The organism is Synechococcus sp. UW140 (genome assembly GCF_900474295.1).
Lineage (GTDB): Bacteria > Cyanobacteriota > Cyanobacteriia > PCC-6307 > Cyanobiaceae > Synechococcus_C.
In genome coordinates, this window is sequence record NZ_UCOB01000025.1 from 115,344 (window position 1) to 171,172 (window position 55,829).

Below are 55,829 nucleotides of genomic sequence, written 5' to 3' on the forward strand. Positions count from 1 at the left end.
CGCCCGTTATGGCCGTTTTCAGGTTGAGCGCGCTGAGGTGGTTCCTCCTGGAGTGGATGCCCGTCGTTTTCATCCCCAATCCACCGGCGCAGAAGCCGAGGCATTGGATGCTCTGCTGGGGCCGTTCTTACGGCATCCGGAGTTGCCGCCCCTCTTGGCGATCTCCCGGGCTGTGCGACGTAAAAACATTCCGGCATTGGTTGAGGCTTTCGGACGTTCCGCCGTCCTGCGTGAACGCCACAATCTGGTGCTCGTGCTGGGTTGCCGGGAGGACCCCCGCCAGCTCGAGAAGCAGCAACGGGATGTGTTCCAGCAGGTTTTCGATCTGGTTGATCGCTATGACCTTTACGGCCAGGTGGCTTATCCGAAGCAACATCGCCGTGAGCAGATCCCCGCCATTTATCGCTGGGCGGCGCAGCGTCAGGGTCTGTTTGTGAATCCGGCTCTCACCGAGCCCTTTGGGCTCACCCTGCTTGAGGCTGCAGCCTGTGGTCTGCCCATGGTGGCCACTGATGACGGAGGCCCGCGCGACATCCTGGCCCGCTGCGAGAACGGATTGTTGGTGGATGTCACTGACCTCGAGGCGGTGCAGGACGGTCTTGAACAGGCTGGAGCGGATCAGGCCCGTTGGCATCGCTGGCGTGACAACGGCATTGAAGCCGTCAGCCGTCATTTCAGTTGGGATGCCCATATCTGCTCCTATCTCGCCCTAATGCAAGGAAAGCTGGAGGCACGTCAGCCGGCCGTGGCGCGCTCTGGTGATTCTTCAGCAGTTGCCAGTCGTCTGGCCGATCGCCTTCTCCTTCTCGATCTCGATCACAGCCTCGAGCTGCCGGCTGGGGATGGCTTGGTGGCTCTGCGCCAGCATCTGGAGAAGGACGCTCGGTCAGGACGCCCAAGTGCCCTTGGCATTCTCACTGGTCGGTCATTGGCTGTGGCCAGACATCGGTTCACTGAGTTACATCTGCCCGATCCAGGCGTGTGGATCACGCGAGCTGGCACAGAGATCGTTTATGGCCAGGAGAACAGCTCCGATCCAGAGTGGTCGCGCATGATCGCGGTGGATTGGAACCGCGAGCGGGTGGAAACGACCCTTCAGGATCTTGGAGCCCATTTGAAGCTGCAGGAACCTGAACATCAGGGGGACTTCAAAGTCAGTTACCTGCTCCGTCAGTCTGGAGAAGGGATCCTTCCTCTGGTGCGCCAGCGATTGCGCCAGCGTCAACAGGCAGCGCGTCCGTCGCTGCGCTGCCATTGGTTTTTGGATGTGGTGCCGATGCGGGCTTCGCGCAGCGAGGCGATTCGTTTTCTTTCCCTCCGTTGGGGTCTTCCCCTCGAGCGCATCTTGGTGGTGGCCAGTGAGCAGGGTGATGGTGAATTGGTTCGGGGGCTCCCCGCCACTGTGGTGTTGGCGGAGCACGACCCCAGCCTGGACAGCTTTCGCCATCAACAAAGGGTGTTCTTCGCGAGCCGTCAGTCGATGTCAGGAGTGCTGGAGGGTCTCCAGCACTACCGATTCCTCAGCCGTCGTTGAGCCTTGTTAACCGGGCATGACCTTGATCCTGCCGGCTGCCCGGTCAGCCTTGGTCTGCGCTTCAGAGACGTCTTTGCCGCGGGCTAACACCACCCCCATGCGCCGGCCGGGGCGAGCATCAGGTTTGCCGAACAACAGCACCTGGCTATCGGGTTCTGCCAGGGCCTCTCCCACTCCGGAATAACGGACGCTAGGCAGCTGGGCATCCGCCAAGATCACACGGCTCGCTGAGGGGCTTTGGCATTGGATTGAAGGTATCGGTAGCCCTAGCACTGCCCTGAGGTGCAATTCGAACTCGCTCAGGTTCTGGCTGGTCAGCGTGACTAGACCCGTGTCATGGGGCCGGGGCGAGAGTTCAGAGAACACCATCTCATCGCCGCATAGAAAGAATTCAACTCCGAACAGTCCCACGCCGCCGAGATTGTCGGTGACAGTGCGAGCCATGGTTTGAGCCTGGTTCAGTTGGGCGGTACTTAAAGCTGCGGGTTGCCAGCTGCACTGATAGTCTCCGCCGCTCTGTTCATGGCCGATCGGTGGGCAGAACAGGGTGGGGCCGTTGGCCTGGCGGATGGTGAGCAAGGTGATCTCTAATTCGAAGTTCAAGAATTCCTCGACGATCACCCGCTCGCTGCTGCCTCTGGCTCCCGAGACGGCGGTCTGCCAGGCCTGTTCCAGTTCGTCGGCGTTGTGAACCACGCTTTGGCCCTTGCCGGATGAGCTCATCACCGGCTTCACCACCACGGGCCAGCCCAGGGGAGTGGCGGCTGATCTCAGTTCTTCAAGGTTGGTGGCATAGGCGAAGCGGGCCGTGCGCAGCCCCAGTGCATCGGAGGCCAGATCCCTGATGCGGTCGCGGTTCATGGTTACCGCCGTGGCTCTAGCCGTGGGGATCACCTGGATCCCCTCATCTTCGAGAGATTGCAAGGCGTCGACCGCCAGGGCTTCGATCTCGGGAATCACCACATCAGGTTTGTGGCGGCGCACCACGTCCTGCAAGGCCGCGGCATCTGTCATGGCGAACACCTCGGCTTGATCGGCAACTTGCATGGCAGGTGCCTGGGCATAGCGGTCGCAGGCGATTACCCGGCAGCCAAGGCGTTGGGCAGCGATCACCACTTCTTTGCCCAGTTCGCCGCTGCCTAGAAGCATCACGGTTTTGGGAAATACGGTCATGGACGGCCAGGCATCAGCATGGTGCGATCTTCGCTCTTCGCCGGCCATGGCCTTCACCCTTGCCTTCACCACTGCCGGGGATGCGGCCGATGGTCTTTTGTTCGGCTGGGAGATGGCCAGCCTGCAGAAGTGGGCCCTGATTTATCTCGGAGTCTCGTCGTTGGCGTTTGTGGTGGTGTGGATTGTCGGTTACGTCCGTGAGCAGTGACCGTTTGCGGCTCAGCGGGGAAGATCAGGTATCAGGGTGAGCTGACGCTCTGGAGATTCCTCATTAACGAAGCCCCAGGCATCAAAAACGTCTGGGGTGGGATGGGTGATGCGCTGTAGTCCTTTGCTGCGTTCCAGCTGGAACCCTTCCTTGGCCATCCTGCGCATCAGGCTGGCGGCTTCCTCAAAGCGGGCGGCCATGGCTTCGAGGCTGGCGCAGTCGCTGGTGAGACCGGCTTCCTTCCAGGTGAAATAGGCCATGATTTGAACTGACTCCTATGACAAGAACTGTCGTTGTGGTTTGAGGGATTCATCGTTACTTAAGCACCGTTTCAGTTGTCTCAGGTGCGATCCCCATGGGGTCGTTTGTTTGGTCGATCTAGACTGAAGATCGAGCGAATGTTTCTGTCACAGCTTGGCAAGGCGGTTTTGGCTTCAGGTTGCGCTCACGGCTGCTGTCGTCAGCTTCATGCTTGAGACGGCCAACAAGCCCAGCCATCAGGACGTGATGGCGCAGTGCTCTCACTACAATTTGGCTCATTACCAAGGCATCCAAGGTTTTGAGAACGGAACCTTCTCAGGATGTTTGACCGAAAGCAAAAGAGATCTAGTCTGGTTTGTGTGGCGAGGCCAAAAGAAGCTGCATTGGCGTTATCAACAAGGGACCTACCGAGTCAGACCGTCACGATCAAAACCTGAGTCGTTGAAGCCGGGCTTGATCTGACTCAAGCAGAGTCACAAGCTCCGTCACGATCTTACAATTTTTTGATCGGATTATTCGAGATGAGCCTCTCAGCTTGCGGATCGTGCTCTTGTGCCATTTGATCTTGATGGCCATGATCAGGTCAGTCGCTCAATAGATTTATGACCTCTAGACGTTTAAGCCTCTAATTAGAGCAGGTTTAGGTCTCTCAATTCACGTGGCAGACATGGTGAGACGACAAGTTGCTGAGATTGCCTTTCAATCACTCATGCCGATGATGTTGACTTCACGTTAGAAGCAGCATTGAGGATAATCTTAGCGACTTGTTTTGATGCATTTCCAATATTATAGCCAAACAAATCCCTTACTTGTTTGAGCATGTTGTCTCGATTGCTGGGAAACTCAACGCCATTCATAAATGCTTGCATCAGGTCATCTGCACCCTCAAATTGGACGCTTATGTTTTTGTAGATTTCATACAGCTGGTTATTGCGAAACGAGTCTTTGTTGATATTTAATAGAAGTGGCTTCTCGAGTAATGCTGCTTCGATCACAATTGAGCTGATGTCACCGATGACGATGTCAGAAGCCAGAAGAGCACTGGCATCACTCACTCCAAGGCTTAGCGAAGCCGCACCTCTGTCTCTTTCGTGACAGAGAGATCGATAGATCCATTCTGATGTTTGAGTACTCACGTGATTCGTCCATAAGTTCGGATGTGCACCTTGAATGATATGAACTTTGTCTCCAAGTGTTGACAATGCTTGTATCAGACTGGTGCCAAATCGTCTTAAGATTCCACGTGATGTCCAGTGAGAAGCAATAAAAACCACTGCTTTATCGCTGGAAATGTTCATCGCTTGTTTGATTTCATATTTTATTTGATGCCTTTTTTCTTGTGAGCCGGATATGTAGTCAGAGAAGATATCGTTTTTCGGGCATCCTGTGGCAATAAATAGTGCTTCTTTTCTTGCAATCTCGCCGATTGAGTTGGTGATATATTCTCCTTCTGTTGGTGATACTCCGCAATAGATATTTGAGGCTTTATAGCAGGACAATAAATAATCCGAAACCATATTGTTGCCAAAGGCAGAGCCATGCGGAACATGGATATACAAGCCATTGTTTAATCCATGGCTTTCGTCAGGGATATGGGTGGTGACTAATGCGTATTCGTACTCATTGGGATTGCGCAACGTGTCTTCACGTGGCTTGCGGAATTTTCCCTTTAAAAATTCAAATAGATCTTTTGAGGTCTCGTTTCTGAACTCATAGCGATCACAAGGTGCGCAAACGCTCATCCAGTTTTTTGCGTTTGGTTCTTGGGCCAAGATCTCCTTGATGATGGGGAAATACGAATCCCAACTCTGCGAGCTAAATGCATAAAAGATGATTTTTTCTTTCATCTGTGCTTGGTTTCTGCTGTTGGGATGCTCAGGGGGATTGAGTCAGTTGATCGATGTTATCGCATTTATTTTGCTTCTCAACATTCACGATATTTGTAACCATGAATGTTGCTGGCTTTTACGTTCATCCCCAATCGCCAGTTGCGGCTGCCAATGCACTGTTTTTGGGCTTGATTGCCTCGCGATTGAGACTGCGACTGCGATTCGTTTCCGTTGGGTGCTGCCCTAGCTGTGAGGTCGCAACAACACTCCTGCCATCACGAGTAAAGCGGTGATCAACCAGAAAGCTCTTACCACCTGTTGTTCACTGGCACTGCCCAGCTCGAAGTGATGGTGCAGGGGCGCCATCCGGAACACCCGTTTGCCTTCTCCATCCGATCCCTTGGTGGCTTTGAACACCCAGACCTGAATGATCACAGAAAGCGATTCGGCTAGAAACACTCCTCCCATCACCAGCAGGGGCCAGAGGCTGTTGCTGAGCAGGGCTACAGCGGTGAGGGCCGCTCCCATCGCCAGTGATCCTGTGTCTCCCATGAACACTCGGGCTGGATTACGGTTGTGCACCAGGAATCCGATCCAGGTTCCGGCCATCGCCATACAGAAACCCGCCAGAGCTGGGTCACCGCCATTGCCGCGCAGCATCAGTTGCAATGCCAAGCCGCTGAACACCAAGGCTCCGCAACCGGCGGCGAGGCCGTCGAGCCCATCGGTGAGATTTGTGGCGTTGCTCTCGGCTAGAAACACGAATAGAGCCAGAGGCCAGATCAACCATCCCAGGGCCAGGTTGAGCCCGAAGGGAAAGGCAATCGTGCCGATGATCCAGCCTTGCCAGCCCGCTACAGCCAGAAACAAGCCAGCCGCACTTGCCTGCAGAAACAGTTTGCCCCGGGGCGTCAGGCCGGTGTTGGTCTGACGGGTGAGGCTGCGCCAATCATCGATCCCGCCGATCAGCATGAAGGCCAGGGTGACGGCGGCGACTGCAAGCAGTCGTTTGTCGTCGCCGTTCATCACGCTTACCAGGGCACCGATGATTACACCGACTGGCACCACCAGTAGGCCTCCCATGGTCGGTGTGCCGGACTTGCTCAGATGGGCCTGGGGGCCGTCTTCGCGGATGACTTGCCCCATTTTGAGGGCCCGAAGCCAGGGGATTCCTAGCCAAGCCACCACGCTTGCCACCAGTGTTGTGATCAGCAACGGCAGGCTGAGCAGGCTGCCGGGTATGAGGCGATCGCTGGCGAAAGCGAGGCCAAACACGGCTGTGGCAAGGACCATCGCTGGCAAACGACCGTCCATCACCTGGGACGCTTCCGTTGTTTGATCCACAGCTGCGTGTCTGGGAGCCGTGAGATTAAGAGAGCCCCAGACTTGCTTGATCCGATCAGGGTCAGTCAGACCGCCAGGAGACCTGTTGTTTCAGTCTTCCCAGTTCTCTTCCTGCTCATCATCTTTGTTGTAGTCCTCTTTTTCGCCCATCAATGCAGACAGTTCCTCTTCCTCGACGGTGCTCACGTCGCTGGAGGAGGATTCCTCGTCTTCGACCAGGCGGCCACTGGTCTCCAGCCAGCTGAGGAGATCAGGCTCTTCGCGCAGGGGCAGCACCGGTGCAGGCTCCTTGCGCCCGTAACGGGTCAGGGCTGGATTGATGTTATCGAGTGCGCTGCTCATCGCCGAGGACAAAGTCCAATTAGTCCAATCAACCAGCATAGTGGACGGCAACAGCAAGATTCAGCTTGAGCGGCAAATCTCCTGCCCTGTTGCTGCTCTGGGCACTTGCTTTGCTCATCAGTGCCGGTCTACGCCGTTGGGGAGCTCTCCATCCGGGCCCCCCGATTGTTGACGACCCCACTGTGGCGTGGCTGGTGTTTGCTCCTTCTGTGCTTGTTGTGATTTGGCTGTTGGTGGGCCTGACCGGCGGGGAGAGAGAATCAGACGATTGTGATCAGGAGTCGCATTGATGGGCCGTGCGAAGAAGGTCGTGCTCGCCTATTCCGGGGGAGTCGATACCAGCGTTTGCATTCCTTACCTGAAGGAGGAGTGGGGCGTGGAGGAGGTGATCACCTTCGCTGCCGATCTGGGTCAGGGTGATGAGCTCGAACCAATCCGCCTCAAGGCACTTGAGGCCGGCGCCAGCCAGTCGCTGGTGGGTGATCTGATTCAACCGTTCATTGAGGAGTTCGCCTTCCCGGCGATCCGGGCCAATGCTCTTTATGAGGGTCGCTATCCCTTGTCCACAGCCCTGGCCCGTCCTCTAATCGCCCGCCGTTTGGTTGAGGTGGCCCGGGAGGTGGGTGCTGATGCCGTGGCCCATGGTTGCACCGGCAAGGGCAACGATCAGGTGCGTTTTGATGTGGCGATCGCCGCTTTGGCGCCGGATCTCAAGGTGCTCACCCCTGCGCGCGAATGGGGGATGAGCCGTGAGGAGACCATCGCCTATGGCGAGCGCTGCGGCATTCCGGCGCCGGTGAGCAAGAAGTCGCCCTATTCGATCGACCTCAACTTGTTGGGTCGCAGCATTGAAGCCGGCCCCCTTGAGGATCCGATGGTGGCACCCCCTGAAGAGGTGTTCGCCATGACCCGCTCGATTGGCGAGACGCCTGATGACCCCGACGAGATTGAGATCAGCTTCGAAGCCGGAAACCCTGTGGCGATCAACGGCCAGCGTCTGGACCCGATTGCCCTGATCCGCGAAGCCAACCGTTTGGCTGGAACCCATGGCATCGGTCGCCTCGACATGATCGAGAACCGGGTGGTCGGCATCAAGAGTCGTGAGATCTACGAAACCCCTGGCCTGCTTCTGCTCATCCAGGCCCATCAAGAGCTGGAAAGCCTGACTCTCGCCGCCGATGTGCTGCGCAGCAAGCGCCAGCTGGAGATGCAGTGGGCTGACCTGGTGTATCAGGGTCTTTGGTTCGGGCCGCTCAAGGATGCCCTTGATGGCTTCATGGATCGCACCCAGGTGCACGTCAACGGTGTCGTGCGGCTGCGGCTGCACAAGGGCACTGCCACCGTCACCGGTCGTTGCTCTGCGGGCAGCAGCCTCTATGTTCCGGAAATGGCCTCCTATGGCAGCGAGGATCAATTCGATCACCGCGCTGCAGAAGGATTCATCTACGTCTGGGGGTTGCCAACCCGTCTTTGGGCAGCGACCCATCGCCGTTGAGGCTGGCAAGCACTCAGAGCAGGAACGGTCAGCCTGATCGTCAGGCGGCGTTCTGTTCTGAGTCTTGATTGTTGAAGCTAATGCGCCTCACTCTGGGCCAGCTCCATCGCAGTGCTGCTTTCTGTAAGGGTGCCTGGGGTGAGTGCAAGTCCTGGGCTTGAGCGAGCAGGCGATAGCGTTCCAGCAGCGGTTCAAGTCGCTGCTGGAACTTGCGTTCGAAGAGATCAGGGAGTTCCTCGAGCAGGGCTTCGTAATCGGCAACGTTGGCTTCTAGTTCCTGCACTCGTGCGCGTAGACGCTTCAGTTCAGCGTCGCTTGCTTCGCTGTGTCCAGTGCTTTGTTGCATTGAGCTGGATATGGGCTCTGATCGTTCCAATGGATCCGTCGAGGCTTGCCACAAGGGTGTTGGAGCCTGATGGTGATCAGAAAAAAAGTCCATGGCCAGACGGTATCGCTGGGCCACGGACTGAACAATCCCTGCACTGAGCAGGAGTTGGAATCAGGCTGGGGTGCTGGCAGGCTCTTGCTCTTCCTGTTGCGCGGGTGCTTCCGTGCCGGGCATGACGCGAGGAGCGGGCAGCGGGCCGTCTTGCTTGACGGTGAGATAGCGGATCACGTCTTCGCTCAAGCGCATTGCTTTCTCAAGCACGGCCACCTGCTGGCCATCGCCGTTGTGGCTCAGCTGCACGTAGATGCCTTCTTTGTTCTTGTTGATCGCATAAGCCAGTCGGCGCTTGCCACGCATCTGGTTATCGAGCACCTCGGCACCGGCCTCAACGATGATGTCGCGGTACTTGAGAAGATGAGACTCAACTTCCTCTTCCGGAATATCCGGACGGAGGATGTACATGGTCTCGTAGTAAGGCTGCTGGGTCATGGAAGGTCACTCCGACAGGGACTCAAGGCTCACCAAGGTGAGCGACGGATCAATCACCTTATCGTCTGGGGGGTTGACAGCTCAGTAGAGCTGCATCCGCACGGCCTGGCTGATCCCAGGAAGATCGGGCTCTCGACCGCGCAGGCACTCGATCAGGGCGAAGATCACGATCCCCAGTACACCTAGCAATACTGTGCTGCCCAGTGTGCGGATCACGAGGCCATCCCCGAGGCTGCCTAGCTGCAGCGACAGCGGTCTGTAGACGTAGGTGATCAGGATCACCACGATGTCTATCAAGAGTGCCTGAAGTGTGTTGAAACGCAGGAAGTAAGGCACGTTGGGATTGCGCACGACCCCCAGGAACAGCACGAAGAACAACAGCAAGCCACCAAGAGCTAGCGGTCCAAAGCGGATGCTTTGCTCGAGGATCACCAACGGGACTGCCGGAAGCAGGAACAGTCCCAAAATTGGGTACTGCGTCACGAGAGACTCTCCGAAGGGCAGAGCATCGCTCAGGGGTAGGAGGTACACCAACAGTCCGAGCAACCGCTGCCAGACGGGAATCGACATAGGGGCCTTTGTGCTGGGCTGACGCTAGGTGGTCAGTTGTTGGAGGGCTGCATCACGCATGGCTGCCACTGGCACATCGTCGCGACCAGACCAGAGACGCAGGGCCGCTGCCCCCTGTTGAACAAGCATCTCGAGGCCGTCGATGCTGCGGCATCCGTGGTTCGTTGCCAGCTGCAGCAGTCGGGTCGGTCTTGGGGTGTAAATGATGTCGTACACCCAGGATTCTTGCTTCAGTCGGCCAATCAGATTGGGGCTGAGGGGACTGGCGAGGGCTGCGTTCGGGTCATTGGGCGAAGCCATCCCCACCGGCGTTGTATTCACGACAAGATCCGCCTGCTCCAGGCTCGTGGCCAAAGCAGCTTCATCGCTCAAGCACACGGTCTTCAGCTGGGGTGCCCAGTCAAGGCACTCCCGTTGGAATGCGATCAGGGCTTCGTTCCGACGTCCTGCGATTTCAACGCAGGAGCATCCCAGCTCGATCAGTCCCGCTACGACCGCTCTGGCACTCCCTCCACAGCCCAGCACTAGGGCCCGTCGACCGTTCCAGCCTGACTCCGCATCGCGCAGGGGTCGACAGAAGCCTTCGACGTCGGTGTTGGTGCCGAACCAACCGCCATCGGCATGGGGGACCAGCACGTTCACTGCCCCCAGACGCTGCGCCAGTGGGCTGAGCGTCTTGCAGAGAGCGGCCACAGTTTGTTTATGGGGAATGGTCACGTTCAGGCCGCGGCAGCCGATCGCTTCCAGTCCCTTCAAGACGCTGCTGAGCTGGTCGGCCGCCGTTGGCATGGCCAGAAAGACCCAGTCGAGTTGCATGGCTGTTAACGCCGCGTTTTGCAACGCCGGAGACAGTGAGTGATGCACTGGATCGCCGAGAAGGCCCACCAGTGCTGTGCTGGCCCCGATTGTTCCTGGGCTGGTCATAGGCGGCTGCCTGCTCTGATGACCAGCCTGCCGCCCCGGCTGTTCGGGAACCACACCTCGTCTTGAGACCACTGCTCTGGAGAAGATGCAGAGGTTCAAGACGACATTTCGACGAGGAGGTGGGATCCCATGGGCAAGGTTGTTGGCATTGACCTAGGCACAACGAACAGCTGTGTTTCCGTCATGGAGGGCGGCAAGCCCACCGTGATTGCTAACGCGGAAGGATTCCGCACCACCCCCTCGGTGGTGGCATACACCAAAAACCAGGATCAACTGGTCGGGCAGATCGCCAAGCGTCAGGCGGTGATGAACCCAGATAACACCTTTTATTCGGTGAAGCGCTTCATTGGTCGCCGCGTCGACGAGGTCAATGAGGAATCGAAGGAGGTGAGTTATGGCGTCGAGAAGGCTGGCTCCAATGTGAAGGTGAAGTGCCCGGTTCTCGAGAAGCAGTTCGCTCCTGAAGAGGTCTCCGCCCAAGTGCTGCGCAAGCTGGCCGATGACGCCGGCAAGTACCTCGGTGAGACTGTCACCCAAGCGGTGATCACTGTTCCCGCCTATTTCAACGACTCTCAGCGTCAGGCCACGAAGGATGCCGGCAAGATCGCCGGCCTTGAGGTGCTGCGCATCATCAACGAGCCCACGGCTGCCGCTCTGGCCTACGGACTCGACAAGAAGAGCAACGAGCGCATCCTCGTGTTTGACCTCGGTGGTGGCACCTTCGACGTGTCCGTGCTTGAAGTGGGCGACGGCGTGTTTGAGGTTCTCTCCACCTCTGGTGATACCCATCTCGGTGGCGATGACTTCGACAAAGTGATCGTTGATCATCTGGCTGGAACCTTCCAGTCGAATGAAGGAATTGACCTGCGTCAGGACAAGCAGGCTCTGCAACGTCTGACCGAGGCCGCTGAGAAGGCCAAGATCGAGCTCTCCAACGCCACCCAGAGTGAGATCAACCTGCCGTTCATCACGGCCACCCCTGAGGGTCCCAAGCATTTAGATCTCACCCTGACCCGGGCCAAGTTTGAGGAACTCGCTTCCAAGCTGATCGATCGCTGCCGCGTGCCGGTGGAGCAAGCCCTCAAAGACGCCAAGCTCTCCTCTGGTGAACTCGACGAGATCGTGATGGTGGGTGGTTCCACCCGTATTCCGGCCGTGCTCGAGTTGGTGAAACGGGTCACCGGTAAGGATCCCAACCAGACGGTGAATCCTGATGAGGTGGTGGCAGTTGGTGCCGCGATCCAGGGCGGCGTCCTAGCTGGTGAGGTGAAAGACATTCTTCTCCTTGATGTCACCCCCCTCTCCCTGGGTGTGGAGACCCTGGGTGGCGTGATGACCAAGATGATCACCCGCAACACCACTGTTCCCACCAAGAAGTCGGAGACCTATTCCACAGCTGTGGACGGTCAGACCAACGTGGAGATCCACGTGCTTCAAGGCGAGCGTGAGATGGCTTCCGATAACAAGTCGCTCGGAACCTTCCGCCTTGATGGCATCCCTCCGGCTCCCCGTGGCGTGCCTCAGATCGAAGTGACCTTCGATATTGATGCCAACGGCATCCTTAGCGTGACGGCTAAGGACAAGGGCAGCGGCAAGGAGCAGTCCATCTCGATCACGGGCGCATCCACCCTCAGTGAGAACGAGGTGGAGAAGATGGTGAAGGATGCCGAAGCCAACGCCAGCGCTGATAAGGAGAAGCGCGAGCGTATCGATGTCAAGAATCAGGCTGAAACCCTTGTTTATCAGGCTGAGAAGCAGCTTGGTGAGCTTGGCGACAAGGTTGATGCCGATGCCAAGACGAAGGTGGAGGAGAAGCGCGTCAAGTTGAAAGAAGCCGTCGACAAGGATGATTTCGATGCGATGAAGTCTCTGCTTGAGGAGCTTCAGCAGGAGCTTTATGCCTTGGGTGCTTCGGTGTATCAGCAGGCTGGTGCTGATGGGGCAGCTCCAGGAGCTGATGCTGATGCCGCTGCCACAGGCGCCTCCGCTGCTGATAGTGGTGACGATGTGATCGACGCTGAATTCACTGAATCCAAGTGAACTCGTTCCCAATGATTGTCTGAAGAGCGTTCTTGTTATGGGCTCTCTTTCAGAAGCATCCCCGTCTGTACTCAGGCGGGGATTTTTTGTGGGTGAGATTCACTGTTGATTGGGGCCAAAAATCGAGAGGGCTTTCAGCCCTGGGGTCCTACAAAAGCCAGTCATCCTTCAACTTCTTGATCAACACAGCACAACACACAGCAAAAAGGGGGCCTTAAGCCCCCTCATCAGTCTCAGCGATGTGCTGATTGGATCAGTGGATCATTCGCTGATTGAGTTGGCAGCGGCCTTGGCTTTGCTCACCACTTCTGGAGGCAGGGAGACATAGCCCAGCTCCGGTGCTTTGGACTGGGACTCATCGGACAGCATGTAGTCGAAGGTCTTCTTCAGAATCGGAGTCTTCTCTCCGTTGCCAGTGGCGTATGCCAGCACCCAGGTGAAGGTCACGATTGGGTAACCGCCTTCGGGGTTGGGGTTGCCACCGATCAGGTCTGGACCGAGGTCGATGGAGCCGAGCGCTTCGCTCGCTGTTGCGTTGGTGGGCTTCACTTGCATCCCAGAAGCATTTTCAACAGCGGCGGCCTGTAGATCACCTTTCACGTAGGCCAGCTCTACATAACCGATGCCGCCCCCGATCTGGCTCAGCTGTGCTGCCACGCCTTCATTGCCTTTGGCTCCGACGCCCGTGGGCCACTGCACCGATTTGTCGGCACCAACATCCTTCTTCCATTCAGGGCTGATGGCGGCGAGGTGCTTGGTGAAGTTGTAAGTGGTACCGGACCCATCGGAGCGATGCACCACCTTGATGCTCTTGTCTCCGCAGCCGAGCTCGTTGAAGTTTTTGATCGTTCCCAGGAAGATGCCGGCGAGTTGCTGCTGGTTCAGCTTCAGGTCGCAACCGGGATTGTTGTAAGCGACGGCGATGGCGCCTGCGGTCATTGGGATCTGAACCACGCCTCGTTCCACTTTGGCGATGGCCTCAGCTTTCATGGGTTTGTCGGAAGCCCCAAAGTCCACCGTGCCGGCAGTGAACTGACGCACTCCTGCGCCGGAGCCCACGGACTGGTAGTTGACGTTGATGCCCTGAGGAGCAAGATCCTGGAACCAGCGCTGGTAAATCGCTGCGGGGAATGAAGCGCCTGCTGCTGAGAGGCGACCTTCCACCTTTTCGCCATCACCACCGGAGGAGCAGGAGACGAGGCTGACAGCAGCACCGATGCCGAGAAGGCTGGCGGCTGTGCGTGTCAGAAGAGAGCGAGTCATGTGTGGCGGATGCTTGTCGCGTTTTCAATATTTAGCTGGAGCTCCTGCTTGTTCTGTAAAGGCAGGCTTAAGGCTTGGTAAGCATCACGCTTTGGATGTTTCTTCGTTGATCTCTTCGCTGACCCACTCGGCCGTGGCAGGAGTCAGTAGAACTCCGTTTCGGTAATGACCACTGGCCAGGATCAGACCGGGTTCGAGCTTTTCCAGCAGTGGAGCTGGACGACCACTCGGGCGGGCCCGCAGCCCGTGCCAGTGCCCTATCACCTCAGCCTGCTCCAGCCAGGTTGGGGCGTGTCCATTCAGGGCGCGCATGGTCAGAGTGGCGGCCTCGAGTGGTTGTTCACCGGGTTCGAGCGTGGCTCCAAGCAGGAGCTGATCGGACCCATGGCGTATCAGGTTCACGCCATGGCTCATCAGCACTGCTGGCCAGTGGGGGGTCAGTGCATCGGGATTGTCTAGACGGAGTTGCAGCACTTGTCCCAGCACTGGATCCATGGCTCGTGCATGGCCCAAGGGGGCCAGAAGTGTCTGGCTGGCCAGGCCACTGCAAACCACCACGGTGTCTGCGTAGCTACGGCTGCCATCGCTCAATTGCAATTGCCATTGGTTGCCATCCCGATGGAGGGTCTCCACCGCAGCTGTCTGCATGGGCACGCTGAGCCTGTGCAATTGACGGCGCAGGCTTCGTTGCAGGATCAGTGGATCTAAACGGCCATCGTGGTTCGACTGCAACCCACCATGAGATGACTTGGGCCAATCAGGGTGCTCATCGGCCAGCCTGTCTGCGGTGATGAAGCTCAGCCCGAGATGGGAACGTTCTTCCACCAGCTTTCGCTGCAGTGCAGCCTCCTCATCCGTGGTGGCTAACTGCACCAGAGGAGTTTGAAGCAGTAGTGGTTCGTCTGGGCAGCTGAGTTCCTCTACCCAGAGAGGCCAGAGCTCCATGCTGCGGCGGCGCAGGCGCCAGGCCCGACCGCTGGAGCGGCGGAAGACATGGCCCATCAGGATCCCGAGGGACGCTGATGTTCCTGTCAATGGGGAACTGGAATGCCGGCTTGGGTCTTGGGCCAGTTCTGGGTCGATCAGTTCAACCTGGTGGCCTGATCGCGACAGCCACCAAGCGGTGCCAGCACCAATGGCGCCAGCACCGATGACGGCAATGGAGTGACTCAGAGTGCTTGGATCAGTTCAGGGCCTGTTCGGGAATCACCCGGGCATAGTTGGCGAAGCCTGTTGCAACAGAGGTGTAGGACTTCTGCAGCTTCGCGCCGTCTTGCAGGCGCGCCGATTCGTCAAGATCAGCGAGGGCTTCTTTCAGGGTGGTAGCCAGCTTGTTCGCTTCGGAGCGATCGTCCTTGAGAAGGCGCTGATTGATGTAGAGCATTTCCCGGCCCACTTCCTGCATTGGACCGTGGATCAGGTTGCGGGTGAAGGTCCAGTCGCGTGCGTTCACGAGCTTGGCCAGTTCGGGCAGACGCTCCTGGGCATCTTTAAAGCCTTCGGCATTGCGGCGAATCACCTCGATGTCATCGGGGCTGATGGTGCGATTGATGCTTTTGGCGGCGTTCGCGGGGGCTGCGAGTCCCAGACAAAGGCAGGCGCAGAGGCAGAACGAGGCGAGGCGACGCAGGGCGCTCAGCATCACAAAGCAGGGGCGTAGAGATGGGCGGGATTTTACCGGTTACTCCCGCTTGCAGTGTGATTGTGAGAATGGTTGTTCATGCGTTCTGGACGTGAGTTCCCCTTCCGTGATCCTGCAGATGATCTGTCCGGACCGGCCTGGTTTAGTGAGTGAGCTTGCGGGCTGGGTTGCGGCCAATGGTGGCAACATCTGCCATGCCGATCACCACACGGATGCTGGAGCGGGCTTGTTTCTCAGTCGTTTGGAATGGGAACAGCAAGGGTTTGGTTTGCCGCGAGAAGCGATTGAACCGGCTGTTAGCGCTCTGGCAGAGCGGCTTGGAGGGGAAGCCCAGTTGCATTTTTCAGACGACTTGCCTCGCGTCGCGATTTTTGCCAGTAAGCAGAGCCATTGTTTGCTCGATCTGCTTTGGCGCGCTCGGAGCGGCGAGTTACCGATGCAGGTTGCTTTGGTGGTGGCCAACCACCCTGATCTTGAGTCGCTCTGTCAGGAATTCGGAGTGGCGTTTGCTTGCGTGCCTGTGACTGCGGCCACCAAGCCCGAATCGGAGGCGCGGATGCTGGCGTTGTTGGAGAGCAACGGCATTGAGCTCGCCGTGCTGGCTAAATACATGCAGGTGCTGAGTGCCAATTTCCTCAGTCGTTTTCCCACGGTGATCAATATCCACCATTCCTTTCTTCCCGCGTTCAAGGGGGCGCAGCCGTATCACCGAGCCTGGCAGCGGGGTGTAAAGCTGATTGGCGCCACGGCCCACTACGTGACAGAGAACCTCGACGATGGCCCGATCATTGAGCAGACGACGGTGCATGTGAGCCACCGCGATGAGGTGGACGATTTGATTCGCAAAGGCCGTGATACCGAGCGCCTTGCTCTGGCAAGGGCTGTGCGATTGCATCTGCACCGTCAGGTGATGGTGTATCGCGGCCGTACGGCTGTTTTTGCATGAGCACCGTTTTTGCATGAGCACTGTTTTGGCATGAGCTCTGTCGTTGTGCAGTTCTGCGCGCTGTTTGAGCGACTGCGCCAGCGCCTTGCGCTGGGCTGTCCCGTCGCAGCCTCTCCAACGGGCTGGTTGTTGGTTCAGCTGGGTTTGCTGCTGTTGCCGTCCAGTGCACTGCTGGCCAGCTTCTTGCTCTTCCCTGCCCTTTTGCTTGGCAGCCTGCGCCGTGAATGCCCCTATTGGCGCGATCCTTGGAATTGGCCGCTGATTGGTGCTGGTCTGTTGATGCTGCTGGGTTGTTTCAACGCCTACAGCGGGGGCCTTGCCTTGTCTGGTCTAGGCAACTGGATCCCTTTTTTCTGGGCGTTCTGGGGATTCCAGCCCTATCTCGCCGATGCCAAGGCCCGTCGTCGGATGGCCCTCTGGCTGGTGGCCGGCACGGTGCCTGTGGTGGTGACAGGTCTCGGACAGCTTTGGTTGGGCTGGCAGGGACCTTGGCAATTGCTTGGGGGCTTGATCATTTGGTTTGTTGCCCCAGGTGGAGAACCGGAGGGACGGCTCTCGGGCTTGTTTGATTACGCCAACATCGCTGCTGCCTGGCTGGCCTTGGTGTGGCCGCTGGCGTTGGCGGCTTTGGTCCAGCCTGGTTTGAAACGAGGCCGCCGCCTGCTCGTTCTGGCCGTTGTGGTGGCCCTTGTGGCGGCGCTGGTGCTCACGGATTCGCGCAATGGCTGGGGTGCTTTGGTGTTGGCGGTGCCCTTGGTGCTGGGGCCGCTGAGCTGGCCTTGGCTTCTGCCGTTGTTGGCGCTTGCTCTCGTGCCCGTCTTGCTGTCGGTGCTGCCAGGGGTGCCGACTCTGTTTCAGGACCCTGCGCGGTCCTTGGTGCCCGAGTCGGTTTGGTCGCGGCTCAGTGATAGTCGTTATGCCTCGGAGCGGGCACTCGCCTCCACTCGGCTCAGCCAGTGGTCTGTGGCATTGCAGCTGATCAGCGAGCGTCCTTGGCTGGGATGGGGCGCCGCAGCCTTTTCGGTGCTTTACCCGTTGCGTACGGGTAAATGGCATGGCCACTCTCACAATTTGCCGTTAGAGCTTGCCGTCAGTCATGGTTTACCCGTGGCGATCGCCGTCGTCGGGCTGGTTTTGGCCTTGTTGGTTGTCAGTCAGCGCTGCGCCTCGATGTCTCTCTTCGATCGGGCCTGGTGGGCCGCGATTTTGATCGTTGTGGTGCTCCACGGCACCGACATGCCGTTCTTTGATAGCCGTCTGAACATTGCCGGTTGGATGCTCCTGGCGGGGTTGCGCAGTCGTATCGGCGAACCTCGCTCCAATGATTCGGTGACGGTGTTGTGATCAGTTGCTACCCAGGCTGAGGGATTCCTGTTGATGCTCCAACAACCGTTCTCGGCTGAGCGGTCCTTCCAGGTGTTCCCAGGGCAGCACCTGGTTCGAATCCCAGCATTCATGCACCACGGACTCCCAACTGGGCGGGAGCGGCAGGGTCACGCCGGCGCTTTGGGCTTGGGGCAGTTCGCCTGCACGGGCTGCTCGGTAGGCCTTCTTCCAGCCTCCGAGGCTTTCTTGGGAGCCACGCACCGCTGCAATCACCGGTGCTAGGCGCCTGTCACTGCGCGAGAGCAGAGCTTGGATCACGCTCCAGCCATAACTTTCGGGGCGTAGGTCGATGCCTTTGGGTTTGAGCCGTTTGGCCAGCAGCTTGAGACGTTTCTCTGCCTCTGGCCTCACGCCCTGCCATTGGAAGGGGGTGTGGGCTTTGGGGACGAAGGTGCTCACGCCCAGGGTGAAACGGAGACCCGGTGTGCCTTTCTTCAGATGGAGAAGAAGGGCTGCTGTGCTCTCTACGTCGTCGTTGTCTTCGCAGGGCAGGCCAACCATTCCATACAGCTTCAGAGCCTTCAGTCCCCCCTGTTTGGCGTGTCGGGCCGCAGCTTCGATTTCGTCTCCCCTCAGTTTTTTGTTGACGACCCGTCGGATGCGCTCACTGCCGCTTTCGATTGCGATCGTGAGTGATTTGCTGCCTCGCCGGGTCAGCACGCTTGCCAGTTCGGGTGTGACCGTGGCGGCTCGCACGGAACTGACGCTCAGCCTTAGATCATCGAAGCGGTCCTGCCCTAGCCATTGCAGTAGGTCTGTGAACTGCGGGTGTTGGGTCACCGAGGCTCCCAGTAAGCCCAATCGCTTGGTGGCTGTCAGCCCCTTTTCTACGGCCGGGATCAGTCCGTCCTCGAGGGATGGGGTCCGAAACGGCAGGGTGAGGTAACTGGCCAGGCAGAAGCGGCACAGCTCCGGGCAGCTTCGGACCACTTCCACCATGTGGATGTCTGGCCAGGCGGCTTCGGGGGTGATCACCGTGGAGTGGCTGAGGCTGTTGCCACGCCAGGTCTGCTTGGCGATCGTGCGGGGTAGCGTCGCTTCCACCGGTTCTACCGCCAACAGCGTGCCTTCACTGTCGTAACGGGGGGCATGCAACTCGGGAACGTAGATCCCCGGCACCGTGCTCAGATGCCGTAGGCGCTCTGGCCTGGGTTGGTCTTTGACGGCCTGGAGGGCATCGATGAAGGCCGGTAGAAGATTCTCACCATCTCCCAGCAGCACCACATCGAAGAACGGGGCTAACGGTTCGGGGTTAGCGGTGAGGACCGGACCGCCTCCAAACACGATCGGGTGTTCATCACTGCGTTGGTGGCTCCAGATCGGAATGCGTTGCTGCTCGAGCAGATCAAGCAGGACCGGGCCATCGAGTTCCCAACTCAGGGAGAGACCGAACAGGTCGCATTGGCGGTGGGGCCGATCCCCCTGATCGGTGAAAAGGCGGCGCACATCCAGGTCCGGTCGCATCGCCAGAGTCGCCCAGACAATTTGGTAGCCGAGGCTGGTGATGCCCACGGTGTAGGTGCTGGGAAACGCCAGCACTGTGCGCAGGGCACCTGGTTCCGGCACCGCTGGGTTGAACAGCAGGGTTTCCTGTTTCAGTGACTGTCTTCCGGTGGGGTGGGTTTGGGGTGTTGAGGCGGAGCAGGCGCTGTAAAGGCGCGTCGACGGATGGATCCTTCCCAGGCGTGATGGATGCCACCGCGCCGTTCCCGGCGGGCTTCTAAGTGATCCTCCTCCAGCAGCTCCATGCCGAGCTGGCGTTCGTAGATCGAGCGGTCGTCGAAGAGACGGGCTACCAGGAAGCTGGCTAGACAGGCCACCAAGAGCGGCTTCAGAATCAGCAGATCCTTGGTGAGGGCGAAGGCCAGGAACATGGCCGTGATTGGCGTACGGGAACAGCTGGCCACGAAGGCACCCATCCCTGCGAACACATAGGTGCTGGGCACGTGGCCGGTGAGGGCCTCTACCCAGATGCCGCAAGCCAGACCGATGGCGCCTCCTAGGGTGAGCATCGGGTAGAACAGCCCGCCTGGAGCTCCTGAGGCTGCCGCTAGGCCTGTGCTGAAAAACAGCACGATGAAGGTGCCCAGAGCCATGGGGATGTCGACTTTGCCGTCGGCAATCAGATGCTGCAGACCCTCGAGGTTGTGAAATGCATCCGGCAGAAAGGCGTACACGCTGCCCAGCACGCCACCACTGATCACCATGCGCAGCACCAAGCGATCACCAAACCAGGCGTTTCCCTTGCGCTGCATGGTCAGCACGTAGCGGCAGTAGAGCTCTGCCAGCACACCCACCACCACACCAAGTCCGATCAGATAGCCCAGATCGATTGGCAGAAAGCTCACGAGTGGTGTGTACTCCCTTTCCAGTAGGAAGCCTTGGGTGGCATCCAGTCCGCCCGTGGAGGGGCTGATGCCCACTAGCCCAAAGACATCCGCCCAGGCATCGGCCCAGAAGGTGGTGACAATCACCAGAAGCAACACCACCGGTCTGGCGGAGTGCAGCAATTCCTCTACGGCGTAGACGAAGCCTCCGATGGGGGCACTGAACACTGCTGCGATACCGGCTCCGCCTCCGGCGGCCACGATCAAGCGGCGAAAGGCCACAGGTGCTTTCAACCAGCGCGCCATCTGCCAGGCCACGGAGCCGCCCATCTGCACGGCCGGACCTTCCGGTCCGAGTGGGAAGCCGCTGCCGATGGCCACGATCCCAGCCACAAGTTTCACCAGTCCCACCTGCAGGCCCATTGGCACCGCACGGTGCTTGAGGAAACCCATGATGTGGGTGATGCCTGACCCCCCCGCTGCAGGGGCCAGCCGTGACACCAGCAAGCCAGACACCAGACCGCCTAGTGCGCCAAGGCTGGGTAGCACAACCCAGGCGGGAAACTCGGCTAGAAGTTCAAGCCGCCAGCCGCCCAGCAGCTTGAGCCCCGCCTTGAAGAGCACACCTGTGAGGGCCGCACCGAGCCCTGTGAGCATGAGCGCCAGCACCACGACCCACCAGCGGCGTTCCAGCAGCCTGCGGATGCTGCGGCTGGAGCCAAGTTGATGGCGGCGGTGTTTCAGTTCACTCAGAACGACCATTGACGACGACTGGCTGGCTTCAGGCTTTCGCCAGAACGTCAGCCTGGTCGGTTGCGCTGATGATGCGGCCCTCGTCATCAAATCCATCGATTTGATCGAAGTTCAGATAGCGATAGAGCTCAGCTGACAGCGGGTCGATTTTTTCGGCGGCAATGCGCTGATATTCCTCGGCTGTGGGGATGCGCCCGAGCAGGGCACAAACTGCGGCGAGTTCTGCGCTGCCGAGATACACCTGAGCACCCTTGCCGAGACGATTATTGAAGTTGCGGGTGCTGGTTGAGAACACGGTGGTGTTGTCGTCGACCCTGGCCTGGTTTCCCATGCACAGTGAGCAGCCGGGCATCTCCATACGCGAGCCAGCTGCTTCGAACGTGGCGTAGTAACCCTCGGCCTTGAGCATGTCCTCGTCCATTCGAGTGGGTGGGCACACCCAGAGACGCGCCTTGTTGGCGCCGGCGCCTTCGAGCACCTTGGCCGCGGCGCGGTAGTGGCCGATGTTGGTCATGCAGGAGCCGATGAACACTTCCTGCACTGCATCACCGGACACTTCGCTCAGCAGCTTCACGTTGTCGGGGTCGTTGGGACAGGCCAGTACGGGTTCGGTGAGGTCGTTGAGGTTGATCTCGATGATTTCGGCATACTCGGCATCGGTATCGGCGCTTAGCAGCTGGGGGTTGGCGAGCCATTCCTCCATCGCCTTAATGCGTCGAGCCAGGGTTCGGGCATCGCTGTAGCCCCGGGCGACCATGTTTTTGAGCAGTGCCACGTTGCTGCGCAGGTATTCGCTCACCGTTGCCTCTGAGAGCTTGATTGTGCAGCCGGCGCAGGAGCGTTCAGCGGTGGCGTCGGTAAGCTCGAACGCTTGCTCCAGCTTGAGGTCTGGCAGGCCTTCGATCTCCATGATCCGGCCGTTGAATGCGTTTTTCTTGTTCGATTTCTCCACGGTGAGCAGACCTTTCTGAATCGCCACCCAGGGGATGGCATTCACCACATCGCGCAAGGTCACCCCCGGTTGCAGGGAGCCGCTGAAACGCACCAGCACCGATTCAGGCATGTCGAGTGGCATGGCGCCGATGGCGGCGGCGAAGGCCACCACGCCAGACCCGCCTGGGAAGGAGATTCCGAGAGGGAATCGGGTGTGACTGTCACCTCCTGTTCCCACCGTGTCGGGCAGGAGCATGCGGTTCAGCCAGCTGTGGATGATGCCGTCACCTGGACGCAGAGCCACACCGCCTCGCTGGGCGAAGAAGTCAGGCAGGTCTTTCTGGGTTTGTAGATCAACAGGCTTGGGGTAAGCAGCCGTGTGGCAGAAGCTCTGCATCACCAAGTCGGCTGAGAAGCCGAGGCAGGCGAGTTCCTTCATCTCGTCCCGTGTCATCGGTCCAGTGGTGTCCTGGGAGCCGACGGTTGTCATCAACGGTTCGCAGCTGGTGCCGGGGCGCACTCCCGGAAGCCCACAGGCTTTGCCAACCATTTTTTGAGCGAGGGTAAAGCCCTTGCCGGTGTCTGCAGGTGCGGAGGGTCGGATAAACAGTGTGGAGGGAGCCACGCCGAGTTGATTGCGCACTTTGTCGGTGAGGGCGCGGCCGATCATCAGGGGGATGCGCCCACCGGCGCGCACTTCATCACTGATGGTGCTTGGTTTGAGGTCGAAGCGAGCAATGATGTCGCCGGCACCTGCCTCTCCGGCGGCCCGTTCGATCGTGCCGGCGTAGGGACGGATGGTGATCACATCCCCGCTGTTGAGCTGGCTGACGTCACATTCGATTGGCAGAGCACCGGAGTCTTCTGCCGTGTTGAAAAAGATTGGAGCGATTTTGCCGCCGATGATCACACCGCCGGCGCGTTTGTTGGGGACGTGGGGGATGTCGTTGCCCGTGTGCCAGAGCACTGAGTTGATCGCTGATTTGCGGGAGCTGCCGGTGCCCACCACGTCTCCCACATAGGCGACGGGGTGGCCCTTGCTTTTCAGTTCGGCAATCGCGGCAAGGCCAGCGGGGTCCCGCGTCTCCAGCATCGCCAGAGCGTGAAGGGGAATGTCCGGGCGGGTTGTGGCGTGGGTGGCGGGAGAAAGATCGTCGGTGTTGGTCTCGCCCTCCACCTTGAACACGGTGACGGTGATTTCCTCGGCCAGTTCTGGTTTGGATGTGAACCACTCTCCGGCTGCCCAGCTGTCCACAACCTGCTTGGCGAAGCGGTTGGTGGCGGCCAGTTCCATCACCTCGTTGTAGGCGTCGTAGACCAACAAGCTGCGGCTCAGGCCTTGGGCAGCGCAGTCCGCCAGGTCTGATTCGCTGTGCAGTAGCAGCTCGATCAGGGCCGCCACGTTGTAGCCCCCCACCATCGTGCCCAGCAGCTGTGTGGCTTCCAGCGGTGAGATCAGCGGGCTGGTGGCCCTGCCCTGGGCCACGGCACTCAGCCAGGTGGCCTTCACATAGGCGGCTTCGTCCACCCCGGGTGGGATCCGTTCACTGAGTAGATGCAGCAGCTCCTTCTCCTCTCCTGCTGGAGGGTTTTGAAGCAGCTCCGTGAGTGCCTGGGTCTGCTCTGCGTTGAGCGGCAGGGGGGGGATCCCCTGGGCGGTCCGTTCGGCGGCGCTTTCGCGGTATGCACTCAGCATCGGGATGGGGCTTCTGACGGTGGGCTCTGCCACCATTCTTCTTGTTGATGGGTCCGTCTTTGGTGATTGATGCATCCGGTGGCTTACGTAACCTGGGTTTTTAGCGGCCAGAGGTATGACCACCACTTCCGATCTGCATGTGGTGGAGACCCGCCCACTGGTGGCCCCGGCCCTGCTTCATGGTGATTTGCCGATTGATCCTGTTGCCGCCGAGACGGTGACTGGTGCCCGTCGGCGTATTCAGGCAATCCTCAGCGGTCAGGATCGGAGGCAGCTGGTGATCGTCGGGCCCTGTTCGGTCCACGATGTGGATGCTGCTCGTGCCTATGCCAGCCGTTTAGCGCCTCTGCGTGAACGCCACAGCCAGGAGCTGGAGGTGGTGATGCGTGTGTATTTCGAGAAACCCCGCACCACAGTTGGTTGGAAGGGGCTGATTAATGACCCCCATCTCGACGGCTCCTATGACATCAACACCGGTTTACGCCTGTCGCGGTCGTTGTTGCTCGATCTGGCCCGTGATGGCATGCCCACTGCCACCGAATTACTTGATCCTGTGGTGCCTCAGTACATCGCGGATTTGATTAGTTGGACCGCGATCGGTGCGCGCACCACCGAGAGCCAGACCCATCGGGAGATGGCCTCGGGCCTGTCGATGCCGATCGGTTACAAGAACAGCACGGATGGCAGTGCCACCATCGCGATTAACGCGATGCAGGCAGCATCGAAACCTCATCATTTTCTTGGCATTAATCACAGTGGTCAGGCTTCGATCGTCAGCACCACCGGCAACCCCCATGGACATTTGGTTTTGCGCGGCGGCAATCGCGGAACCAACTACCACCTCGAAGCGGTGCAAGATGCAGCCGCTGAACTGAGCAAGGCTGGTTTACAGGAACGTTTGATGGTTGATTGCAGCCACGGCAATTCCAATAAGGATTTCCGCCGTCAGGGAGATGTGCTTGAAGCTGTAGCCGATCAGGTGCGTCAGGGCTCGACCCATGTGATGGGGGTGATGCTGGAGAGCCATTTGGTGGAGGGCAGCCAGAAGCTCAGTGCTGATCGCTCGGCGATGACCTACGGACAGAGTGTGACTGATGCCTGCATCAGCATCGACACCACGGCGCAACTCCTGGAGCAGCTGGCGGGGGCGGTGGCTGCATCTCGCTTGCCTGTCTGATCTGGCACTTGCAGCTAGAGAGTGCCAGCTTGATTGTTAATCAATTTGTTCATGTAGGCGATCTCGTTGATAGCTTCTTTTTGTAGTTCTGCTGCTGTTTGATCACAACATTGGGGTGATTGCGCATGGAGGTTGCGTCCGTGGTCTTTCTCCATTTCTTCGGTTTCGGAGATTCCCTGCGCTTGTTTGAACTCGAACAGCAGACTGGACTGTGGGTCCGGGGGTTCCGTCCTCTCCAGCTGGATGGTCTCTTGCAGTGGAGCCAGCGGGTTGCCAGCTCTCAGCACTGGGATTGTGATGCTCTCCAGCATCAGGTGATGGGCTTGTGGATGGAGCGGGCCGATCAGATACGCCGCTGGCAGGTTGGTCTCCAGACGCTGCCGCAGGAGCAGGTGTTGGTGGCTGGTCTCGGCAGCCATGGTGACTGGAGTCGTCATTGGGAGCGGATGCTGCAGTTCTGACCGTCTGCACCGCGGTTTGGACGCGAATCAGATCGTCATCCAGTGCCAGCTGATGCCGACGGCGATCGGCACGCTGAGGTTGTCGATACCCCAGCGACTGAGTTGCTCTAGGCCGACTGCTAGCAAGCTGATCACCACCAGACCGATGGGGCCAGGACTGCTGGGGCTCAGTATCGCCAGTGTGGTGAGCACCACCAGGCTCACCATCAGCATGGTGACAGTGCCGGCGGTCGATTTGGTTTGCCCCCAGATTCGCCAGCTGGGGGATTGCAGCGCTCGTCCGATCAAGCCAGCCAGTCCGTCCGCTGCGGCCATCACCAGCACACCGGCGCATGCTGCCTGGGGTTGTTGCGGCCAGAACAGAACAAGAAGGGTTGTGATTGCCAGGCCATAGGCGACCGTGCCGTAGCTGTTGCGGTCGACATCCTCAACGACAGAGAGCAGACGCCAGCGATGGTTGATCAGAGCCACAAGGGTGACGCCGAGAGCGACAGGCACCGCCAGGACTGCGGGAATCTGCAGCCACCAAGCAAGTGGCAGCACAGGACCTGAGCCGATGTGCACGATCTTGCGGCTCAGTTCTCGCTGCATCGGCCATTGCTTGCGGGCGAAAACCGCCAGGATGATCACCAGGACCATCCAGAGCGCAATCACGCCAACACCAACCAGGTGGCTCAACGCTGCATGGGCAGGACTTGCCTGAACGATGTCAGGCTGCCTGCTGATGGTTGGTCATCATCCGCAGTTTGAGGATGGCTTTGGCTTCCAACTGACGCACCCGCTCTCTCGAGACGTTGATCTGTCGTCCGATTTCAGCCAAGGTCAGAGGCTCTTCTCCATCGAGGCCAAAGCGCAGGCGCAGGATCTTCTGTTCCCGTTCGTTCAGTTGTGAGAGCCATCCGCCCAGGTGCTCTTTCTGAATGCTGCGGTCCATTCCCTCCATGGGCTCTTCGCCATTGGGGTCAGGAATCAGCTCCCCCAGGGTGCTGCGGTCTTCTTCGCCGCGGGCATGGGCATCGAGGGAGGCACAGGGTGCGCTCTGGGAAATCAGATCCTCCAGATCCCGGGGTTCGATGCCCATTGCATGGGCCAATTCCAGACGGTTGGGTTGGCGGCCAAATCGGTGCGACAGCTCCCTGGAGATGCGTCGCATCTTGGAGAGCTTTTCGCTGATGTGGATGGGGAGGCGGATGGTGCGTGCACTGTTGTCGATGGCCCGGGTCATCCCCTGTCGGATCCACCAGTAGGCGTAGGTGGAAAATTTGTAGCCCATTGCTGGGTCAAACTTGTCGACTGCTCGCTCAAGGCCTATAGCCCCTTCCTGAACGAGATCAAGTAGTTCGAGCCCTTGGTTCTGGTACTTTTTGGCAACGCTCACGACAAGGCGGAGGTTGGCAGCCATCATCCTGTCGCGGGCTCGCTTGCCCATTCGGATTTTGTGGCGTTGGCGAGGCGTGCGTTCCTCTTCAGGCGTCTCAAGCAGCTCTTTCATGTCTTGCACATGGTGTGCAAGCTCGATCTCCTCGGCTGCTGTAAGCAGCGGAATTCTGCCGATACTGCTCAGGTAATAGCCGATCGAATCGGTGGAAAGCCGACCAGCCTGTTTGATTTGTCGCGCTGCTTGGGCAGCACGTTTTCCCTGATCTGTTGAGCGAACACGTTTGGTGTTCGGCAAAACAGGTTCTGACGGAGTGGTGCTCAATGCATCACCCGCAGATTCCAGAGGGATCCCCATCACCCTGGCCTCCTGAGATTTGATTTGGGCGCAACTTAGCACCGTGCATGCACGGTAGCCGTGTCAAATCTGTAATTTTCTAGGACAAAGATAAAGTCGGTCGATGTTGCTTGGCTGAAGCCAAATTCAGCCACGTTTTTGCGTTTTTTTGTGTCTTCAGTGCACGAACTGGTGTTGTGATGTAACAGCGATCACAATCATTCAACGGTTTCCGACTCAGTTTTGTCGTTGGTGTTGGCTGGCGGCAGGCCGTGACGCCAAAGGTCTGTCAGTTCCAATTGGGAGTGGATGGTTTTACGGCTCGGTTGGCGCTGGCTGAAGCTTCCATCGCTGAGCATGTCCCAGGCGCCTCGATTGTCGTTTAGGTACAGGTTCAGAAGCCGCTCAAGCTGTTCACGTAATTCCGGTTCCTCCACAGGGCTGACTGCTTCGACGCGACGATCGAGATTGCGGGGCATCCAGTCGGCACTTCCCAAATACACTTCGGCTTCGCCTTTGTTGCTGAACCAGAAGATGCGTGAATGTTCGAGGTAACGGCCAATGATGCTCACCACGCGGATGCTCTCACTCACTCCTTCTCTGCCGGGGTAGAGGCAGCACATTCCTCGGATGATCAGCTCGATGACGACGCCAGCTTGAGATGCTTCATAGAGCAGAGCCACGATTGCTGGATCCACCAGCGAATTCATCTTGGCTTTGATGTGGCCACCATGGCCCTGTTTGGCGTGCTTGATCTCACGGCGGATCAGTCCTTCAATCCCTTTGCGAAGCGTGACGGGTGCCACCAACAATCTGCGGAAGCTTTGCTGCTTGGAAAAACCGGTGAGGTAGTTGAACAGTTCCACCAGGTCTTGGCCTAGTTCCGGTCTGGCCGAAAGCAAGCCGATATCTGTATAGAGCTTGGACGTCTTGGAGTTGTAATTACCGGTGCCAATGTGCACATAGCTGCGTAGTCGCTGTTTTTCCTTGCGCACCACTAGAACAATCTTGGTGTGGGTCTTGAGGCCGATCACGCCATACACCACATGCACCCCCGAACTTTCCAGTTGCTTGGCCCACTGGATGTTGTTGTCTTCGTCGAAGCGGGCCTTGAGTTCAACAAGGGCCATCACTTGCTTGCCGTGCTCTGCTGCACGGATGAGGGCCGCGATGATCGGTGAATCCTTGGAGGTTCGGTAGAGGGTCATCTTGATCCCCATCACCTGGGGGTCGTCCGCTGCCTGGTTGATGAATTCTTCTACCGACGTGGAGAAGAGGTCGTAGGGATGGTGAAGAAGCACATCGCGGCGCCGGATCACCGAGAAGATGCTCTCGAACTCCTCTTCCTTGATGGAGCCGTCTTCAAGCATGCCCCGCTGGGCCCTGGCCAGGGTTGGCGGAGTGTGTCCATTGAGAGGTTCATCCTTGAGAGCTTCGAGGGGAAGGCTCAGCAGGCCGAACAGATCATCGAGTCCTAGGGGGCCGTCGACTCGGTAAAGGTCGTCCTCCGCCACCGACATGCCATCCATCAGCATTTCGATGACGTCGTCAGGCATTTGGTTGGCCACCTCCAGGCGCACCACCTCACCGCCCATGCGCCGTTTGTGCAGTCCTTGCTCGATTGCAATCATCAGATCGTCGGCCTCGAGGTCGCGCAGTTCTAGATCTGCGTCTCGGGTGACGCGGAAGAAATAGTGACCCTCCACGGTCATGCCTGGGAACAGCAGGCCGATGTTGAATGCCACCACCTGCTCCAGCGGTACGGCGGTGTGCACGGGTTCAGGATCCGAATCACTGAGATCTGTGGGGATCGCCACGAATCTGGGCAGGATTTTTTGCGGCACCTTGACTCTCGCCAGTTGGCGTTGCCCGCTGTCAGGGTCGACCACAAGGGCACCCACGTTGAGGCTCAGGTTGCTCACAAATGGGAAGGGGTGGGCCGGATCCACCGCCAGTGGTGTCAGCACTGGAAAGATTGCCGTTTGAAAGAAGTTGTCGATCCAGAGGCGTTGGCCTTCGTTCAGCTGGGCGTAATCGAGCAACTGAACGGCGTGGTTGTTCAGTTCAGTTTTGAGCGAGTTGAGGTAGTGCTTCTGTTGCTGCTCCAGCAGTGGGAGCAGCTCTGCACGAATCGCTTTGAGCTGTTGTTGCGGTGTTCGGCCATCGGCACTGGCGGTGCTGATCCCGGCCTCAACTTGAGACTTCAGAGATGCCACCCGCACCATGAAGAACTCATCCAGGTTGTTGCTGAAGATGGCGCTGAATTTCGCCTGTTCGAGCAATGGCGTGCGTTGATCCAGCGCTTGAGCCAGCACCCTTTGGTTGAACGCGATCCAGCTCAGTTCCCGGTTGATGTACAGATCAGGATCCAGGGAACGTGCTGCCATCAGGGTGTTGAAAGGAACGGAGATCGCTGCCGGCAAGGTAGCAATCACATCTCTGTTGGGGGGTGTTGTGTACTGCCTTAGCCCTGTTGCACTTGAGCCCGCTTGGGTAGGCCGCCCGCCACTAGCAGAGCGACTCCCACCAGCATCATTCCGCCGAACCAGAAGGGACTCGTCGGTCCGAGTTTGTCGTAGCTGAAGCCGGCCGCGGAGGCGCCAAGGAAGGTGCCCAGGCTCTGCAGACCTTGCAGGCCTCCCAGGGCTGCACCCTGCCCGTCCTGACCCAGGCGACGGGAGACGAGAGTTCGCAGGCAGGGGGTGACCAGGCCGGTGCCAACGGCCAACAAGGATATGGCTGTGTAGACCACCGGGATGGAAGTGATGGGGGTGGCAAAAGGAATGAGTAGGCATCCCACCATCAGCAGCGCGAGTCCGAACAGGGTGAGGCGAAGTTCCCCGAAGCGTTTGACCAAGGGACCGATCAGTCCGCCCTGCACCACCATGGCAATCACGCCCACAAGTGCGAAGGCTGCTCCGAGCATGCCCCCGGTCCAGTTGAAGTTGTTGATCAGGTAAAGGCTCAGAACGTTGGTAAATCCGTTGAAGGTCATGAAGAAGCCGAAGAAGGCGATCGAGAGGCGGCGCACATCTGGCCTGGAGAACACCCGTCTCAGCAGGGTGATGGGATTGAGTTCGCGTTTGCGCGGAAGCTGTTTGCGGGCGTTTAAGGAATGGGTTTCCGGCAGCAGTTCAAGGACGACGATCAGATTGATCAGGGCGAAGCCAGTGGCTGCCCAGGCTGGAAAACTCTGGTTGATGTCACCAAGCAGGCCGCCTAGGCCTGGCCCTAAGGCAAAGCCAAGGCCGAAGGCCACGCCGATCAGGCCAAAAGCCCTGGCCCGGTTTTCTGGGGTTGTGATGTCGGCCAGCACGGCTGTGGCCGTTGCAGCGGTGCCTCCGCTGGCGCCGTCGATGATTCTGGCAACGAACAAGAATGCCACCGGCAGGCCTGCCGCAGCGGCACCCGGCCAGATTTGCTGCCAGGGGAGGCTCAGCGTGGTGGCGAACAGGCCCATGCCGAGCACGGACCCCATGACGCAAAGGGTGATCACAGGTTTGCGCCCAAAGCGGTCGCTGAGGGCTCCGATCAGTGGGGCGACAGTGAATTGCGACAGGGCGTAGGTGCCTGAGAGCAGCCCCAAGGTGGTGCCACTGCTAATGAAATCCTTCAGAAGCAGTGGCAATAGGGGTAGAAAGATGCTTTCACTCAGCCGGTCATTGAGGAGCGTGAGGAAGGCGCTGAGCAGGGTGGGGAACTGAAACCGTCTCACGCGTGCTCAGGCCTTTGGGGCTGATGGGATCGCTCACCCTCCCACAGACGCCCTCCACTGAATCAAGGCCTGCAAGGTGGAACTGGCGCGACCCTGGCTCAGTGTTGCTTCGGCGAGTTCAAGCCCGGCCTCAAGGCTGGTTGACCAGCCGGCCATCCAGAGATAGACGCCAGCATTCCAGCGCAGGGCAGAGACCAGAGGGCCTTGGTTGTGCAGGGCGTCCTGCGCCTGGTCTTGCCACACCTCCAGGTTTTGCCATTCCTGATCTGGTCCGAAGCTGCCATGGTCGCGGGGATGAAGAATGAGGCGTTCAGGTGCTTTCCCCTGGCGCATGCGGGCGGTGATGCAGGCCCTACTGATGGGCAGATCGGTGCCTCCCTCCAGTCCCTTCACGGTGATCACATCCGCTTCTCCCGCAATGGTGAGGGCCTCCCAGGCACGGCTTTCGGTGGGTGGGTGCACAAAACCACTCACCAGCAGATGCTCGCCTGCATGAGCTGTCCAGAGCAATTCCGCACTGGCGATCGGGGGGCGTTTGCCCAGGTCGTCGCGATGGGGGATCAATTGATCGGCTAGTGGAAAGTGGCTGGGCTGATGGATCAGGGCCAGCCCCTGGCTTTGGAAGCCGCTCTGAACCTCATCAAGAGATAGTTTTGCCAGTTCCAGCCCAAGGGCGGTGAAGAGTTCTGAGGCGGTGATGCCGTATTTGACGGGCATGCGTCCACCGGCCTGAAAGACCACGGGTTGGCCGACGCTGAGCAGCACCAAGGCGGTGAGCGGATACAGGGGAGCTGTGCGTTTGCGGCCGTCAAAGGGCATGCCGAAGCAGACGGGCCGTTGCTGATCAGGCGCACTAACGATTTTCGGCCCAAGCCGCCGATAGGTGTCGACCATGCCGCTTAATTCCTGCGGCTCGGGTCGTCGGATGCGATGGGCGATCAGAAAGGCACCGATTTGGGTATCACTTGCCTGGCCTGTGAGCATTAGATCAAAGGCTTCATCGGCCTCGGCCCGGGTTAAGCCTTTACTGGTGTGCTCACCACTTCCCACTTTGCGGAGCAGCTGCTTGAAGCGCTCCTTTGCTGGTTGCGCGGTGGGGCTGGCTTGAGGCACCGGCACAGATGGAGTCTTGAACGATCCTCTATTTTTCCTGAGAGCCCTGGGAGTAGCGGTTGTTACCAGGCGCCAAGCCCTGAATGGGTGCCATGGAAAGGGTGCTCTGGGTGATGGCGGCCTTCTGCGTAATACAGGCGCTCAATCATCAGAGTTGGAAACTGCAGGCGGCTTGGTCTTGAACGGCGCAGGCCTACATCTGTGCGGTTGAATCGGGAAGCAATGTATCTGATCATGAGACCACAATCACCTCCTTTAAAAGTGCAAGAGTTGGTGATCGGTTGCTGTCGCCATTGCTGCAGAATTCAGTTTGCCTGGAAGTGATTTTTGGTAGTGAAAGTGTCTTTTTTGTGTTTGGGATGCGACGAGTCTTGGTCTACTGCTGAGACTTCCCCTGTGGGATGCGGTTTTTGTGCAGCAGCCCCATTCTCTGAGTTTTTATGACTGCTTCCACGCTGACTCCTTCTCTGGCAGCGCCGTCTCAAGCCACGGTGACCTCAACTCTGATGGCTGCCAAAAAAGCCAAGGGCATGAGCTTTGCTGATCTTGAGGCTGCTCTCGGCCTTGATGAGGTTTGGATTGCATCGCTGTTTTATGGCCAGGCCACCGCTTCGGCTGAAGAGGCCGAGAAGTTGGCATCCTTGCTTTCCCTTGATCCTGCAATCACGGCAGCTCTTCAAGAGTTCCCTACCAAGGGCAGTCTTGAGCCCGTGATTCCCACTGATCCTTTGATCTATCGCTTCTACGAGATCATGCAGGTTTATGGGATGCCTCTCAAGGATGTGATTCAGGAGAAGTTTGGTGATGGCATCATGAGTGCTATCGATTTCACCCTCGACGTTGACAAGGTTGAGGATCCCAAGGGTGATCGTGTCGAGATCACGATGTGTGGAAAATTCTTACCTTACAAGAAATGGTGATGATCTCAGGTTGAGTGAGCATGAAAAAGCCCGGATTATTCCGGGCTTTTTTGTTGGATGAATGAGTCGGGTTTGATTAGGTTCTGTATTGCTGTTTGAGCTGTTTGCATGCCATTTGGCGTCGATCTCCTTCTGGTAATGCCTGACTGAGTTCCAGTAACCATCGCTGACTTGCAGGTGTGGCGATACAACCGAGCGCCTTGAGGGCTGCGGCTGCCACAGGGTCGGCACCGTCCATGGTGAGCTGAGCCAGGCGCTCGGTTATCGCGGTGCCGTTTCGGCGTTGGAGCAGTCGGATCGTTGCCAGCGCAACGGGATCCCGGAAATCCTTGAGTAACTTGTCGCAGACGCGAAGCAACTCCCTGTCGTCGAGCCGATGGGCATGGAAACTGAGCAGCTGCAGGCCGGCCAGACGCAGATTCATGCCTGGCATCTCCAGGGTTTGTTCGATCAGGGATAAGGGAAGTTCACCGCCCCAGCAGCCAAGCGACTGCAGCACCAGCAGGGCTCGATCGGGTTCTGTTTCTGTATCGATGCTGCGAAGGTGCTCCATCAGCCATTCACGGCTTTCGGGCTGATGGCTGAGACCTGCGGCCAGGATCAATTCGTCTTGAGGGCCGTATTGGCCCATCAGTTTCTGGATGAACGGCCAGCCCCGTTCGGCCAGCATGCCGATTTTTTCAGCTATGGCATGGCGCAGTTCATCAGAAAGGCTGGGGGAGTAAACCTCCCCCAGCCATGCGGGATCCAACGGAGCCCGTCGTGATGCTTTGGAAAGCCGCTCCCAAAGAACGGCTTCATTGGCAACCTCATTCACAGAGTCGTGATCAGCGGGCGCCCAACTCGGCGGCCAGTTCACGCTCCAGCTTGTCATCATGCTCGTTGGGAAGCACGTTCTCCACCTTGGTGCGGTGGGTGCTGTAGAAGAGCATGCCGATGAACACCATGCCACCAATGATGTTGCCGATGGTGACGGGAATAAAGTTCCAGATGAAGACCTGACCCATGTTCACGCCAGAGCCAAGGATGGGTCCCGCAGTGTGCAGGAATTGATTCACAACGATGTGCTCCATGCCCATCGATTGGAAAGCAGTGATGGGAAGCCAGCACGCCAGGATTTTTCCAGGAACACTCTTGCTCACCAGGGCCATGGTGACCCCTAGGCACACCAGCCAATTGGCGATCACCCCGCGAAGAATGGCGAGTAAGAAGCCAGTTCCACCGAGATTCTCGTATTTAACAACGACATTGGCCTTGTTTAGGGCAATGATTTTCTGAGCGACGAGGTCCCAGATAGGAGCGCCGATGTTGTCGGCAGCACCATTCATGGTTCCACTGGTCAGGCTGATGGCCATTAGCAGGGCAACAACAGCCGTTCCAATCCAGTTTCCTAACCAGACCCAGGCCCAGTTGCGGAAGGTGGCGCGCCAGCTGCTGCGACCTGCCCAGGTGGCCATCGGTAAGAGGGCGAAGTTACCGGTGACTAGCTCCATGCCAAACAGCACGATGCTGGCGAAGCCGAAGGGGAACAGCAGGGACCCAAGCCAGGGTTGACCACTCTTGATTCCGACGGTCAGTGCAAGGATCACGGCCAGGCCGAGAATCGCTCCGGAATAGAAGCCACGCACCAGCAGGTTCTTGATGCTGACAGTCGCTTTTTTACCGCCGGCGGCAATCATGCCGTCGACCAGTTCATTAGGTAGGACGTAGTCCATCTGGGACGCAGTGACACTCATGGTGTAGGTGCTGATTTCAGGTGTTTAGAGGAGGGAGACAGACGATTTGTGGATCCTTCAATCAGCCGCTGATTTTGTTCATCAGCTTCGAAAAGCCATCCAGTTGATTAGAAGGACGGGAAATCGGTGCTTTGTCAGCGCCGCTGCTGGTGAACCAGTTGACGAGGCGGGAGAAGAGATCGCGGGATTCGGACATGGAGACTTCTGGAGAGGGTTGGTGGAGAGGAGAATCGAGTGACCATGGCTTCAAAAAGTCAGCGCCACGGCTTGTTCGATTTTGAGTTTTGTTTTTGGCTTAGTTGCTAATGCGATTCATAAATCGGGAGAAGAAATCAGTGCCTCCCTTGGGCTCAGAATTGGTGCTGGGGGCAGGTTTGGGTGTTGCCCCAAATTGTTCGATGAGCAGCTGTTTCAACACAGTTTGAATTTCATCTGCTGGAATGGCTTTGTGTAGCACTGATCCCATTGTGGGGTCACTGCCTTGAGAGCCACCAATCGTGATTTTGTAGCCTTCACCCATCACACCTTCACTATTTTTTGTTTTGGTTCCGGTGAGGCCGATTGCTCCCATATCTGCTTGTCCGCAGTTATTAGGACAGCCCGTCCAGTGGATCTTGACTTCTTCCGGAAGGTTGATCTCTGCGTCAAGTGTCTTGGATAATGCAAGGGCTTGATCTTTGGTGTTGGTGAGAGCAAAGCCGCAGTAACTGTTGCCTGTACAGGAAACGGTGCCTGCTGCTAGTGCCTGTGGATGAAGCGGGAAACGCTTCAGCAGTGGATCAGCTTCCAATGGTTTGATTTGCGCGTTCGGGACTCCCACGAGGATCACGTTCTGGTCCTCGGTGAGGCGCACCTCGCCGTTGCCATATTGGAGGCTGGCGCTTGCTAGGTCTTGCAAGTCATCGGCGCTAAGTCGTCCGACGGGTACGTGAAGGCCAGCAAAGTTCAGGCCCTCTTGCTTTTGGGGATGGATCCCGTAGTGAGAGCGCGGGGTCTGATCGAACACCGAGCCTGGGTCTGGTGTGAGTGCACCGAAGTGCTCCTCAACCAAGGTGCGGAACTGATCCAGTCCCACTTTGTCGAGGTAGAGGCGGAAGCGACCCTTGGGGCGCTTGTCACGCTCGCCGTTGTCACGCCAAGGGCGGATGACCGCGTCAGTGATTTTGCAGAGTTCGTCAGGTTTGACCCATGCGTTGAGCGGCAGGGCATAGGCGTTCATCTGGGAGGACAAAACGCCTCCAACCCACACGCCGAATCCAAGCTCCCCATCCTTCTCAACCGGATGAAAGATGATGTCGTTGTGGAGGAGGAAGTTGTCTTTTGATCCGGCTACTGCTGTGTTCCACTTGCGTGGAAGGTTGGAGTATTCAGGATTTCCCTCTTCATTGTTGGTGAGGAATTGATTGAGTTCATGGGTATAGGGTCGCGTATCCACAATCTCTTGCGGATCAATGCCTGCCAGGGGATTGCCCGTGACGTTTCGGGGATTGTCAAATCCCGATTGAATAGTGCTCAGTCCGGCTTCCTTCAGTCGCTTGAGAATTTCTGGTAGGTCGCTGAGCAGCACTCCTCTGAGCTGTAGGTTCTGGCGGGTGGTGACATCACAACTGCCGTTTTCGCCGTAGCGCTCGACAATCGAACCAACGACGCGCAGCTGCTGGGCGGACAAGATGCCATTCGGCACCCTGAGGCGAAGCATGAATTTGCCTGGTGTCTTCGGCCGCCAAAACATGCCGTACCACTTAAGGCGGAGTTGTAGGTCGGTTTCATCGACCTGCTCCCAACCCATCTCTGCGAATTTCTCAATCTCGCTGCCCACGAGCAAGCCATCCTTGGCAGCCTTGTTTTGCTCGATCTTGTTCAGTTTTTTGCCTTCCAGATAGGTTCTGGAGGGAGCGCTGCTGGTCATAACTGGGGGGGAGATAGACGAGCTTCGAGCTCGATATCGGACTTGGCAGTGAGGGGCAATCTCGAAATATCGAGGCAGCAGTGCCGATTAGTTCGGTAAAGCTGTGAACGCTTTTTTAGCGATCGGCCTAGTGCTTGCGCGGTAGCGGATCGAACAAAACCCAGTGTTTGTTGTCCTTGATTTTTGGTGTGATTGGATACAAGGAGGCGCTGGGCTTTCTGGCTCGATAGCCCCATGCCTGAACGCCACCACCAATCAGTACTGACGGCCTATTTCGCCCAGCATGCGCGCGGCACCCTGGCGGATCATCGACCAGACCTTGCCCATCGCTGCCAGGTCCCGGTCGAATTCCGAGCGTTGGTTGGAGCGGGGGTAGTGTCCCCGGTCATGCCTGTCCCAGTACCCCTCTTCACTCTCGATCGGGGATCTGCTGCGCCTCTGGCGCCTAGCGTCAACCATCTCGTCTTCCCAGGCTTGTTCACGCCGGGAGCTGGCTTGCATGCTTGGCCGTCGTTGTGCTTGGGCCGGTCTGCGTCTCTGGCTGGGCATGATGCGATGGTCATGGCTGACGATCGTTCGACTTCAACAGTGCAGGGGGCGGATCATCCGTTGCCGTTGTTACGGAATGCTCCGTTTGGGTGTTCCTCGGCACGGTTTGCGGCCGTGCCAGTGGATCGAGAGCCTGCGGTCATCCGACTGGTGGTGCATGGCCGTCGTGGGGGTGAAATTCCCCAGTGTTTGATCCGCTTAGCTGACGACCTGGCCAGGCTTCGACGTGCCCCTGTGGAGGTGGAGGCACTGACGGCAGCACCTCTAGCCACGGATCCTCATCGCTCTTATTGGCTTTTGCCGTTGCTCCTGCTGCCGGGGACTCATGCCCGTAGTGATGTGCCGCAGATCCGAGAGCGGATGCGCGAGGCGGGTGGCAGCGTGAAGTTGTTGCCTTTTCTGGGCGCATGGCCGCAGTGGTGGGATCTGTTGCGCCGTTGGATCGCTGCACTGGAGCGTGATGGTCGCTCTGCGGTGGTGGTGCATCACCCTCTGAGACCGGGCTTGGCGGATCGTTATCTCGACATGCTGGAAGAGAAGCTTGGCTGTGCCCTGGTGGCGTTCGATGCTTGGGAGGAGTACCTCCAGCTGCATCCCGCCGCTTGGCCTCTACCTCTGGCCTTGGCCCCGAATCGGATGGCGGAGGCGCTGCGGCAGGCTGGTGGAGTGTCTTCGCTGCTTGACGATCCTCAGCTCCGCGCCGGTCTGGTTTCTCTGCTTTCTCTTCTGTCGTGACTGATTCGTCTCAGGGCACTGTCTATCTGGTGGGAGCTGGGCCCGGTGATCCGGAGTTGTTGACCCTCAAGGCGCATCGATTGCTGGCCGCCTGCGATGCCCTGGTGTACGACTCACTCGTGCCCAAGGAGGTGCTCGACCTCGTGCCAGAAGGGTGTGAGCGCCATTTCGTGGGAAAGCGCCGCGGCCATCATTCTGTGCCGCAGCCGAGCACCAATGCAGTGTTGGTGGAACTGGCCCACCGACATCGTTGTGTGGTGCGCCTCAAGGGAGGCGATCCCTTTCTGTTCGGACGTGGTGGCGAGGAAGCGGCCCATCTGGCTGCGCGTGGCATTGGCGTGGAAGTGGTGCCTGGCGTGACCGCTGGGATCGCAGCTCCTGCCTATGCCGGTATTCCAGTCACCCATCGCCGAGCTGGCTCTTCGGTGACCTTTGTCACCGGCCATGAGGAGATCGACAAGAGGCGTCCTTCAGTGAATTGGCGTGCGCTTGCCACGGCGACTGACGGCTTGGTGATTTATATGGGTTTGCATAATCTGCCGCGGATCGCTGAGGAGCTGATCACTGGAGGCTTGGCCGCGGATACTCCCGTGGCCTTGATCCAGCAGGGCACCGTTGCGGGGCAGCGCTGCCTCACCTCGACGCTGGCAGTGGTGGCGGAGGAGGCACGGGCTCAGGCCTTTGCATCCCCATCGATTGTGGTGGTGGGGGAGGTGGTTGACCATCGGATCGATGCCTGTGCTCCAGAACCCGCTGCGGTCACGATGCCGATTCCCTTCTAGGACTTGGCGGGTTGATCCACTGGTTCGCGCAGTCTCGGCATCAGCTGTACGAGGTTGCAGGGCTTGGTCGTGCTGTCGAGCTGCAACTTGATCAAGCGGTCCCATGCTGTTTGCACGGCATCGAGGGATCCTGGCAAGACAAACACGATCGTGCCGTTGGCTACCCCCGCCAGACAGCGGCTCTGCAGGCTGCTGGTGCCAATCGTCTCGAACGACAGCATGCGGAACAGCTCACCGAAGCCATCGATGCTTTTGTCCAGCAGGGGGGTGATGGCCTCCGGAGTGCCATCACGGCCGGTCAGTCCTGTGCCGCCACTCGTGATCACCACATCCACGTTTGGTGCGGCAATCCAGCCGCTCACCACAGCTCTGACCCGATAACGGTCATCTGGACAGATCGCTCGTTCCGCCAGGAGATGGCCTGCGGCTCCCAGCCTCTGCTCCAGGCAATGCCCACTGTCGTCATCGGCGATGGTGCGGCGATCGGAAACTGTGAGAAGGGCGATTCTGAGAGTCAGAGTTGGCAAGCAAAGCTGTAGTCGACGCTAAAACGATGGAAGCTCGCCTGCAGGCTGTGATGCCGCATGACGATTCGGGATCGGTGCGTGTGCTGCTGTTTGCGGCATTGCGGGACCAGGCGGGATGGGAGGAGAAGCGCATGCCTCTCGCTGGTGATGGTCCGCAAACGGCGTTGCAGCTTTGGATGGCTCTGGAGTTGGGAGCGTTACCTGCCGCAGTGCGCGTGGCGGTGAATCAGCAACTGGTCGATCCGGATCAGCAGCTCCATGCTGGTGACGAACTCGCCTTTCTGCCTCCCTTCACCGGTGGCTGAGATGGGGGACGCGAAGGCTCAGCGGTCTGAGAGGCCCAAGGCTGTTCAGGTGGAGATTCACTCAGAGCCATTCTCTCCATGGCAGCGGTTGGAGTCCTGCTGTGATCGGTTTGCTGCTAGCGCTGTATTCATCGGCCGGGTGCGTCCGGAGAGTGCGCAGGGAACACACCTCGATGCCCTTGAACTCACGCATTACCCGGGCATGTGCGAGCGCCGCATTGATGAGGATGCGGAGAGGCTGCGTCAGCTCCATGGCGCTGGTGCGGTGCTCGTGCTCCATCGGGTTGGTCGCCTTTCCCCGGGTGAAGTGATCGTTTTAGTTGTGGTGCAGGCGGATCGCCGCGGCCCTGCCCAGCGTTGCTGCAACGAGCTGCTCGAGGTCCTCAAACATGACGCCCCGTTTTGGAAACGGGAGTGGTGCGGTGATCAGGGCGCCTGGCTGAGCGGGAACACCCCACTCTGAGAGTGAAGGGTTGGGTGTTGGAGTTGGTATCCGAGTGCTTTGAGCCGTTCATTGTTGATGCGACGACTGCAGAGCCGTTGGTTTGCGCTCCTGCCCCATTGCACCGGATCCAGTCCCTGTCTGCGCAGACTGTGATCGACAAGATCCTTGAGGCAGATCGGTGCGTCGTTCACCACATTGACGACACCCTTCCATTCTCCGTCCATGGCAGCGATCAAGGCGCCTGCGGCATCCTCCACATGAATCCAGTTGGTGAACTGCTGTCCATCGCTGGACTGTTCGCGGCCTGCCAGGCTCTTGAGTCGGGTGTCTAGATCTCGCCCAGGCCCATACAGGGCGCCGAGCCGAAGGATGCAAACGTTTCGTCTTCCATCAGCCATGGCTCCAATCAGTTGTTCGCTCTCCACCAGAACCTGCGCATGACCATTCCTGGGATCGGGTGGAGCTGCTTCATCAACCCAGCCGCCATCAGCGTTGCCGTAGATCGAGCAACTGCTCGTATAGAGGATTTGTTGGAGATCAGGTAACTGTGGCAACAGTGACTGCAAACACGTGAAGCTTGCGATGAAGGTCTGTCGGTAGCCGTCCTCATTGACCTGACGATCCCCTTTAGGACCAAGACAGAACACAGCGCGGCGGCTCTTGTTCAGAGCTCTCAGCAGTTGGGTTGGGTTCGTGGCGTCACAGACCATCACGCCATCACTAAGCGCCGCGAGCTCGTGGCGTCGCTCTGCGCGTGTGGTCGTCAGGGTCAGTGGCAGGTGCGAACGGCGGGGTTGCAGTTGACGGGCCAGTGCGAGCCCGACATACCCGCAACCGACGATGGTCAGTCCCATGGAATGGATGGCTCTAGACCCGACACTAGGAATCTCGATTGGTCAGGGAGGAGCCGACCATGACGAATCAATGGACTCTCAACCGGCTCAACTTCGAAGGTTGCTGGCAGGGCCGGGGGTGCTGGCACGTGCGTGATTCGGCAGGAGATCTCAACTTCGCGACACCGACACGGGTGATCACGCCAACGCGATATGCCATCAGCTTCAGCGATGAGGACACGGGCGTTTGGGATGGATCAGGCTTGTTCTTCGCGCCGGATGGCAAGGCCACCTACACCATCAGCCGTGACTCTTACAACGCTGGCGGTGGTTGCTGGCAGTTCGCTGGTGCTGGCGGTCAGTCCAGCCGACGCTTGGATGCTGGAGCATCCCGGTTCGGCCACGAAATCAATCTGTTTCAGGCTCGTTCCCGTTCGATGCTTGTGCTCATCTGGGAGCCGATCGATCACCATTGGCGGCTGCAGGTCGTTGGCGCGGTTGGCTTCCGTTGTCTGCAGGGTCAATCCGTGGAGCCTGAGCGCCCGATCTGCGCTTCACCTGAGGCGTTGTTGGAACCGTTGCGGGGTTGGCAGGGAAGTTTGGAATGCCTCACCCCCAGCGAGGCCATCCAGGGACAGCCCAGTGCCCCTCAGCCGGTGGTGTTTGACCCGGAGCAGTTGCTTCGCCATGACTGTTCCGCTGTGATGGCCGATGGGTTGGTGTTCTCCGTTCCAGAGCAGCTGCCCAACGCAGCCTTTCGGCTTGAGATCGGTGGTCTGCTTGGACCAGCCTTGTTTCAGCAGGTCAGCATTCTTTTTGATTCAGCTGGAACACTGACGGCCTGGCACCGGTCCACTTTTCAGGCCACTTGGATCTGATTAGAGCAGCCTTGTTCGCACCAGCTGGGCCCAGAGTGGTGTGCCGACGTCGAGCGTTCCAGCGTCGGCGGGCACTTCCAAGAGGAGATCGGCTTGGTGCAGAGAACTGATCCGGGAGGAGGCTTGGGATCCATTCAGCCGCGCCAGCAGCTTTCCCTGAGCGTTGCTTTCCAGGCGTGCTCGTGCCAGTTCAGGCCTGCCCGGGCGTCGTCGTAACGGATCCGCCAGTTCCACCCTTAGTCGAGGGAAGAGTTCGGGTGAGGCTTGTCCTTCCAGTCGCTGCAGGGCAGGCCAGAGCAGTTGCAACGCAGTGATGGCTGCTGCCACCGGATTGCCCGGTAGACCGAAGAACGGCACCCCATGGCCCAATGTTCCAAAGGCAAAGGGGCGCCCTGGCCGCAGGAACAGTTTCCAGAAGTCGACACTGCCCAGTTCCGCCACCAGAGGACGGATCCAATCGCTATCCCCAGCGGAGACTCCACCTGTGGTCACCACCACATCGCAGACGGCTGCAAGGTCGCTGAGGTTGCTGCGGAGTGCTTCCGGTTGGTCTGGCACGACGCGACGGTCGTGAACGTTGTGGCCAAGCTTGCTCAGCATCGTCTCAAGAAGGGTGCCGTTGCTTTCCCAGATCGCACCCGCAGGGCGGATGCTGCCGGCTGGCACCAGTTCGTCACCACTGATCAGCATTCCGATCTTTGCTTGGCGGTGCACCTTGAGATCGGCAATGCCGCAGCTAGCCAGTCGGGCTAGATCCGCAGGGCCGAGTCGATGCCCTGCTTCCAGAAGAACGTCATCGACGCGGCATTCCTCGTCCGCTGCGCGGATCCATGATCTGTCGGAGGCCTCCTGCACCAGCGTGATGGCCTGGTCGTTCTCCCTCACCAGTTCCTGGGGCAGCACCCAGTCGGCTCCTCGAGGGAGGGGGGCTCCCGTCAGAATTCTGATCGCTTCTCCGGCGCCAAGACTTCCTTGGAATGGCTGCCCGGCGACGGCGCGTCCGCGCAGACTCCATCGCTCTCCTTGTGCTGGTTGAGTGGCTTGACCAAGGGCATAGCCATCCATCATTGAGGCCCTGAAGCCGGGTACGGCTTCTTGTGCCACGGTTGGTTTGGCACTGACCCGTCCCAGGGCATCAGACAGTGCAAGCGTTTCGAGATCGGTGAGGGGTTGGATCGCCTCCAAGATCCGTTGGCGGGCGTCCTCCAAGGGCAACCCTTCGGGGCCATAGGGCTCAGCGGATCCAGACACCGTTACGGCCTCCTTGCTTGCGCAGCAGCTGAATGGCTTCGATGGTCATCGCCGGATCCACGGCCTTGAGCATGTCGTAGAGGGTGAGGAGTCCCACAGAGACAGCCGTCATTGCCTCCATCTCCACACCGGTTTGGTGGGTGGTGCGACAGCTGCAGGTGAGGCGGAGCCCTGGCAGACCCTGATCGGGTTCGATGCAGACATCGATGCCACTGAGAGGGAGTGGATGGCAGAGCGGGATTAGCTCCCAGGTGTGTTTGGCCGCTTGAATTGCGGCCACACGCGCCACCGCCAGTAGATCACCTTTCGGGGTTTCGCCGCGTTGAATCAGCGCCAGGGTGTCTGTTGCCATCCTGATCCTGCCTTCAGCAACGGCTTCGCGTCGTGAGGCGGAGCGGTCGCCCACCTCCACCATGTGCACCTCACCTTGTTGGTTGAGGTGGCTGAGGTTTTCACCCATCCGATGCCGGAGGTCGTGCTTCGCGATTCAGCCTGGCAGATCAGACCAGGCTGACTTTGCCCGACCGGATGTCGAAGTAGCTAACCACGATCGTGAGACGGCCATCGACCTCTGCATCGGCCAGCACCTGGCTGCGTTGTGTGAGTTGTTTGGCGGCGAAGCCGGCGTTGCCTTTGATCGCTGTTGCCAGAGTGTTCCCTGGGCTGAGGCTGGCCCGGATCGGTTTCACCAGTTGCTCCAGCAGTGGAGTGAGAGGGGCGCTGTCGCGGGCTGCTTTGACAGCGCCGCAGTCGCTGTGACCCATCACCATGATCAACGGTGTGTGGAGCGTGGCCACGCCGAATTCGAGCGAGGCGATGGCGTTATCAAATGCGGTGTTGCCTGCGCTGCGGATCACGAACAGATCCGCTGGGGCAGCATCGAAGATCCATTCCGGAGATACGCGTGAATCGGCGCAGCTGAGAATGGAAGCCCAGGGGGCCTGGCCTGTTGTCAGCGTGTCGCCTGGTAGATAGCAACCCTTGGTCCATAGGCTGGACATCGCCTCAGCCCTTGCCGCCATGGTCGTTGCGGTGTTGTTGCTCTGCCAAGCGGCGGCGAAACGTTCGTTGCCCTCGAGCAAGGCTGCCAGAGGGTCTTGGGGCTGGCAGGAACGGGGCGTTTCATCTGCCTGAATTGCCGTATTGACCTTGAGGGGAGCAGCTTCAGCACGGTCGGCTTCCCCCAGCCATGAACCGACGAGTCCGGCGGCTGTGAGTCCACTGCCGAGCAGGAAGGAACGTCGATTCAGTCCCACGGTTCTGCGTCCTGACGATTGGGACGCTAAACCCCGTTCCGGTGCAGAGGGCGTGGTTGGCTTGGCATCAGTGCTCGATCAGCGCGCTCCGAGTGGGGCCCACAGGGTGGCTTCAGAGCCCACAACTGCCTCAACCTTGACCGCTTCAATGTTGGCGGCCGTGGCGTTGGTGGGTTGGACGTTGGTGGCGGCGGTGGGAACACGGCTGCTCTCACTCACTGCATCCCGTTCTCCCAATGCAGCCCACAGCGTGGCGGGGCTGGCGACGACAGGCTCAACAGCTGCCGCTCCGGTTTGAACCGCGGTGGATTGGCTGTGAACCAACTGCACGGCAAGGGAACCGACGATGAAGGCACCCAGGAAACCGGCCGCCACAGTGATGGGACTGCGGCCTGAGACGGACGAAATGGTGTGAGTCACGCCTGAAACTCTTCAACAGAATTTCAGTATGAGAAAAAATGGTGCGAACCGCTACTGAATGGAGAGAAATCAGTATCAGAATTAACGCTTTGTCCAGTATTCAGGAAGCTCGGTTTGTTTTGAGCCAAGTTCTCAGACATCACCCATCCATGGGAGATGCCAAGCAACATTCCAAGGGAGAGGGCGAAGCGCACGACGTTAATCTTGTAACAGCGTGAACATCGCTGGTTCTGCGTTCCTTTGTTGTCATCATTGACACCATTCACCCTCCTGGTTGATGGGCAGTCATCACAATTCGGCCAGTCATTGTTTTGCTTTTGAGCAGGATTTCATTGGCAACTGGCGCTGCATTCCCCTCTGTGTGCGCCGCAAGTTGGATCTGATCGGCCTCAAGCTCAAACTCAATCACTGGCTTGCTCTCAGCCAGGCACAGCGTCAGGAGTTGGTGGACTGGCCCGATGCGTCTGACGCTTTAGAGCAGTTGCGCGAGCATCTGCGTTGCTGCACCAGTGGCATGCCCGAGGGGATGGCGAAGGATCTTCTCCCGATCGTGGATGCAGCGTGGCAGCAGGCCGATCGATGTCCAGCTGAAGTTTTGACTGCTGCCGCTACGCGGGGGGTTGGGTTGACGCCAGCCCAGTGGTCAGGGATGAGTGAGCTGGAGCGGTTCGCTCTCTGCAAGCTGGTGCGGCCTGGGCACGATCACCACAACCTTGAAGCGGCTTTCAGTGAAGTGCTGGCGTGAGCAGGTTGCGAAGTGCCTTCAGTCGTCCCATCTCTTGCTCCACCGGTTTGACGACGGACACTGCTGGCGCCACGACAACAGCGCAGGCCTTCAGCTCCGGTTGCTTCGACACAGGGCAGGCTTGATCATGCATCAGCACATTGGCTTCGCAGGCTTTGTCCTGAGTAAATCCCCAGTGCATGGGTAAAAACACAGTGCCGCGACGGATCCGGGGGCTGACCTGTACCTTCGCGGTGATGTGGCCGCGGCGGGAACTGATCGCTGCGAGTTGTTTGTCTTCCACTTGATAAGCGCGGGCATCGTCTGGGTGGATTTCCAGGACCGGTTCGGGGTGCATGGTTTGCAGACGTTTCACCTTGCCAGTGCGCGTCATCGTGTGCCATTGCCCGAGGTAGCGCCCCACTGTGAGCACCAGTGGAAAGGTGTTGCATGGGGGTTCGGCCAGACCGAGCGGTTTGTCGTTGCTGAAACGGGCTCGGCCCGTTGCTGTGGCGAAGTGATGGTCGGTGTAGAGGCGTTTCGCGGTCTGCGTCGGAGCACTGCCTTGGGGGAAGGGCCACTGCTGCGGACCCTCTTGTTCCAGCAGGTCATGGCTTAGACCTGACATGTCACAGAGTCGTCCAGTGGTCAGCCTGGTGAATTCTGCATACACCTCTGCGGAGGAGTGGTAGCTGAACTGATCCACGAAGCCCAGGCGTCGTCCGATGTCTGCGAACACTTCCCAGTCGGGCCGGCTGTCGCCATGGCGGGGCCGATAGGCCGGACAGTAGGTGACGCGCCGTTCGGAGTTGGTCATGGCGCCGGCCTTCTCGCTCCATTGCGAGGCAGGCAGTAGCAGATGGGCGTAGTGGGATGTTTCCGAGTCTGCGTAGGCCTCGCTGACCACAACCAGTGGACAACGCTGCATCGCTGCCTTGACCCGTTCCAGGTCGGGCATGCTCACCAGAGGGTTGGTGGCAGCCACCCACCAGAGCTCAAGCTCGCCTCGTTCCATGGCTTCCACCTGCTGCCAGGCGGAGAGTCCAGGCATCGGCGAGATTCGCCCTGCTGGAACGTTCCAGGCTTGTTCGACTTGGCTGCGGTGTTCGGCATTGGTCACCAGTCGGTAGCCGGGAAGGAGATGGGCCAGCCCGCCGGCTTCACGCCCACCCATTGCATTGGGCTGGCCGGTGAGTGAGAACGGCCCGGCCCCTTCCTTGCCGATCTGGCCACTGAGCAGATGCAGGTTGATCAGCCCCTGCACCACAGCGGTGCCTTCACGCCGTTGGTTCACGCCCATCGACCACAGGCTCAGCACCCGCTGACGCCTGTGGAACAATTCGGCGACGTCGCGTAGACGTTTCTCGGGAATGCCGCAGAAGCGCGCCACCTTGCGTGGCGTCCAGCGCGTCACCACATCGAAGAATGGTTTGTAGTTTTCGGTGTGTTGGTCGATGAAGCTGACGTTTTGACCGTTCTCCCGCAGCACGAGATGGGCAATGCCATGGAGCAGGGCCAGGTCGGTGCCTGGTGCCACGGCAAGGTGGATGTCGGCAGCTTTGGCGGTGTTGGTCTGGCGTGGATCGATCACCACGATCGTGAGGCTGTTGGGGTTGCGTTTTTTGCGTTTGAGCAGTCGTTGGAACAGCACCGGGTGGCATTCGGCCGTGTTGGTGCCGATCAGCACGGCCACACTGCAATGGTCGATGTCCTCGTAGCAACAGGGGGGGCCATCGGAGCCGAGGCTGCGGGTGTAGCCGGCTACAGCCGAACTCATGCATAGGCGTGAGTTGGCATCAAAGTTGTTGGTGCCTAGGGCTCCTTTCAGTAGTTTCTGGGCGAGGTAGTAATCCTCAGTGTGGAACTGACCAGAGCCATACATGGCAATGGCATCAGGGCCTTTGCTTTGCAGGGTTGTACGGATCTGATCGGTGATCGTCTGGAGGGCCGTATCCCAGCTCACCGGCTGGAAGTCCTGATCAAGGCTGGCGCGATAGAGCGGTTGTTGGAGGCGTCCGCGGGAGAGGGTTTCCCCCACGGTGGCGCCTTTGATGCACACCTGTCCAAGGCTGGAAGGGTGCTGGCGGTCGCCGCGCGCGGTCCAGATTGGGTTGCCTTCGGGATCGCGTTTGACGGCTTGACCGGGTTGGGCTGGAGCGAGCAATTCAAGGCCGCAGCCCACACCGCAGTAGGGGCACTGGCTGCGCACAGACGGTGTGGTCATGGCTTTGAGAATGAAAAGCCTGGGCTTTTAGCCCAGGCCATGAAGCCGCAATCTGCGGCGTTTGTTGTGGGGCTTGAGGGGTCAGCGACCAGCCAGCACAGGAATCGCTTCTTCTCCTTCATGCAGTTCTGCGAAAGACCCTTTGGGTTCTTTCAGGAAGAAGAAGCAGAAGAAGGCCACAATCAGCCCAGCAATGCCAAGGATCATGAAAAAGGCACTGTTGGAGTTGGCGATCACCTCCGGTGAGGGATCTGAACCACCACCCATCCACATCGGCAGCAGGCTGAAGATGGTGAGATAGGTCACAGCACCGACATTTCCGTAGGCACCCACCAGCCCGGCAACCTGACCGGTAACGCGGCGCTTTACCAGAGGGACTAGGGCAAAGGTTGCACCTTCTCCGGATTGCACAAAGAAGGACGCAAGCATCGTGATCACCACGGCCACGGTGATGCCGCTGGCCCCTGAGAAGGTGCCGGGTTTGATCATGCTCATCACCAGGTAGCCAAAGCCCAGGCCGGCGGTGAGGAAGCCCATGGTGTTCTTGCGGCTGCCGACTTTGTCGGAAATCAAACCACCTGCAGGGCGGGCAATCAGGTTCACGAATGCAAAGCAGGAGGCAAGAATGCCGGCCGTCGCTTTTGGCAGATCAAACGTGGTTTCAAAGAAGGTGGGCAGCATCGACACCACAGCGAGCTCGGAACCGAAGTTGACGATGTAGGTGAGTTCCAGAATGGCTACCTGACGGAACTCGTAGCGGTCTTCCTTGGGGTAGACCTTGTTGCCCAGGATCAGTTCACGGTTGGTGCGGATGATGCCCCAGGTTTGGAAGGCAAACCAGAGGGCAACAGCGCCCAGGGCCAGTGGATAGGTGGCGGCAGTGAGGAAGCCCACTTTCTGCAGGCGCCAGCAGAGCACGCACAGAATCGCAGCAAAGGGGACATTCATGCCCAGCAGGCCCCAGAAATCACGCATGGAGGTCACTTCCAATCCAGCGGTTTTCTCTGGCTTTTGATACGCCTTGCCTGGAGGTGTATCGGTGACGTTGAAGAAATAGAAGACGCCGTAAAGGGCAGAGATAATGCCTGTGAGGGCGATCGCACCGCGCCAGTTCAGCACTGCACCTGTTGGTAGTTCGAAGCCACCGGAGAACGAGAGAACACCAGCTAGAAACACCATGGTGAGTGCCGAGAAGGCCGAGCCGAAGTTGCCCCAGCCGCCGTAGATGCCTTCAGCTAGGCCGATTTCTTTGGGCGGGAACCACTCAGCCACCATGCGGATGCCGATCACGAAGCCGGCGCCGACAATGGAGAGCAGAAGACGGGCTACGACCAGCTGGTTGAAGTCCTGAGCGGCGGCAAACAACAGGCAGGGAAAGGCCGAGAAGACCAGGATTGAGGAATAGGTAATCCGGGGTCCGAATTTGTCGAGCAGCATGCCGATCAGCACCCGAGCTGGGATGGTGAGGGCCACGTTGCAGATCGCCACCGTGCGGATCTGGCCGAGTTCGAGGCCGAGATCTGCTCGTACTGTGGTGGCTAGAGGGGCAAGATTGAACCAGACGACGAACGTCAGGAAAAAGGCAATCCAAGTGAGATGAAGTGTTCGATATCTCCCTTGGAACGACCAAAGATCGCCAAGCATGAAAGTGAAATTTTGGTGCCCTCGAGCGTCAGAAGAGAAGTGCTGAGGATGGAATTAGACGGCGCTGAACAAAAGGACCGTTCGCAAATTGATTAAACGCCACTCGCTACCCTTCCAATGGTTGCAGCGGCTACTAAACAAGTGAAAACGGTTCTCGCTAAACATTATTTACGCTAATCAATGCAATGAGTTCTTGCGATTGATCTTTCAAAGGTGATCATTGCTACATATTTGCCGTGATGTTTTGGCACGATTGCCCGTTGGCTTCAGTGGTCGTTTGTTCGCCTCTTGTAATGAGATCTGACGGCCTCACAGCCTGCGTTTTCAGTGGCGGTGCCAGTGAACGGATGGGTCGCGATAAGGCATTGCTTTCCCATCCCAGCGGTGGCCTCTGGTTGCCCACCCTTGTTGATCATCTGCGGGCATTGCAGTTGCCGGTTTTGGTGGTGAGCCGACATCAGACCCACCAAGCGCTGCTGCATGGACGGCCTCAGGTGCAAGTGATGCTCGAAGCGCCCCCCTGGCAGGGGCCTTTGCGGGCGTTGGAGCGGGTCTTGGCTGTTGACTCTGGTTATCCATTGTTGGTGGCGCCTGTGGATATGCCGCTACTCACTCCGGCGGTGCTGCAGCAGTTGATCGATGCCTGGCAGATCGATCCCCAGCGTGTGGCCGTAGCGGATGATGGCGAACGCTTGCAACCCTTACTGGGCATCTATCCCTCCGGTGCACCGTTTCAGCCGCTGCTTCGGCAGCAGTTGCAGCAAGGCGATCGACGTTGGTTGCGCTGGCTGGATCAGATTCCCCATCAGACGGTTCGTCTGCCTGCTGCTGCTCTTCGCAATGTGAATGCTCCTGCTGATCTGGCAGCGTTACAGGCATGACCGTGGCTCCTGTCATCGATCAGCTGGATCGCCCCCTAGGGGTGTTGCGTCTCTCGCTGACTGCTCGCTGCAATCTGGCCTGTCCCTACTGCTGCCCGGATGCAAAGGAGCCGGAAGGTTTGTTGAATCTCGAGGCCCAGTTGGCGGTGATCCGCGCAGCCTGCCGGCTCGGTGCCCACACGTTGCGGCTCACTGGTGGCGAGCCTTTACTCAGTGATCGGCTTTGGCCATTGCTGGAGCAACTTGCCGCGGGTCGTACCGATCCCTCTGATCCCTTGCACCAGTTGCGTCAGCTCACTTTGACCAGTAACGGTGTTCTGCTCACGCCGGAGCGGGCCCTTCAGCTCAAGGCCCTTGGGTTGGACCGCGTCACGATCAGTCTGGATGGAGCTGATGCCATCAGCGTGGCGCGTATGACGGGTTTGCCTGGGGAGGCGCGCACGGGTGAGCGTTTGCTGGCTCAGGTGCTGAGAGCGCTCAAGGCTGCTCGGGCGGCTGGCTTCGATCCGCGTCTCGGCGAATTGAAGTTGAACAGTGTGATCCAGAACGGTGTCAATCAGGACCAGCTCATTCCTTTGGCGGCACTGGCCCGCGAGCAGCAGCTGGAGCTGCGCCTGATCGAATATATGGATGTGGGCAATCGCAACGGCTGGACCGAGCAGCAGGTTGTGCCGGCTGCGGAGATAATTGCCCGTTTGCACCGTCACTGGCCGCTCGAGCCTGTGGGTCGTGCTCATCACGCCACTGCAAATCGTTGGCGTTATCGAGATGGTGGTGGGGTTGTGGGGGTGATTGCCTCCATCACCGAGCCGTTTTGTGGTGATTGCAACCGGCTGCGGGTCACCGCCGATGGTCTGGCCTTCACCTGTCTGTTCGCGAATGAGGGGCTTGACCTACGGCGGTGGTTGATGCCCCGACCCGATCACGCCGGCCTGATGGCAGCGCTGACCACTGCATGGCATGGACGGGAGGATCGTTTCAGTGAGCTGCGGGCCCAGCTGGGTTCACCGTCACCCCATGCGGAGATGGCCTACCTGGGGGGCTGATCTGATTGCGGTTGAGCCGCAAGCCGTGGTGAAAGGGGTGTTGGTTGCCACCACGTTGATCGGGCGGTTTCGATACAACCAAGCAAGAGAGCTGCCTTGACTGGATTCACACCATGTTCGAGCTGCTGGCCTATGAACGGTTTCGCGACACGCCATCGGTGCGTTTCTTCGACGTGACGGTGGAGACGTCGAATGCCCGTGATCTGGTAATTCATTCAGGACCGGCCGTCAGTCCTCCGGATGACCCGGAGTCAGGGGCCTGGCAGTTTTATCTCCATCCCCATCAGGAGGACAATCTGCTGGCGGCTAGCGGCGGACGCACGTTTTATCTGGTGAACCTCGCCTGGGATGTTCCCTTCCACATCGTTCGTTTAGACAGTGGTGGCGACATCCTGCGCATCCCACCCGGCACGTTCCATCGTTCGATTTCTGATTCGGAGGGATCGGTGGTGCTCAATCAGGCCGTGCGTGAACAAGGCGTGTCCCTGCTGCGGGAATTTCGGGTGTACAACAGTGCTCGCATCCCGGCGTTGATGGCAGCCACTGTGGCGTCGGCCCCGAAGCCTTTGCTCCATGGTGTGCGACCCGTGCTTCAGGCCGCCTGAATCAGCGCATTCGCTGCTTTGGCAGGGATTTGCTCCTCCTGAACGCTGATGCTCCAGCTCAGCTCACTTTCGGTCTGGGGTGGACCACTGAACGTGCCGCTGACCGCTGCGGTGAGAGCCGCTTTGGATGAGGTGGCCAGGACGACGTATCGCTCATTCACTTCACTGCCGGCACTGGGGTCAAAACCACGCCAGCCAGCGCCTGGCACATACACCTCCGCCCAGGCGTGTAGGTCGTAGTGCTCTGGGGCCGGATCCAGGAGCTGGTAGCCGCTCACAAACCGTGCCGGAAGGCCCACCACCCTGCAGCAGGTCACCATCAGCATCGCTAGATCCCGGCATGAACCAATTCGTTCCCGCAGTGTGCGGCCTGCTGGCCAGGCAGGGCCCAGATGGCGCTGGGTGTATTTCACTCGATCTTGGATCAGCCCGATCAGTTGCATCAGGAATGCAAGGGTCTGTTGATTGCTGCCCATCAGCGCCTCCTGGGTGAGATCGATCGCCGCAGGTTCGTGTTGGCCATTGGGTAGCCACCCCTCCAGAGCGCCGAGCAGATCCTGATTGAGTTGGCCTCGGGGGTAGGGAAGGGATGGCTCCAGGCCGTTGAAGCAGATCTCCAGGGGTGGGGCTGGTCGTGTTTCGACACAGCTGCGCGCTTCGAAGCAGAGTCGGTCGGTGCTGCCGAAAAAGTTGAGTCTGAGGATTTCGTCACCGCTGGCGGCCAAGAGTTCCCTTTGCTGGCTTGGTTCCGGAAGCACCATGAGCTGGTGGTCGAGTAGGCATTGAAATCCCTGGCCCCGCGGTTTCAGACAGAGGCGGTGTTCCCCGAGCGTCACCGGGTCCGCGTATTGATACGTCAGGCGGTGAAAGATGTGAGCACGCATTCGGGATTGGCGACGTTGGGGCGTAGGTCAGTCGTGGTGAAGTAACGCGCTTGGATCAGCGTGTGGAGGCGGTTGAGGTCTTGCTGTAGTTGGTCGATGGCCTCGTGCAGACCAGCATTGATCAAGGCATCGATGCGTACGTAACTCCAGCGGGCGAGCAGTTGACCGCTCAAACAGTCGAGATCATCTGGAGGCCCCTGCACAGGTTGCTGTTGAATTTGTTCCAATGTGGCGTTGATGCCTTGTAGGCAGAAGCGCACCGAGCGGGGAAAAATCGGATCGAGCAGAAGGAAGCTGGCTACGGAGATCGGACTGATCGCCTGCTGCATCTTCTGGCGGTACATCTGATAGGCACCGGCCGTCCGCAGCAGAGTGATCCACTGCAGTTCGTCTAGGACGCCTCCCACCGCCTCCGGTGATGGCAGGAGCAGGAAGTACTTCACATCGAGGATGCGAGAGGTTTTGTCGGCGCGCTCGATCAAACGCCCCAGCTGACTGAACAGCCAACTCAGATCGCGGCTGAGGCTGGCTTCGGTGATGCCGTAGAAGATCTGGCATCCTCGACGGATAGTGCCCAGCTGCTCTTGCAGCGGCTCCTGCCAGATCGGTTCACCAACCTGCAAGCTCCAGTGCAGATCATTGATCTGTTCCCACATCTCGGTCGTGATGACATCACGAATCTGGCGCGCGTTCTCGCGGGCGCTGGAAATACAGCGCACGATGCTATTGGGGTTGTCCAGGTCGTAGAGCAGAAAACGGATCACCTCTCTGGGGCTGCCAGCTGGATAGGCCAGATCAAATCGGTGACGATCGCCGCTGGCTTCGACCAGGGGCAACCAGGGTTCGGCGCTGCCGGGAGGGCAATCGAGGGCCATGGCCCCACTGACTTCTAAAAAGCGGGAGATGTTCTCCGCTCTCTCTAGATAGCGATGGATCCAGTAGAGGGAATCGGCGACGCGACTCAACACGGCACAGCCTCCTGATGGTGACCGGCACTGACGTGATGCTCATCCACGATCCAGGTGTCCTTGCAGCCGCCGCCCTGGGAAGAATTCACCACCAAGGAGCCCCGCTTGAGCGCCACGCGCGTTAATCCTCCGGGGCTGACCCAGTTGCTCTTGCCGCGCAGGACGTAAGGGCGAAGATCAACGTGGCATGGATACAGCTCGCCGTCGCTTAGGGAGGGCACGGTGGAGAGTTGCAGTGTCGGTTGGGCGATGAAGTTGCGCGGATTGGCGCGGATCTTGGCGTCGAAGCAGGCGAGTTCCGAGCGACTGGCTTGAGCGCCGATCAGCATTCCATAGCCTCCGGCTTCGGCCACGGATTTCACCACCAGGTGTTCGAGGTGGTCGAGAACGTATTGGCGGTCTGACTCGCGAGAGCACAGGTAGGTGGGAACGTTCTCGATGATCGGCTCTTCGCCGAGGTAGTAATGGATCATCGCCGGTACATGGGCGTAGATCAGTTTGTCGTCGGCTACGCCTGTGCCTGGTGCATTGGCGATGGCCACCTTGCCTTGACGCAGCACCTCAATCAGCCCCGGGATCCCCAGGATTGAGTCGCTGCGGAACACAGTCGGGTCTAGGAAATCATCGTCAATGCGGCGGTAGATGACGTCAACCGCTCGAAGCCCATTGGTGCTTCGCATCCAGACCCGGCTGTCTTCGCAGACCAAATCGCGCCCCTCAACGAGGGGAATGCCCATTTGCTGGGCAAGGTAGCTGTGCTCGAAGTAGGCGCTGTTGTACACGCCAGGAGTGAGCAGTACCACTTGAGGTGCATCATTCCAGGGAGCGATGTCTTGAAGGGTGCGCAGCAGGTGGGAGGGGTAGTCGTCGATCGGTTGCACCGTTCTTCCCTCAAACAGGCTTGGGAACAAGCGCTTCATCACGCGCCTGTTTTCCAAGAAGTAGGCCACCCCGGACGGACAGCGCAGGTTGTCCTCCAGGACTCGCCAGGTGCCTTCACCATCGCGGATCAGGTCTAAACCGGAGACATGGCACCAGCGATTCAGGGGCAGAGTGATGCCTTGGATGTCTGGCCGCCAGCCGGCGGAGCTCTCCACATCGGAACGGGGAATTACTCCGTCCTTCAGAATCTGTTGGGGGCCATAGACGTCGGCGAGAAAGCAGTCGATCGCCTCAAGACGCTGGATCAGCCCCTGTTCGAGACGTTGCCACTCGCTGCTGCCGATCAGGCGTGGAAGCGGATCGAAGGGCAGGATCCGTTCGCCGCTATGGATGCCACTTTCATTGAGGCGAAATGTGGCCCCTAAGCGCCGCAGTAGATGACTGGCGGCGGCATGGTTTCGGTTGAGTTCGGCAATGCCCATCTGCCCCAGAGACGACAGCAGAGGCTCGAGAGATGAGCGAGGAGCCTCTTCACGCCGGCAGAAGTATTCGTCATATCCAGATGTTGGCCTGTATTCCGTGAACATCACCGCTGCTCGCGCTCATTGGAATTGAACGCCAACAGCTAGGTCCCGACAGGTGGCTGTTGTTACGCATCCGGGGCTCAATGTCGTTGATTACACAGAAGCACCATCGGTTTTGTCATTCTCATTACCGTCTCGACTGCTCAGTCTTGATTCATGGCTGCCCATTGATCGAGCACGTTGCTGAATAGGCGTCGTCCCTGATGTTCGAGTCTTGGGCCGAACTGGATCCATTGGCGCTGTAGTTCGTCCAGCCCCTGTTCGCCTCGGGCGCTCACCACATAATCCTTGTCTTCGTCGATCCAACGGTGGATGGTCTTGCCGCTCAGCTCCAGGTGACACTGCAGCCCGATTGCATGACGGTCGATGCGGAACACCTGTTCGAGACAGTGCAGTGATGAGCCGAGCAAGGTGGCCTCGCGCGGTAGGCGGATGCGATCCCCGTGCCAGTGCAGCACGATCTCGCTGGCATCGAGACCCTGCAGTATTGGCTCCTGGTCGGCAGTGGCCCACCAGTGAATGGCACCCAATCCCACTTCTTTGAGAGGGGTTGGCGGTTGGCCAACCTGCAGTGGCTCGACGCTGCCCCCGGCTGCGGTCGCCAGCAGCTGGGCTCCCAGGCAGATGCCGAGCACGGGACGTTTGCTGGCATGCCAGGTCTTGAGCCAGTCCAGCTCCCTCTGCAGCCATGTCATCCCAGGCTGATGTTGCTCGTTCACCCCCATTGGTCCGCCGAGCACGAGCGCCACGGTGTTTGCACAGTCGGCGGGGTTCGGGAATGGATCGCCACGGTCTGGTCGCAGCGCTGTGATCGACATCCCACGCTCCCTAGCCAGCTCGGCGACCACACCTGGCCCTTCACGGTCAACGTGTTGGACCACCAGCAGGGTGGTGCTCAAAGCAGTAGGTAGCGCTGGGCCAGGGGCAACACCTCGGCGGGTTCGCAGGTGAGTAGCTCGCCGTCGGCGAAGACTTCATAGGTCTGAGGATCCACGCTCACCTTCGGGAGTGCGGCATTGAGCTTTAGGGATTTTTTGCCGACGTTGCGGGTGTCTTGAACAGCCATGCAGGTGCGATCCAGCCCCAGTTGGCGCTGAATGTCGGTGTCCATCGCCGCT

The 55,829-nt window shown here is 58.9% G+C and carries 57 protein-coding genes (2 of these 57 cut by a window edge); 19 read left to right on the top strand and 38 right to left on the bottom strand.

Going from position 1 to position 55,829, the window contains the following annotated elements:
* Positions 1-1,534, top strand: the 3' portion of a protein-coding gene (locus DXY10_RS10315; RefSeq protein WP_115019186.1) for an HAD family hydrolase. It extends 605 nt beyond the left edge of the window; the window shows 1,534 of its 2,139 coding nt (coding positions 606-2,139); its start codon lies off the left edge, out of view; it ends in the stop codon at positions 1,532-1,534.
* A 6-nt stretch (positions 1,535-1,540) separates the two neighbouring features.
* Here the strand turns inward: DXY10_RS10315 and purT are convergent, their stop codons facing one another.
* A complete protein-coding gene (gene purT, locus DXY10_RS10320; protein ID WP_244282235.1) occupies positions 1,541-2,707 on the bottom strand; it encodes a formate-dependent phosphoribosylglycinamide formyltransferase in 1,167 nt (388 codons plus the stop codon).
* Positions 2,708-2,753: 46 nt separating this feature from the next.
* On the opposite strand from purT, the gene DXY10_RS10325 reads away from it, so the two are divergent.
* Positions 2,754-2,915, top strand: coding sequence for a cytochrome B6 (locus DXY10_RS10325; RefSeq protein ID WP_115019052.1), 162 nt, complete (start codon positions 2,754-2,756; stop codon positions 2,913-2,915).
* Between the two features lie 11 nt (positions 2,916-2,926).
* On the opposite strand, the gene DXY10_RS10330 is transcribed toward DXY10_RS10325, so the two are convergent.
* From DXY10_RS10330 to DXY10_RS10350, 4 genes are all read right to left on the bottom strand, one after another.
* Positions 2,927-3,175 (bottom strand): hypothetical protein, encoded by a 249-nt coding sequence (locus tag DXY10_RS10330; protein WP_115019054.1) that lies wholly within the window; start codon positions 3,173-3,175, stop codon positions 2,927-2,929.
* A 708-nt stretch (positions 3,176-3,883) separates the two neighbouring features.
* The gene (locus tag DXY10_RS10340; RefSeq protein WP_115019057.1) at positions 3,884-5,023 is read right to left on the bottom strand and encodes a CDP-glycerol glycerophosphotransferase family protein; all 1,140 of its coding nucleotides are present in this window, start codon (positions 5,021-5,023) and stop codon (positions 3,884-3,886) included.
* Positions 5,024-5,248: 225 nt separating this feature from the next.
* Entirely contained in the window at positions 5,249-6,319 is a 1,071-nt protein-coding gene (gene mraY / locus DXY10_RS10345) for a phospho-N-acetylmuramoyl-pentapeptide-transferase (RefSeq protein ID WP_244282270.1), read from the bottom strand.
* Between the two features lie 120 nt (positions 6,320-6,439).
* Positions 6,440-6,691, bottom strand: a complete 252-nt coding sequence (locus DXY10_RS10350) for a DUF3134 family protein (protein WP_244281504.1) — start codon at positions 6,689-6,691, stop codon at positions 6,440-6,442.
* A 65-nt stretch (positions 6,692-6,756) separates the two neighbouring features.
* Between DXY10_RS10350 and DXY10_RS10355 the strand changes: the two genes are divergently transcribed.
* Positions 6,757-6,981: a hypothetical protein gene (locus DXY10_RS10355; RefSeq protein ID WP_115019063.1), complete on the top strand. Its 225-nt coding sequence runs from the start codon at positions 6,757-6,759 to the stop codon at positions 6,979-6,981.
* The gene (locus DXY10_RS10360; protein ID WP_115019065.1) at positions 6,981-8,186 is read left to right on the top strand and encodes an argininosuccinate synthase; all 1,206 of its coding nucleotides are present in this window, start codon (positions 6,981-6,983) and stop codon (positions 8,184-8,186) included. The genes DXY10_RS10355 and DXY10_RS10360 overlap by 1 nt, the downstream gene beginning before the upstream one ends.
* Positions 8,187-8,226: 40 nt before the next feature.
* Here DXY10_RS10360 and DXY10_RS10365 read toward each other — a convergent pair whose 3' ends face one another.
* From DXY10_RS10365 to DXY10_RS10380, 4 genes are all read right to left on the bottom strand, one after another.
* Complete coding sequence (locus DXY10_RS10365; protein ID WP_244282243.1) at positions 8,227-8,532, bottom strand: hypothetical protein; 306 nt, start codon at positions 8,530-8,532, stop codon at positions 8,227-8,229.
* Positions 8,533-8,685: 153 nt separating this feature from the next.
* The gene (gene rpsF / locus DXY10_RS10370; protein WP_115019066.1) at positions 8,686-9,063 is read right to left on the bottom strand and encodes a 30S ribosomal protein S6; all 378 of its coding nucleotides are present in this window, start codon (positions 9,061-9,063) and stop codon (positions 8,686-8,688) included.
* An 81-nt stretch (positions 9,064-9,144) separates the two neighbouring features.
* Positions 9,145-9,633, bottom strand: coding sequence for a Tic20 family protein (locus tag DXY10_RS10375; protein ID WP_115019068.1), 489 nt, complete (start codon positions 9,631-9,633; stop codon positions 9,145-9,147).
* 24 nt (positions 9,634-9,657) lie between these two features.
* A complete protein-coding gene (locus tag DXY10_RS10380; RefSeq protein WP_115019069.1) occupies positions 9,658-10,557 on the bottom strand; it encodes a shikimate dehydrogenase in 900 nt (299 codons plus the stop codon).
* A gap of 129 nt (positions 10,558-10,686) precedes the next feature.
* On the opposite strand from DXY10_RS10380, the gene dnaK reads away from it, so the two are divergent.
* Positions 10,687-12,597 carry a molecular chaperone DnaK gene (dnaK, locus tag DXY10_RS10385; RefSeq protein WP_115019071.1) on the top strand — a complete coding sequence of 637 codons (1,911 nt, stop codon included), beginning with the start codon at positions 10,687-10,689 and terminating at the stop codon, positions 12,595-12,597.
* A gap of 261 nt (positions 12,598-12,858) precedes the next feature.
* On the opposite strand, the gene pstS is transcribed toward dnaK, so the two are convergent.
* From pstS to psbQ, 3 genes are all read right to left on the bottom strand, one after another.
* Positions 12,859-13,860: a phosphate ABC transporter substrate-binding protein PstS gene (gene pstS, locus DXY10_RS10390; protein WP_115019073.1), complete on the bottom strand. Its 1,002-nt coding sequence runs from the start codon at positions 13,858-13,860 to the stop codon at positions 12,859-12,861.
* Between the two features lie 84 nt (positions 13,861-13,944).
* Positions 13,945-15,033: an FAD-dependent oxidoreductase gene (locus DXY10_RS10395; protein ID WP_115019075.1), complete on the bottom strand. Its 1,089-nt coding sequence runs from the start codon at positions 15,031-15,033 to the stop codon at positions 13,945-13,947.
* A gap of 10 nt (positions 15,034-15,043) precedes the next feature.
* Positions 15,044-15,502: a photosystem II protein PsbQ gene (gene psbQ, locus DXY10_RS10400; RefSeq protein WP_115019076.1), complete on the bottom strand. Its 459-nt coding sequence runs from the start codon at positions 15,500-15,502 to the stop codon at positions 15,044-15,046.
* A 118-nt stretch (positions 15,503-15,620) separates the two neighbouring features.
* On the opposite strand from psbQ, the gene purU reads away from it, so the two are divergent.
* Positions 15,621-16,448, top strand: coding sequence for a formyltetrahydrofolate deformylase (gene purU / locus DXY10_RS10405; RefSeq protein ID WP_371411147.1), 828 nt, complete (start codon positions 15,621-15,623; stop codon positions 16,446-16,448).
* Between the two features lie 30 nt (positions 16,449-16,478).
* Complete coding sequence (locus DXY10_RS10410) at positions 16,479-17,792, top strand: O-antigen ligase (RefSeq protein ID WP_115019079.1); 1,314 nt, start codon at positions 16,479-16,481, stop codon at positions 17,790-17,792.
* On the opposite strand, the gene DXY10_RS10415 is transcribed toward DXY10_RS10410, so the two are convergent.
* The 3 genes from DXY10_RS10415 to acnB are packed head-to-tail and all read right to left on the bottom strand — an operon-like array spanning position 17,793 to position 23,543.
* Entirely contained in the window at positions 17,793-19,373 is a 1,581-nt protein-coding gene (locus tag DXY10_RS10415) for a radical SAM protein (protein WP_115019190.1), read from the bottom strand.
* A gap of 56 nt (positions 19,374-19,429) precedes the next feature.
* Entirely contained in the window at positions 19,430-20,923 is a 1,494-nt protein-coding gene (locus DXY10_RS10420) for a ClC family H(+)/Cl(-) exchange transporter (protein WP_115019081.1), read from the bottom strand.
* A gap of 19 nt (positions 20,924-20,942) precedes the next feature.
* Positions 20,943-23,543, bottom strand: a complete 2,601-nt coding sequence (gene acnB, locus DXY10_RS10425) for a bifunctional aconitate hydratase 2/2-methylisocitrate dehydratase (protein WP_115019192.1) — start codon at positions 23,541-23,543, stop codon at positions 20,943-20,945.
* A 115-nt stretch (positions 23,544-23,658) separates the two neighbouring features.
* Here acnB and DXY10_RS10430 point away from each other — a divergent pair, with 115 nt between their 5' ends.
* Together DXY10_RS10430 and DXY10_RS10435 are read left to right on the top strand one after the other, a co-directional pair.
* Complete coding sequence (locus tag DXY10_RS10430) at positions 23,659-24,720, top strand: 3-deoxy-7-phosphoheptulonate synthase (protein ID WP_115019082.1); 1,062 nt, start codon at positions 23,659-23,661, stop codon at positions 24,718-24,720.
* Between the two features lie 125 nt (positions 24,721-24,845).
* Positions 24,846-25,181, top strand: a complete 336-nt coding sequence (locus DXY10_RS10435; RefSeq protein ID WP_244281501.1) for a hypothetical protein — start codon at positions 24,846-24,848, stop codon at positions 25,179-25,181.
* Positions 25,182-25,208: 27 nt separating this feature from the next.
* On the opposite strand, the gene DXY10_RS10440 is transcribed toward DXY10_RS10435, so the two are convergent.
* The 5 genes from DXY10_RS10440 to DXY10_RS10460 form a co-directional block, all read right to left on the bottom strand.
* Complete coding sequence (locus DXY10_RS10440; RefSeq protein WP_244282262.1) at positions 25,209-25,859, bottom strand: diacylglycerol/polyprenol kinase family protein; 651 nt, start codon at positions 25,857-25,859, stop codon at positions 25,209-25,211.
* Positions 25,860-25,890: 31 nt separating this feature from the next.
* Complete coding sequence (locus DXY10_RS10445) at positions 25,891-26,916, bottom strand: RpoD/SigA family RNA polymerase sigma factor (protein ID WP_115019084.1); 1,026 nt, start codon at positions 26,914-26,916, stop codon at positions 25,891-25,893.
* Positions 26,917-27,113: 197 nt separating this feature from the next.
* Positions 27,114-29,282: a polyphosphate kinase 1 gene (ppk1, locus tag DXY10_RS10450; protein ID WP_115019198.1), complete on the bottom strand. Its 2,169-nt coding sequence runs from the start codon at positions 29,280-29,282 to the stop codon at positions 27,114-27,116.
* A 77-nt stretch (positions 29,283-29,359) separates the two neighbouring features.
* The gene (locus tag DXY10_RS10455; RefSeq protein WP_115019086.1) at positions 29,360-30,610 is read right to left on the bottom strand and encodes an MFS transporter; all 1,251 of its coding nucleotides are present in this window, start codon (positions 30,608-30,610) and stop codon (positions 29,360-29,362) included.
* Between the two features lie 33 nt (positions 30,611-30,643).
* On the bottom strand, positions 30,644-31,723 hold the full coding sequence (locus DXY10_RS10460; RefSeq protein WP_115019200.1) for an anthranilate phosphoribosyltransferase family protein: 1,080 nt from the start codon (positions 31,721-31,723) through the stop codon (positions 30,644-30,646).
* 440 nt (positions 31,724-32,163) lie between these two features.
* On the opposite strand from DXY10_RS10460, the gene cynS reads away from it, so the two are divergent.
* Positions 32,164-32,643, top strand: coding sequence for a cyanase (cynS, locus tag DXY10_RS10465; protein ID WP_170955800.1), 480 nt, complete (start codon positions 32,164-32,166; stop codon positions 32,641-32,643).
* Positions 32,644-32,719: 76 nt separating this feature from the next.
* Here cynS and DXY10_RS10470 read toward each other — a convergent pair whose 3' ends face one another.
* The 5 genes from DXY10_RS10470 to DXY10_RS10490 all read right to left on the bottom strand — a co-directional run bounded on the left by DXY10_RS10470 (position 32,720) and on the right by DXY10_RS10490 (position 36,789).
* Entirely contained in the window at positions 32,720-33,460 is a 741-nt protein-coding gene (locus DXY10_RS10470; RefSeq protein WP_244282266.1) for a HEAT repeat domain-containing protein, read from the bottom strand.
* 10 nt (positions 33,461-33,470) lie between these two features.
* Positions 33,471-34,358: a formate/nitrite transporter family protein gene (locus DXY10_RS10475; RefSeq protein WP_115019089.1), complete on the bottom strand. Its 888-nt coding sequence runs from the start codon at positions 34,356-34,358 to the stop codon at positions 33,471-33,473.
* 82 nt (positions 34,359-34,440) lie between these two features.
* Positions 34,441-34,575, bottom strand: a complete 135-nt coding sequence (locus DXY10_RS10480) for a ferredoxin--nitrite reductase (RefSeq protein WP_115019091.1) — start codon at positions 34,573-34,575, stop codon at positions 34,441-34,443.
* 99 nt (positions 34,576-34,674) lie between these two features.
* Positions 34,675-36,288 carry a ferredoxin--nitrite reductase gene (locus tag DXY10_RS10485; protein ID WP_115019092.1) on the bottom strand — a complete coding sequence of 538 codons (1,614 nt, stop codon included), beginning with the start codon at positions 36,286-36,288 and terminating at the stop codon, positions 34,675-34,677.
* 255 nt (positions 36,289-36,543) lie between these two features.
* Entirely contained in the window at positions 36,544-36,789 is a 246-nt protein-coding gene (locus DXY10_RS10490) for a hypothetical protein (protein WP_115019094.1), read from the bottom strand.
* 60 nt (positions 36,790-36,849) lie between these two features.
* Between DXY10_RS10490 and DXY10_RS10495 the strand changes: the two genes are divergently transcribed.
* Both DXY10_RS10495 and cobA read left to right on the top strand, forming a co-directional pair.
* Positions 36,850-37,572 carry a CbiX/SirB N-terminal domain-containing protein gene (locus DXY10_RS10495; RefSeq protein WP_244282267.1) on the top strand — a complete coding sequence of 241 codons (723 nt, stop codon included), beginning with the start codon at positions 36,850-36,852 and terminating at the stop codon, positions 37,570-37,572.
* Positions 37,569-38,354 carry a uroporphyrinogen-III C-methyltransferase gene (gene cobA / locus DXY10_RS10500; protein WP_115019096.1) on the top strand — a complete coding sequence of 262 codons (786 nt, stop codon included), beginning with the start codon at positions 37,569-37,571 and terminating at the stop codon, positions 38,352-38,354. The genes DXY10_RS10495 and cobA overlap by 4 nt, the downstream gene beginning before the upstream one ends.
* Here the strand turns inward: cobA and moaB are convergent.
* Positions 38,351-38,872 (bottom strand): molybdenum cofactor biosynthesis protein B, encoded by a 522-nt coding sequence (moaB, locus tag DXY10_RS10505; RefSeq protein ID WP_115019206.1) that lies wholly within the window; start codon positions 38,870-38,872, stop codon positions 38,351-38,353. The genes cobA and moaB overlap by 4 nt on opposite strands.
* Before the next feature lie 35 nt (positions 38,873-38,907).
* Between moaB and DXY10_RS10510 the strand changes: the two genes are divergently transcribed.
* Together DXY10_RS10510 and DXY10_RS10515 are read left to right on the top strand one after the other, a co-directional pair.
* A complete protein-coding gene (locus tag DXY10_RS10510) occupies positions 38,908-39,186 on the top strand; it encodes a MoaD/ThiS family protein (protein ID WP_244282268.1) in 279 nt (92 codons plus the stop codon).
* A gap of 1 nt (position 39,187) precedes the next feature.
* Positions 39,188-39,649 (top strand): molybdenum cofactor biosynthesis protein MoaE, encoded by a 462-nt coding sequence (locus tag DXY10_RS10515; RefSeq protein WP_115019098.1) that lies wholly within the window; start codon positions 39,188-39,190, stop codon positions 39,647-39,649.
* On the opposite strand, the gene DXY10_RS10520 is transcribed toward DXY10_RS10515, so the two are convergent.
* Positions 39,613-40,485 carry an NAD-dependent epimerase/dehydratase family protein gene (locus DXY10_RS10520; protein ID WP_115019099.1) on the bottom strand — a complete coding sequence of 291 codons (873 nt, stop codon included), beginning with the start codon at positions 40,483-40,485 and terminating at the stop codon, positions 39,613-39,615. The two genes, DXY10_RS10515 and DXY10_RS10520, sit on opposite strands and share 37 nt — an antisense overlap.
* Positions 40,486-40,544: 59 nt before the next feature.
* On the opposite strand from DXY10_RS10520, the gene DXY10_RS10525 reads away from it, so the two are divergent.
* Entirely contained in the window at positions 40,545-41,342 is a 798-nt protein-coding gene (locus DXY10_RS10525) for a hypothetical protein (RefSeq protein WP_115019101.1), read from the top strand.
* Here the strand turns inward: DXY10_RS10525 and glp are convergent, their stop codons facing one another.
* The 4 genes from glp to DXY10_RS10545 form a co-directional block, all read right to left on the bottom strand.
* The gene (gene glp, locus DXY10_RS10530; RefSeq protein ID WP_115019103.1) at positions 41,343-42,593 is read right to left on the bottom strand and encodes a gephyrin-like molybdotransferase Glp; all 1,251 of its coding nucleotides are present in this window, start codon (positions 42,591-42,593) and stop codon (positions 41,343-41,345) included.
* Positions 42,577-43,053, bottom strand: coding sequence for a cyclic pyranopterin monophosphate synthase MoaC (moaC, locus tag DXY10_RS10535; protein WP_115019104.1), 477 nt, complete (start codon positions 43,051-43,053; stop codon positions 42,577-42,579). The genes glp and moaC overlap by 17 nt, the downstream gene beginning before the upstream one ends.
* A 40-nt stretch (positions 43,054-43,093) precedes the next feature.
* Positions 43,094-43,849: a carbonic anhydrase gene (locus DXY10_RS10540; RefSeq protein ID WP_115019106.1), complete on the bottom strand. Its 756-nt coding sequence runs from the start codon at positions 43,847-43,849 to the stop codon at positions 43,094-43,096.
* A gap of 78 nt (positions 43,850-43,927) precedes the next feature.
* Positions 43,928-44,269 carry a hypothetical protein gene (locus DXY10_RS10545; protein WP_115019108.1) on the bottom strand — a complete coding sequence of 114 codons (342 nt, stop codon included), beginning with the start codon at positions 44,267-44,269 and terminating at the stop codon, positions 43,928-43,930.
* A 277-nt stretch (positions 44,270-44,546) separates the two neighbouring features.
* Between DXY10_RS10545 and DXY10_RS10555 the strand changes: the two genes are divergently transcribed.
* A complete protein-coding gene (locus DXY10_RS10555; protein WP_115019112.1) occupies positions 44,547-45,014 on the top strand; it encodes a nitrate reductase associated protein in 468 nt (155 codons plus the stop codon).
* Here the strand turns inward: DXY10_RS10555 and DXY10_RS10560 are convergent.
* Positions 44,995-47,217: a nitrate reductase gene (locus DXY10_RS10560; protein WP_115019113.1), complete on the bottom strand. Its 2,223-nt coding sequence runs from the start codon at positions 47,215-47,217 to the stop codon at positions 44,995-44,997. The genes DXY10_RS10555 and DXY10_RS10560 overlap by 20 nt on opposite strands.
* 81 nt (positions 47,218-47,298) lie before the next feature.
* Positions 47,299-48,861, bottom strand: coding sequence for a NarK family nitrate/nitrite MFS transporter (locus DXY10_RS10565; protein ID WP_115019115.1), 1,563 nt, complete (start codon positions 48,859-48,861; stop codon positions 47,299-47,301).
* Between the two features lie 293 nt (positions 48,862-49,154).
* Between DXY10_RS10565 and DXY10_RS10570 the strand changes: the two genes are divergently transcribed.
* The 3 genes from DXY10_RS10570 (at position 49,155) to DXY10_RS10580 (ending at position 51,393) form a co-directional block, all read left to right on the top strand.
* The gene (locus tag DXY10_RS10570) at positions 49,155-49,742 is read left to right on the top strand and encodes a molybdenum cofactor guanylyltransferase (RefSeq protein WP_115019117.1); all 588 of its coding nucleotides are present in this window, start codon (positions 49,155-49,157) and stop codon (positions 49,740-49,742) included.
* Entirely contained in the window at positions 49,739-50,788 is a 1,050-nt protein-coding gene (locus DXY10_RS10575) for a GTP 3',8-cyclase MoaA (protein ID WP_115019119.1), read from the top strand. Before DXY10_RS10570 ends, DXY10_RS10575 begins: the two co-directional genes overlap by 4 nt.
* A gap of 113 nt (positions 50,789-50,901) precedes the next feature.
* Entirely contained in the window at positions 50,902-51,393 is a 492-nt protein-coding gene (locus DXY10_RS10580; RefSeq protein ID WP_115019121.1) for a redox protein, read from the top strand.
* Here the strand turns inward: DXY10_RS10580 and DXY10_RS10585 are convergent.
* The 5 genes from DXY10_RS10585 to ureC all read right to left on the bottom strand — a co-directional run.
* Complete coding sequence (locus DXY10_RS10585; protein ID WP_115019122.1) at positions 51,381-52,277, bottom strand: transglutaminase family protein; 897 nt, start codon at positions 52,275-52,277, stop codon at positions 51,381-51,383. The two genes, DXY10_RS10580 and DXY10_RS10585, sit on opposite strands and share 13 nt — an antisense overlap.
* Positions 52,250-53,245, bottom strand: coding sequence for an alpha-E domain-containing protein (locus DXY10_RS10590; protein WP_115019124.1), 996 nt, complete (start codon positions 53,243-53,245; stop codon positions 52,250-52,252). The genes DXY10_RS10585 and DXY10_RS10590 overlap by 28 nt, the downstream gene beginning before the upstream one ends.
* Positions 53,239-54,714 (bottom strand): circularly permuted type 2 ATP-grasp protein, encoded by a 1,476-nt coding sequence (locus tag DXY10_RS10595; protein WP_115019126.1) that lies wholly within the window; start codon positions 54,712-54,714, stop codon positions 53,239-53,241. The genes DXY10_RS10590 and DXY10_RS10595 overlap by 7 nt, the downstream gene beginning before the upstream one ends.
* A gap of 140 nt (positions 54,715-54,854) precedes the next feature.
* Positions 54,855-55,610 (bottom strand): type 1 glutamine amidotransferase, encoded by a 756-nt coding sequence (locus DXY10_RS10600; protein ID WP_115019127.1) that lies wholly within the window; start codon positions 55,608-55,610, stop codon positions 54,855-54,857.
* Positions 55,607-55,829, bottom strand: partial view of an urease subunit alpha gene (ureC, locus tag DXY10_RS10605; RefSeq protein WP_115019129.1) — the 3' end only. It continues 1,487 nt past the right edge of the window; 223 of the gene's 1,710 nt are visible here — the last part of the coding sequence; the start codon falls outside the window, past its right edge — the gene reads right to left on this strand; its stop codon occupies positions 55,607-55,609. The genes DXY10_RS10600 and ureC overlap by 4 nt, the downstream gene beginning before the upstream one ends.

Excerpts from the sequence above, each read along its gene's own strand:
- purT (WP_244282235.1), bottom strand. The coding sequence starts at position 2,707 with ATGACCGTATTTCCCAAAACCGTGATGCTTCTAGGCAGCGGCGAACTG.
- DXY10_RS10325 (WP_115019052.1), top strand. The coding sequence starts at position 2,754 with ATGGCCTTCACCCTTGCCTTCACCACTGCCGGGGATGCGGCCGATGGT.
- DXY10_RS10330 (WP_115019054.1), bottom strand. The coding sequence starts at position 3,175 with ATGGCCTATTTCACCTGGAAGGAAGCCGGTCTCACCAGCGACTGCGCC.
- DXY10_RS10340 (WP_115019057.1), bottom strand. The coding sequence starts at position 5,023 with ATGAAAGAAAAAATCATCTTTTATGCATTTAGCTCGCAGAGTTGGGAT.
- mraY (WP_244282270.1), bottom strand. The coding sequence starts at position 6,319 with ATGGACGGTCGTTTGCCAGCGATGGTCCTTGCCACAGCCGTGTTTGGC.
- DXY10_RS10350 (WP_244281504.1), bottom strand. The coding sequence starts at position 6,691 with ATGAGCAGCGCACTCGATAACATCAATCCAGCCCTGACCCGTTACGGG.
- DXY10_RS10360 (WP_115019065.1), top strand. The coding sequence starts at position 6,981 with ATGGGCCGTGCGAAGAAGGTCGTGCTCGCCTATTCCGGGGGAGTCGAT.
- DXY10_RS10365 (WP_244282243.1), bottom strand. The coding sequence starts at position 8,532 with ATGCAACAAAGCACTGGACACAGCGAAGCAAGCGACGCTGAACTGAAG.
- rpsF (WP_115019066.1), bottom strand. The coding sequence starts at position 9,063 with ATGACCCAGCAGCCTTACTACGAGACCATGTACATCCTCCGTCCGGAT.
- DXY10_RS10375 (WP_115019068.1), bottom strand. The coding sequence starts at position 9,633 with ATGTCGATTCCCGTCTGGCAGCGGTTGCTCGGACTGTTGGTGTACCTC.
- DXY10_RS10380 (WP_115019069.1), bottom strand. The coding sequence starts at position 10,557 with ATGACCAGCCCAGGAACAATCGGGGCCAGCACAGCACTGGTGGGCCTT.
- dnaK (WP_115019071.1), top strand. The coding sequence starts at position 10,687 with ATGGGCAAGGTTGTTGGCATTGACCTAGGCACAACGAACAGCTGTGTT.
- pstS (WP_115019073.1), bottom strand. The coding sequence starts at position 13,860 with ATGACTCGCTCTCTTCTGACACGCACAGCCGCCAGCCTTCTCGGCATC.
- psbQ (WP_115019076.1), bottom strand. The coding sequence starts at position 15,502 with ATGCTGAGCGCCCTGCGTCGCCTCGCCTCGTTCTGCCTCTGCGCCTGC.
- purU (WP_371411147.1), top strand. The coding sequence starts at position 15,621 with ATGATCTGTCCGGACCGGCCTGGTTTAGTGAGTGAGCTTGCGGGCTGG.
- DXY10_RS10410 (WP_115019079.1), top strand. The coding sequence starts at position 16,479 with ATGAGCTCTGTCGTTGTGCAGTTCTGCGCGCTGTTTGAGCGACTGCGC.
- DXY10_RS10420 (WP_115019081.1), bottom strand. The coding sequence starts at position 20,923 with ATGGTCGTTCTGAGTGAACTGAAACACCGCCGCCATCAACTTGGCTCC.
- acnB (WP_115019192.1), bottom strand. The coding sequence starts at position 23,543 with ATGCTGAGTGCATACCGCGAAAGCGCCGCCGAACGGACCGCCCAGGGG.
- DXY10_RS10430 (WP_115019082.1), top strand. The coding sequence starts at position 23,659 with ATGACCACCACTTCCGATCTGCATGTGGTGGAGACCCGCCCACTGGTG.
- DXY10_RS10435 (WP_244281501.1), top strand. The coding sequence starts at position 24,846 with ATGGAGGTTGCGTCCGTGGTCTTTCTCCATTTCTTCGGTTTCGGAGAT.
- DXY10_RS10445 (WP_115019084.1), bottom strand. The coding sequence starts at position 26,916 with ATGGGGATCCCTCTGGAATCTGCGGGTGATGCATTGAGCACCACTCCG.
- ppk1 (WP_115019198.1), bottom strand. The coding sequence starts at position 29,282 with ATGGCAGCACGTTCCCTGGATCCTGATCTGTACATCAACCGGGAACTG.
- cynS (WP_170955800.1), top strand. The coding sequence starts at position 32,164 with ATGACTGCTTCCACGCTGACTCCTTCTCTGGCAGCGCCGTCTCAAGCC.
- DXY10_RS10475 (WP_115019089.1), bottom strand. The coding sequence starts at position 34,358 with ATGGACTACGTCCTACCTAATGAACTGGTCGACGGCATGATTGCCGCC.
- DXY10_RS10480 (WP_115019091.1), bottom strand. The coding sequence starts at position 34,575 with ATGTCCGAATCCCGCGATCTCTTCTCCCGCCTCGTCAACTGGTTCACC.
- DXY10_RS10485 (WP_115019092.1), bottom strand. The coding sequence starts at position 36,288 with ATGACCAGCAGCGCTCCCTCCAGAACCTATCTGGAAGGCAAAAAACTG.
- DXY10_RS10490 (WP_115019094.1), bottom strand. The coding sequence starts at position 36,789 with ATGCAAGCCAGCTCCCGGCGTGAACAAGCCTGGGAAGACGAGATGGTT.
- DXY10_RS10495 (WP_244282267.1), top strand. The coding sequence starts at position 36,850 with ATGGCTGACGATCGTTCGACTTCAACAGTGCAGGGGGCGGATCATCCG.
- DXY10_RS10510 (WP_244282268.1), top strand. The coding sequence starts at position 38,908 with ATGGAAGCTCGCCTGCAGGCTGTGATGCCGCATGACGATTCGGGATCG.
- DXY10_RS10515 (WP_115019098.1), top strand. The coding sequence starts at position 39,188 with ATGGGGGACGCGAAGGCTCAGCGGTCTGAGAGGCCCAAGGCTGTTCAG.
- DXY10_RS10520 (WP_115019099.1), bottom strand. The coding sequence starts at position 40,485 with ATGGGACTGACCATCGTCGGTTGCGGGTATGTCGGGCTCGCACTGGCC.
- DXY10_RS10525 (WP_115019101.1), top strand. The coding sequence starts at position 40,545 with ATGACGAATCAATGGACTCTCAACCGGCTCAACTTCGAAGGTTGCTGG.
- moaC (WP_115019104.1), bottom strand. The coding sequence starts at position 43,053 with ATGGGTGAAAACCTCAGCCACCTCAACCAACAAGGTGAGGTGCACATG.
- DXY10_RS10555 (WP_115019112.1), top strand. The coding sequence starts at position 44,547 with ATGGGCAGTCATCACAATTCGGCCAGTCATTGTTTTGCTTTTGAGCAG.
- DXY10_RS10560 (WP_115019113.1), bottom strand. The coding sequence starts at position 47,217 with ATGACCACACCGTCTGTGCGCAGCCAGTGCCCCTACTGCGGTGTGGGC.
- DXY10_RS10565 (WP_115019115.1), bottom strand. The coding sequence starts at position 48,861 with ATGCTTGGCGATCTTTGGTCGTTCCAAGGGAGATATCGAACACTTCAT.
- DXY10_RS10570 (WP_115019117.1), top strand. The coding sequence starts at position 49,155 with ATGAGATCTGACGGCCTCACAGCCTGCGTTTTCAGTGGCGGTGCCAGT.
- DXY10_RS10575 (WP_115019119.1), top strand. The coding sequence starts at position 49,739 with ATGACCGTGGCTCCTGTCATCGATCAGCTGGATCGCCCCCTAGGGGTG.
- DXY10_RS10580 (WP_115019121.1), top strand. The coding sequence starts at position 50,902 with ATGTTCGAGCTGCTGGCCTATGAACGGTTTCGCGACACGCCATCGGTG.
- DXY10_RS10585 (WP_115019122.1), bottom strand. The coding sequence starts at position 52,277 with ATGCGTGCTCACATCTTTCACCGCCTGACGTATCAATACGCGGACCCG.
- DXY10_RS10595 (WP_115019126.1), bottom strand. The coding sequence starts at position 54,714 with ATGTTCACGGAATACAGGCCAACATCTGGATATGACGAATACTTCTGC.